The 56,021-nt window shown below is 70.8% G+C and carries 54 protein-coding genes (2 of these 54 cut by a window edge); 25 read left to right on the top strand and 29 right to left on the bottom strand.

The window, feature by feature from the left end; translation table 11 throughout:
* Both ABD191_RS06260 and ABD191_RS06255 read right to left on the bottom strand, forming a co-directional pair.
* Nucleotides 1–807: the 5' portion of a Bax inhibitor-1/YccA family protein gene (locus tag ABD191_RS06260; RefSeq protein WP_344077816.1), read on the bottom strand. The gene continues 12 nt to the left of window position 1, outside the view; only the first 807 of its 819 coding nucleotides appear in the window; its start codon is at nt 805–807; its stop codon lies off the left edge, out of view.
* Between the two features lie 41 nt (nt 808–848).
* Nucleotides 849–1,919 carry a sporulation protein gene (locus ABD191_RS06255; RefSeq protein WP_344077814.1) on the bottom strand — a complete coding sequence of 357 codons (1,071 nt, stop codon included), beginning with the start codon at nt 1,917–1,919 and terminating at the stop codon, nt 849–851.
* 85 nt (nt 1,920–2,004) lie between these two features.
* Here ABD191_RS06255 and ABD191_RS06250 point away from each other — a divergent pair, with 85 nt between their 5' ends.
* From ABD191_RS06250 to ABD191_RS06225, 6 genes are all read left to right on the top strand, one after another.
* Entirely contained in the window at nt 2,005–2,403 is a 399-nt protein-coding gene (locus tag ABD191_RS06250) for a MerR family transcriptional regulator (protein WP_344077812.1), read from the top strand.
* A 39-nt stretch (nt 2,404–2,442) separates the two neighbouring features.
* A complete protein-coding gene (locus ABD191_RS06245) occupies nt 2,443–3,723 on the top strand; it encodes a hemolysin family protein (RefSeq protein WP_344077809.1) in 1,281 nt (426 codons plus the stop codon).
* Nucleotides 3,724–3,751: 28 nt separating this feature from the next.
* Nucleotides 3,752–5,227, top strand: coding sequence for an FAD-dependent oxidoreductase (locus ABD191_RS06240; RefSeq protein ID WP_344077807.1), 1,476 nt, complete (start codon nt 3,752–3,754; stop codon nt 5,225–5,227).
* A 130-nt stretch (nt 5,228–5,357) separates the two neighbouring features.
* Nucleotides 5,358–5,747 (top strand): VOC family protein, encoded by a 390-nt coding sequence (locus tag ABD191_RS06235; RefSeq protein ID WP_344077805.1) that lies wholly within the window; start codon nt 5,358–5,360, stop codon nt 5,745–5,747.
* A gap of 4 nt (nt 5,748–5,751) precedes the next feature.
* Entirely contained in the window at nt 5,752–6,630 is an 879-nt protein-coding gene (locus ABD191_RS06230; RefSeq protein ID WP_344077803.1) for a sigma-70 family RNA polymerase sigma factor, read from the top strand.
* A gap of 106 nt (nt 6,631–6,736) precedes the next feature.
* Nucleotides 6,737–7,468 carry a DUF7873 family protein gene (locus ABD191_RS06225; protein WP_344077865.1) on the top strand — a complete coding sequence of 244 codons (732 nt, stop codon included), beginning with the start codon at nt 6,737–6,739 and terminating at the stop codon, nt 7,466–7,468.
* A gap of 432 nt (nt 7,469–7,900) precedes the next feature.
* On the opposite strand, the gene ABD191_RS06220 is transcribed toward ABD191_RS06225, so the two are convergent.
* From ABD191_RS06220 to ABD191_RS06210, 3 genes are read right to left on the bottom strand one after another with little or no spacing between them, the layout of a single operon-like run.
* A complete protein-coding gene (locus ABD191_RS06220) occupies nt 7,901–9,460 on the bottom strand; it encodes an FtsX-like permease family protein (RefSeq protein ID WP_344077801.1) in 1,560 nt (519 codons plus the stop codon).
* Nucleotides 9,457–10,146 carry an ABC transporter ATP-binding protein gene (locus tag ABD191_RS06215; RefSeq protein ID WP_344077799.1) on the bottom strand — a complete coding sequence of 230 codons (690 nt, stop codon included), beginning with the start codon at nt 10,144–10,146 and terminating at the stop codon, nt 9,457–9,459. The genes ABD191_RS06220 and ABD191_RS06215 overlap by 4 nt, the downstream gene beginning before the upstream one ends.
* Entirely contained in the window at nt 10,143–10,676 is a 534-nt protein-coding gene (locus tag ABD191_RS06210; protein WP_344077797.1) for a PadR family transcriptional regulator, read from the bottom strand. The genes ABD191_RS06215 and ABD191_RS06210 overlap by 4 nt, the downstream gene beginning before the upstream one ends.
* An 87-nt stretch (nt 10,677–10,763) precedes the next feature.
* Here ABD191_RS06210 and ABD191_RS06205 point away from each other — a divergent pair, with 87 nt between their 5' ends.
* Entirely contained in the window at nt 10,764–11,345 is a 582-nt protein-coding gene (locus tag ABD191_RS06205; protein WP_344077795.1) for a hypothetical protein, read from the top strand.
* 1 nt (nt 11,346) lies between these two features.
* On the opposite strand, the gene ABD191_RS06200 is transcribed toward ABD191_RS06205, so the two are convergent.
* Entirely contained in the window at nt 11,347–12,330 is a 984-nt protein-coding gene (locus ABD191_RS06200) for an acetylxylan esterase (RefSeq protein WP_344077792.1), read from the bottom strand.
* 402 nt (nt 12,331–12,732) lie between these two features.
* Between ABD191_RS06200 and ABD191_RS06195 the strand changes: the two genes are divergently transcribed.
* Nucleotides 12,733–13,785 (top strand): LacI family DNA-binding transcriptional regulator, encoded by a 1,053-nt coding sequence (locus tag ABD191_RS06195; RefSeq protein ID WP_344077790.1) that lies wholly within the window; start codon nt 12,733–12,735, stop codon nt 13,783–13,785.
* 5 nt (nt 13,786–13,790) lie between these two features.
* Here ABD191_RS06195 and ABD191_RS06190 read toward each other — a convergent pair whose 3' ends face one another.
* From ABD191_RS06190 to ABD191_RS06170, 5 genes are all read right to left on the bottom strand, one after another.
* Nucleotides 13,791–16,232 carry a glycoside hydrolase family 2 protein gene (locus ABD191_RS06190; RefSeq protein WP_344077788.1) on the bottom strand — a complete coding sequence of 814 codons (2,442 nt, stop codon included), beginning with the start codon at nt 16,230–16,232 and terminating at the stop codon, nt 13,791–13,793.
* Nucleotides 16,233–16,235: 3 nt separating this feature from the next.
* On the bottom strand, nt 16,236–18,251 hold the full coding sequence (locus tag ABD191_RS06185; RefSeq protein ID WP_344077786.1) for a cellulase family glycosylhydrolase: 2,016 nt from the start codon (nt 18,249–18,251) through the stop codon (nt 16,236–16,238).
* Between the two features lie 220 nt (nt 18,252–18,471).
* A complete protein-coding gene (locus ABD191_RS06180) occupies nt 18,472–19,431 on the bottom strand; it encodes a carbohydrate ABC transporter permease (protein WP_344077784.1) in 960 nt (319 codons plus the stop codon).
* On the bottom strand, nt 19,428–20,405 hold the full coding sequence (locus ABD191_RS06175; RefSeq protein ID WP_344077782.1) for a carbohydrate ABC transporter permease: 978 nt from the start codon (nt 20,403–20,405) through the stop codon (nt 19,428–19,430). Before ABD191_RS06175 ends, ABD191_RS06180 begins: the two co-directional genes overlap by 4 nt.
* Before the next feature lie 58 nt (nt 20,406–20,463).
* A complete protein-coding gene (locus ABD191_RS06170; protein ID WP_344077780.1) occupies nt 20,464–21,729 on the bottom strand; it encodes an extracellular solute-binding protein in 1,266 nt (421 codons plus the stop codon).
* 351 nt (nt 21,730–22,080) lie between these two features.
* Between ABD191_RS06170 and ABD191_RS06165 the strand changes: the two genes are divergently transcribed.
* The gene (locus tag ABD191_RS06165; RefSeq protein ID WP_344077777.1) at nt 22,081–23,127 is read left to right on the top strand and encodes a LacI family DNA-binding transcriptional regulator; all 1,047 of its coding nucleotides are present in this window, start codon (nt 22,081–22,083) and stop codon (nt 23,125–23,127) included.
* The gene (locus ABD191_RS06160) at nt 23,124–24,152 is read left to right on the top strand and encodes an ROK family protein (RefSeq protein ID WP_344077775.1); all 1,029 of its coding nucleotides are present in this window, start codon (nt 23,124–23,126) and stop codon (nt 24,150–24,152) included. The genes ABD191_RS06165 and ABD191_RS06160 overlap by 4 nt, the downstream gene beginning before the upstream one ends.
* A gap of 8 nt (nt 24,153–24,160) precedes the next feature.
* On the opposite strand, the gene ABD191_RS06155 is transcribed toward ABD191_RS06160, so the two are convergent.
* Nucleotides 24,161–25,177, bottom strand: coding sequence for a LacI family DNA-binding transcriptional regulator (locus ABD191_RS06155; RefSeq protein WP_344077773.1), 1,017 nt, complete (start codon nt 25,175–25,177; stop codon nt 24,161–24,163).
* A 97-nt stretch (nt 25,178–25,274) separates the two neighbouring features.
* Here ABD191_RS06155 and ABD191_RS06150 point away from each other — a divergent pair, with 97 nt between their 5' ends.
* Nucleotides 25,275–25,418: a hypothetical protein gene (locus ABD191_RS06150; protein WP_344077771.1), complete on the top strand. Its 144-nt coding sequence runs from the start codon at nt 25,275–25,277 to the stop codon at nt 25,416–25,418.
* 28 nt (nt 25,419–25,446) lie between these two features.
* On the top strand, nt 25,447–25,962 hold the full coding sequence (locus ABD191_RS06145; RefSeq protein ID WP_344077769.1) for a DUF6328 family protein: 516 nt from the start codon (nt 25,447–25,449) through the stop codon (nt 25,960–25,962).
* On the opposite strand, the gene ABD191_RS06140 is transcribed toward ABD191_RS06145, so the two are convergent.
* Nucleotides 25,910–26,713 (bottom strand): 4'-phosphopantetheinyl transferase family protein, encoded by an 804-nt coding sequence (locus ABD191_RS06140; RefSeq protein WP_344077767.1) that lies wholly within the window; start codon nt 26,711–26,713, stop codon nt 25,910–25,912. The genes ABD191_RS06145 and ABD191_RS06140 overlap by 53 nt on opposite strands.
* Nucleotides 26,714–26,990: 277 nt before the next feature.
* Between ABD191_RS06140 and ABD191_RS06135 the strand changes: the two genes are divergently transcribed.
* The 8 genes from ABD191_RS06135 to ABD191_RS06100 are packed head-to-tail and all read left to right on the top strand — an operon-like array spanning nt 26,991 to nt 34,145.
* Nucleotides 26,991–27,836: a methyltransferase domain-containing protein gene (locus ABD191_RS06135; RefSeq protein ID WP_344077765.1), complete on the top strand. Its 846-nt coding sequence runs from the start codon at nt 26,991–26,993 to the stop codon at nt 27,834–27,836.
* Nucleotides 27,837–27,839: 3 nt separating this feature from the next.
* Nucleotides 27,840–28,139: a hypothetical protein gene (locus ABD191_RS06130; protein ID WP_344077763.1), complete on the top strand. Its 300-nt coding sequence runs from the start codon at nt 27,840–27,842 to the stop codon at nt 28,137–28,139.
* On the top strand, nt 28,136–29,311 hold the full coding sequence (locus ABD191_RS06125; protein WP_344077761.1) for a glycosyltransferase: 1,176 nt from the start codon (nt 28,136–28,138) through the stop codon (nt 29,309–29,311). Before ABD191_RS06130 ends, ABD191_RS06125 begins: the two co-directional genes overlap by 4 nt.
* Nucleotides 29,308–30,696 carry a condensation domain-containing protein gene (locus tag ABD191_RS06120; protein ID WP_344077759.1) on the top strand — a complete coding sequence of 463 codons (1,389 nt, stop codon included), beginning with the start codon at nt 29,308–29,310 and terminating at the stop codon, nt 30,694–30,696. The genes ABD191_RS06125 and ABD191_RS06120 overlap by 4 nt, the downstream gene beginning before the upstream one ends.
* 6 nt (nt 30,697–30,702) lie before the next feature.
* The gene (locus tag ABD191_RS06115) at nt 30,703–32,055 is read left to right on the top strand and encodes a condensation domain-containing protein (protein ID WP_344077757.1); all 1,353 of its coding nucleotides are present in this window, start codon (nt 30,703–30,705) and stop codon (nt 32,053–32,055) included.
* Nucleotides 32,052–32,981, top strand: a complete 930-nt coding sequence (locus ABD191_RS06110; RefSeq protein ID WP_344077755.1) for a 3-oxoacyl-[acyl-carrier-protein] synthase III C-terminal domain-containing protein — start codon at nt 32,052–32,054, stop codon at nt 32,979–32,981. Before ABD191_RS06115 ends, ABD191_RS06110 begins: the two co-directional genes overlap by 4 nt.
* Before the next feature lie 16 nt (nt 32,982–32,997).
* A complete protein-coding gene (locus ABD191_RS06105; protein WP_344077753.1) occupies nt 32,998–33,282 on the top strand; it encodes a phosphopantetheine-binding protein in 285 nt (94 codons plus the stop codon).
* Nucleotides 33,279–34,145, top strand: coding sequence for a 2-hydroxy-acid oxidase (locus ABD191_RS06100; protein WP_344077751.1), 867 nt, complete (start codon nt 33,279–33,281; stop codon nt 34,143–34,145). Before ABD191_RS06105 ends, ABD191_RS06100 begins: the two co-directional genes overlap by 4 nt.
* A gap of 292 nt (nt 34,146–34,437) precedes the next feature.
* On the opposite strand, the gene ABD191_RS06095 is transcribed toward ABD191_RS06100, so the two are convergent.
* From ABD191_RS06095 to ABD191_RS06055, 9 genes are all read right to left on the bottom strand, one after another.
* The gene (locus ABD191_RS06095; protein ID WP_344077749.1) at nt 34,438–35,424 is read right to left on the bottom strand and encodes a LacI family DNA-binding transcriptional regulator; all 987 of its coding nucleotides are present in this window, start codon (nt 35,422–35,424) and stop codon (nt 34,438–34,440) included.
* Between the two features lie 133 nt (nt 35,425–35,557).
* Nucleotides 35,558–36,472 carry a dihydrodipicolinate synthase family protein gene (locus ABD191_RS06090; RefSeq protein WP_344077747.1) on the bottom strand — a complete coding sequence of 305 codons (915 nt, stop codon included), beginning with the start codon at nt 36,470–36,472 and terminating at the stop codon, nt 35,558–35,560.
* A gap of 31 nt (nt 36,473–36,503) precedes the next feature.
* Nucleotides 36,504–37,340: a carbohydrate ABC transporter permease gene (locus tag ABD191_RS06085; protein WP_344077745.1), complete on the bottom strand. Its 837-nt coding sequence runs from the start codon at nt 37,338–37,340 to the stop codon at nt 36,504–36,506.
* Nucleotides 37,337–38,263: a carbohydrate ABC transporter permease gene (locus tag ABD191_RS06080; protein ID WP_344077743.1), complete on the bottom strand. Its 927-nt coding sequence runs from the start codon at nt 38,261–38,263 to the stop codon at nt 37,337–37,339. Before ABD191_RS06080 ends, ABD191_RS06085 begins: the two co-directional genes overlap by 4 nt.
* 58 nt (nt 38,264–38,321) lie before the next feature.
* Entirely contained in the window at nt 38,322–39,605 is a 1,284-nt protein-coding gene (locus ABD191_RS06075) for an ABC transporter substrate-binding protein (RefSeq protein ID WP_344077741.1), read from the bottom strand.
* 61 nt (nt 39,606–39,666) lie between these two features.
* Complete coding sequence (locus ABD191_RS06070) at nt 39,667–40,578, bottom strand: substrate-binding domain-containing protein (RefSeq protein ID WP_344077739.1); 912 nt, start codon at nt 40,576–40,578, stop codon at nt 39,667–39,669.
* A 53-nt stretch (nt 40,579–40,631) separates the two neighbouring features.
* The gene (locus tag ABD191_RS06065) at nt 40,632–41,753 is read right to left on the bottom strand and encodes a mandelate racemase/muconate lactonizing enzyme family protein (protein ID WP_344077737.1); all 1,122 of its coding nucleotides are present in this window, start codon (nt 41,751–41,753) and stop codon (nt 40,632–40,634) included.
* Nucleotides 41,750–42,874: a mandelate racemase/muconate lactonizing enzyme family protein gene (locus tag ABD191_RS06060; protein WP_344077735.1), complete on the bottom strand. Its 1,125-nt coding sequence runs from the start codon at nt 42,872–42,874 to the stop codon at nt 41,750–41,752. Before ABD191_RS06060 ends, ABD191_RS06065 begins: the two co-directional genes overlap by 4 nt.
* Nucleotides 42,875–43,185: 311 nt before the next feature.
* On the bottom strand, nt 43,186–43,392 hold the full coding sequence (locus tag ABD191_RS06055) for a hypothetical protein (protein WP_344077733.1): 207 nt from the start codon (nt 43,390–43,392) through the stop codon (nt 43,186–43,188).
* A gap of 42 nt (nt 43,393–43,434) precedes the next feature.
* On the opposite strand from ABD191_RS06055, the gene ABD191_RS06050 reads away from it, so the two are divergent.
* The 3 genes from ABD191_RS06050 to ABD191_RS06040 are packed head-to-tail and all read left to right on the top strand — an operon-like array spanning nt 43,435 to nt 45,366.
* A complete protein-coding gene (locus ABD191_RS06050; protein WP_344077731.1) occupies nt 43,435–43,812 on the top strand; it encodes an SgcJ/EcaC family oxidoreductase in 378 nt (125 codons plus the stop codon).
* 41 nt (nt 43,813–43,853) lie between these two features.
* Complete coding sequence (locus ABD191_RS06045) at nt 43,854–44,618, top strand: SIR2 family NAD-dependent protein deacylase (protein WP_344077729.1); 765 nt, start codon at nt 43,854–43,856, stop codon at nt 44,616–44,618.
* A gap of 37 nt (nt 44,619–44,655) precedes the next feature.
* Nucleotides 44,656–45,366 carry a peptidase inhibitor family I36 protein gene (locus ABD191_RS06040; protein ID WP_344077727.1) on the top strand — a complete coding sequence of 237 codons (711 nt, stop codon included), beginning with the start codon at nt 44,656–44,658 and terminating at the stop codon, nt 45,364–45,366.
* Between the two features lie 83 nt (nt 45,367–45,449).
* Here ABD191_RS06040 and ABD191_RS06035 read toward each other — a convergent pair whose 3' ends face one another.
* From ABD191_RS06035 to ABD191_RS06025, 3 genes are read right to left on the bottom strand one after another with little or no spacing between them, the layout of a single operon-like run.
* Complete coding sequence (locus ABD191_RS06035; protein ID WP_344077725.1) at nt 45,450–47,078, bottom strand: class I adenylate-forming enzyme family protein; 1,629 nt, start codon at nt 47,076–47,078, stop codon at nt 45,450–45,452.
* Nucleotides 47,079–47,088: 10 nt separating this feature from the next.
* Complete coding sequence (locus ABD191_RS06030; RefSeq protein ID WP_344077723.1) at nt 47,089–47,853, bottom strand: ABC transporter permease; 765 nt, start codon at nt 47,851–47,853, stop codon at nt 47,089–47,091.
* A gap of 18 nt (nt 47,854–47,871) precedes the next feature.
* Nucleotides 47,872–48,849 (bottom strand): ATP-binding cassette domain-containing protein, encoded by a 978-nt coding sequence (locus ABD191_RS06025; protein WP_344077721.1) that lies wholly within the window; start codon nt 48,847–48,849, stop codon nt 47,872–47,874.
* 204 nt (nt 48,850–49,053) lie between these two features.
* On the opposite strand from ABD191_RS06025, the gene ABD191_RS06020 reads away from it, so the two are divergent.
* Entirely contained in the window at nt 49,054–50,343 is a 1,290-nt protein-coding gene (locus ABD191_RS06020; RefSeq protein ID WP_344077719.1) for an ATP-binding protein, read from the top strand.
* A gap of 271 nt (nt 50,344–50,614) precedes the next feature.
* On the opposite strand, the gene ABD191_RS06015 is transcribed toward ABD191_RS06020, so the two are convergent.
* The 4 genes from ABD191_RS06015 to ABD191_RS06000 are packed head-to-tail and all read right to left on the bottom strand — an operon-like array spanning nt 50,615 to nt 54,834.
* Complete coding sequence (locus tag ABD191_RS06015) at nt 50,615–51,640, bottom strand: LacI family DNA-binding transcriptional regulator (RefSeq protein ID WP_344077717.1); 1,026 nt, start codon at nt 51,638–51,640, stop codon at nt 50,615–50,617.
* A gap of 13 nt (nt 51,641–51,653) precedes the next feature.
* Nucleotides 51,654–52,553, bottom strand: coding sequence for a carbohydrate ABC transporter permease (locus ABD191_RS06010; RefSeq protein ID WP_344077715.1), 900 nt, complete (start codon nt 52,551–52,553; stop codon nt 51,654–51,656).
* Nucleotides 52,550–53,491, bottom strand: coding sequence for a carbohydrate ABC transporter permease (locus ABD191_RS06005; RefSeq protein WP_344077713.1), 942 nt, complete (start codon nt 53,489–53,491; stop codon nt 52,550–52,552). Before ABD191_RS06005 ends, ABD191_RS06010 begins: the two co-directional genes overlap by 4 nt.
* 35 nt (nt 53,492–53,526) lie before the next feature.
* Complete coding sequence (locus ABD191_RS06000; protein ID WP_344077711.1) at nt 53,527–54,834, bottom strand: extracellular solute-binding protein; 1,308 nt, start codon at nt 54,832–54,834, stop codon at nt 53,527–53,529.
* Nucleotides 54,835–55,108: 274 nt separating this feature from the next.
* Between ABD191_RS06000 and ABD191_RS05995 the strand changes: the two genes are divergently transcribed.
* On the top strand, nt 55,109–56,021 hold the start of the coding sequence (locus ABD191_RS05995; protein ID WP_344077709.1) for a beta-galactosidase. 1,118 nt of this gene lie beyond the right edge of the window; 913 of the gene's 2,031 nt are visible here — the first part of the coding sequence; its start codon is at nt 55,109–55,111; its stop codon lies off the right edge, out of view.

The raw sequence follows: 56,021 nt of genomic DNA, 5'->3' as shown, positions 1-56,021 counted from the left end.
GAAGTACGAGATGAGGCGCAGCATCTCCAGGTAGAGCCAGACCAGCTCCACGAGGATGCCGAACGCCCCCAGCCAGCCGTACTTGCGGGGCAGGCCGGCGGCGATGCCCTCCTCGATCTGGGCGAAGCTGACGACGAACATGAGCGCCGCGACAACGATGCAGATCAGGGAGAAGCCGATGGCGATGATGCCGCCGTCGCGCAGCGGGCCGGCCGAGCCGGTGAAGATCGAGATGCCGAAGTTGAGCAGCATGACGACCGCGAGGCCGGTGGCCGCGCCGACGACGACCTTCATGAACTTCGGCGTGGCCCGGATGACGCGCGACTTGTAGAGGAACGCCATGATGAAGAAGACGCTCAGGGTCGCGATGACCGCCTGCAGGACGATGCCGGACCATCGGGTCTCGAACGCCTTCGAGACCGCGCCGAGGAACACGCCCTCGACGACCGCGTAGGTCAGCAGCACGACCGGGTTGGTGACCTGGGCGAACGAGATGACCAGGCCGAGGACGAGGCCGATCAGCATGGCGGCGATCCACGTGGCGAACATCGCCGTGGGCGGCACGATGACCCAGGTGACCGCGGCGGCCACGACGGCGGTGCCGACCAGGGCGATGGTCTTCACGACCACGTCGTCGATGGACATGCGCTCACCATCGGTGAGCGGCGGCATCTGGTCATACCCGACGGGCTGCCCGTAGCCGGGGGCACCGTAGGTCTGACCGCCGTAGGAGTACGGCTGCTGGGGGGCAGCCGGCTGGTGGCCGACCGGGGTGAGCCGGGCCAGCACCGGGTTGGAAGATCTCATGCGGCTTGATGTCCTTTCAGAGGTCAGCAGAGTACCGGAACTCAGAACTCGCCGAAGTCCCCACCGAAGTCCCCGCCGAAGTCCCCGAAACCGGCGTCCGCCAGGCCTGGGTCCTCCAACCCGGCCCCGGCGGCCGCCTCGGCCACGTCCGGCTCGAACGCGTCGCCGATCATGTCGCCGATCATCATTCCGCCGAGGAAGCCGAGGGCCGCGCCGCCGACGCCCATCGCCACCGCGCCCGCCATCGACGGCCGGCCGTGGTAGCCGGAGTACTTGTAGCCGCCCCGGTGGCCGTACTGGGCGTGGGCGGGGCCGTGCGACTGCAGGAACGCGCCGGAACCGACGCCCGCGGCGGGCGCCTGGTTGAGCTTGGCCAGCGCGTTGACCAGCCAGCGGTCGACCTCGCCGCTCCAGCCGCCCTCCGTGTTGGACAGGCGCCGGATGTCCTCGGCGGACAGGGTGTACCGGTCCGGCGTGCCGGGCCGGCCGGCGAGGTCGGCCAGGACGGTCGCGCCCGCGTCGCCGCCCAGCACGGTGAACGTGACCTGCGGGACGTGCGGGCCGGGCGGTTGGCCCTCGGGCAGCGGGGCCCAGAAGGTGATGGCCTGGGCGGCCGGGACCGGCAGGCCGGTCAGGTGGCCGGGGCGCAGCTCGCTGCGCACGAACCGGCTGCCGATGAGGCCGAGGGTGTCCATGATGCGCTGATGGACGTCGGCCGCCTCCACGAGCAGCGGGTCGAAGTCGCCCTTGGCGCTGCCCGACGCCACGGACACCTCGGTCCGCACGCCGAGCTGGATGCCGGGCAACTGCTGTCCGAACAGTACGGTGAACGGCGTGTGCTCCGGCAGCGGGACGCTGAACGGGATCTGCTGCTGCGTGCCGTCGCCCACGTGGATGCCGCCGGCGACCGGGAACCGGGCCAGCTCGACCTCGCCCGCCCGGCTGGAGGCGACCAGGTAGAGGGTGATCGCGGTAATGTCCGTGGCGGACCTGGCGCGCAGGTTCACCTGTCCGGACAGGTGCCCGCCCGCCGGGGCCGGGTGCGGGGGCAGCACCGTGTCCACCTCGACACCGCCGAGGCCGAGGCTGGCCAGGATCTTCTTGAAGACCATCAGGTTCCTTCCTAGATGTCCGGTAGGCTCTGCCCGCGACGCGACACTAGCACGTGCAACTGTACGGTTGGCGGAAGGAGAGGACGTGCCCGACTTGATGCGCATTGGCGAACTGGCCGCGGCGGCCGGCGTCTCCAACCGCACTGTCGACTTCTACACCAACCTGGGGCTCATCCACCCGGCCGGACGCACCAGCGGCGGCTTCCGGCTCTACGACCCGGCCACGGTCGAGCTCATCGGTACGATCCGGCAGCTGGAGGCCTCGGGCCTGGGCCTGGAGGACGTCGCGCGACAGTTCGCGGGCGCCTCGGCCACCGACCTGTCGGACATCATCGCCCGGCTCGGCCACGACGTGGAGGCGCTGCGCGCGCTCGCCGAGACCGCGGGGTCGGCCGCCAACGGGGTCGCCGCCACCCTCGCCATCCGCGCCCACCATCTGATCACCCTGGCATCCGAGTTGCTCACGGTCATGCCCCACGGGTAGACCTGGCCGGAGGCAACCGACCAAAGGATGTGACCCGGCGTGGGCGGCTACGGCACCCAGATCCTGATCGTCCTCGTTCTGATGCTGCTCAACGGGGCCCTGTCCGGCAGCGAGATGGCGCTGATCTCGCTGCGCGAGTCGCAGATCAAGCGCCTGGAGCGCTCGTCGAAGGGCGGCAAGGTCCTCGCCCGGCTCTCCCGCGACCCCAACCGGTTCCTCGCCACCATCCAGATCGGCATCACCCTCGCCGGGTTCCTCGCCTCCGCCTTCGCGGCCACGTCGCTGGCCAAGCCGCTGGTCGAGCCCCTGGGCTTCCTCGGCGGCGCGGCCGAGGCCGCCGCCATCGTGGCGGTCACCCTCGTCCTGACCTTCCTCACGCTGGTACTCGGGGAGTTGGCACCCAAGCGCATCGCCATGCAACGGGCCGAGGGGTGGGCCCTCGCCGCCGCCCGCCCGCTGGACTTTCTGGCCACGGCGTCCCGCCCGATCGTGTGGCTGCTGGCGAAGTCCACCGACTTCGTGGTGCGCCTGGTCGGCGCCGACCCGCGCGCCAACCGCGCGGAGATCACCACCGAGGAGATCCGCGAGCTCGTCGTCGCGCAGCGCGGCTTCACCACCCAGCAACGGCAGATCATCGCGGGCGCGTTCGAGATCACCGAACGCGACGTGCGGGACATCCTCATCCCCCGCGGCGAGGTGACCGTCCTCAACGGGGCGCTGCCGGTCGACGAGGCGCTGCGCGTTCTCACCGACTCCGGCCACACCAGGGCCCCCGTGGTGGGCCAGCGCGGCCTCGACGACCTGCTCGGCATCGTGCACCTGCGCGACCTGCTGCCCAGCGCGGAGGGCGGCCCGACCGCGGCCGACCGGGTCCGCCCGCCGATGATGCTGCCCGAGACTCTGGCGGTCGCCGACGCCATGCGCCAGATGCGCCACAAACGCGAGCAGTTCGCTCTCGTCGTCAACGAGCACGGCACGATCGACGGCATCATCACCCTGGAGGACCTCATCGAGGAGGTCGTCGGCGAGATCTACGACGAGACCGACCGCGACGTTCAGGCCGTCATCCGCGAGGACGAGCAGACCTTCCTGGTGGCCGGTTCGTTCCCCATCCACGACCTGCCGGACATCGGCATCGACACGGACACGATCGCGGACGCGGACTACACCACGATCGCCGGCCTGTTGCTCGACCGGCTCGGCCACATCCCCACCGCGCCGGGCGAGGTCGTGACCCTCCCCCGGTTCACCGCGGAGATCACCCAGGTCACGGACCGCGCGATCACCCAGGTGCGGCTGCGCCTCACGCCGACCGTTTGACCCGGTCGCGGGCGGGTAAGCCCACGCCGTGACGTCGTACTGGATGCGAACCACCGCGCGCGGGGATCATCCCGCGCTGCGCGAGGACACGACCGCTGACGTGGTCGTCGTCGGCGGCGGCATCGCCGGCCTGTGCACGGCATGGGAACTGGCGCGGGCCGGCCGCCGCGTCGTCCTGCTGGAGGCCGGCCGGATCGCGGAGGCCAGCACCGGCAACACGACCGCCAAGGTGACCGCGCTGCACGGCGCCAAGTACGCCGACCTCGGCGACCGGGCCGGCCTGTACGCGCAGTCGCAGACCGATGCCCTCGCACGCATGTCGGCCGCCGCCGGGACGCTCGGCGTCGACTGCGAATGGGAGACCCGCGACGCCTACACGTACGCCGTCGGGGACGACGCCGCGCAGTCGCTGCAGCGCGAGGCCCGCGCCGCCGCCGAGGCCGGCCTGCCGGCCGAGTTCGTCACCACCACGCCGCTGCCGTACCCGGTCGCCGGCGCGGTCCGCGTCAGCGGGCAGGCGCAGTTCCACCCGCGCAAGTTCCTCCTGGCGCTCACCGCCGACCTGATCCGGCTCGGCGCCCGGGTGTTCGAGGACAGCCGGGTGGTGGAGTTCGCCGAGGGCCACGTGACGGTGAGCTCCGGGGCCGGGGTGGCCGCGCCGGACATCGTCATCACGACGGGCTTCCCCGTCTGGGACCGGCCCGAGCTGTTCGCCCGGCTGACCCCCAAACGCGAGCTGGTCGTCGCCGCCGCCATCCCCGCGTCGGCGGACCCGGGCGGCATGTTCCTCGGCGTCGACGACGACCGGTCCGTGCGCACGGCGCCGTACGAGGGCGGGCAGCGGCTGCTGATCGTCACCGGCGAGACGTACAAGCCGGGCGAGGCCGGCGTCGACGAGCGCTACGCCCGGCTCACGGACTGGATGACGACCCACTTCCCGGCGGCCTCCGCCGACTTCCGCTGGTCCGCGCAGGACTACACGGCCACCGACGGCGTACCGTTCGTCGGCCCGTACCCCGGCCACGACCACGTGTGGGTGGCCACCGGATTCGGCGCCTGGGGCATGACCAACGCCATGATGGCCGGCGCTCTGCTGACCGCCCGCATCACCGGCGACGGGCAACCGCCGTGGGCCGGCCTCTACGACCCGCGCCGACTGCACCCGCTGAAGGAGGCGCCGAGCCTGGCCCGCAACGCGTTCACGGTGACCAGGAACCTGGTGGGTGAGCGGATCGGCTCGCCCGACACCACCGTGGACAAGCTGGCACCCGGGCAGGGCGCGGTCGTCTCGGTCGACGGCACCCGCACGGCCGCCTTCCGCGACGACGACGGCGAACTGCACCTGGTGTCGGCCACCTGCACGCACCAGGGCTGCGTCGTCGGCTTCAACGACGCGGAGCGTACGTGGGACTGCCCGTGTCACGGTTCGCGGTTCGGCGTCGACGGCGAGGTCCTGCAGGGTCCGGCGATATCGGCCCTGAAGCCGGTCACGCCGAAGGCGTGACACTCGGAGTACCACGTCTCGCGGAATCGGACGCGCCAGCGTTTCCTCAGCAGACTCTCCGGCGCCTGTTACCTCTTCCCGCCGACTTCCGTCATAGGGGCAACAGCCAAGCGTCGAAGTGGAGAGCGGGATGCTGAGGAACATCATGTATGTGACGGTCTACGTGACCGATCAGGACCGCGCGTTGAAGTTCTACACGCAGGGGCTCGGCCTGGAAAAGCATATCGACCATACCGGGCCGAATGGACGCTTCCTCACCGTGGGCGTTGCCGACAGCCCTGTCAAGATCCTTCTTTGGTCGCATCCACCGGCCGCAGGACAACCGGTCGAGCCGGGCATCACGCCCGGTCCGCTCTTCCTGGAGTCGGACGACCTGCGCAAGGACTTCGAGGTCCTGCGCCAACGAGGCGTGACCTTCCACGAGCAAGAACCGGTGGACTACGAGTTCGGTGTTCGCATCGAGGCGGTGGACCCGGACGGCAACCGGATCTCGCTGCGCCAGCCGCGCCAAGGAAACTGACGAGGTGACTGACACCAGCCGGACGAACCTGGTGGCCGAGGCGTTTGAGGCTCAGCGCGACCGGCTGCGCGCGGTCGCCTATCGCATGCTCGGGTCGCACGCCGATGCCGAGGATGTGGTCCAGGAGGCTTGGCTGCGGCTCGCCCGCCAGGACGCGGAGACCATCGAGAACCTGGCGGGCTGGCTGACCACGGTGGTCGGCCGGATCAGCCTGGATGTTCTGCGCGCGCGCCAGGCCCGCCCGGAGGCGTCCTACGACAGCGGTCTGCCCGAGTTCGTGGTGACGGTCGACAACGGCCCCGCGCCAGAAGACGACGTGGAGCTCGCCGACTCGGTCGGGCTCGCGCTGCTCGTCGTCCTCGAGTCGCTCAAGCCGAGCGAGCGGCTAGCGTTCGTGCTGCACGACCTGTTCGCGGTGCCGTTCGATGAGATCGGACAGGTCCTCGGCAAGTCCGCCGACGCGGCCAAGATGCTCGCCAGCCGCGCCCGCAAGAAGGTACGCGGGGCCGCGCGGCCGACGGTCGCCCGGCGCGAGCAGCAGGAGGTGGTCCAGGCATACCTGGCGGCGGCTCGCCACGGCGACTTCGAAGGGCTGTTGCGCGTCCTCGACCCCGAGGTGAGGCTGACCGTCGACGGCGCCGATGGCGTGGTCGTGATCCTCGGCGCCACCAGGATCGCCGCCGGCGCGCAGCGGTTCGCTGCCACAGCCGCGTGGGCACAAGCAGCGCTCGTCAACGGCCAGCCCGGCATCGCGTCCTGGCGCGCTGACGGTACCCCGCTCTCGGTCGCCGCGTTCACCGTCGTGAATGGTCAGATCGCCGGCATCGCGGTCGTGAGCGACCCGGCCAAGCTCGCCTCGATGGACCTGCCGAATCCCGGGTGAGTCACCGCCGGCCGCAACCCGCCTCAGCTGGCGCGCACGACCGGGCGAATCATGGTTGCCTCCCCTTGACCCACATCGCTACGGTGCACCGGTCGGAAGGGACATGATGCCGAAGCTGAACCAGATCATCGCCGTGGAGAAGGGCGTCAAGAGCCGGTCGCTGCAGGAGCTGACCGAGGCGCACCACGCCGTGCAGAAGCCCGCGCTGCTGTCGGGCATCGCGCGCACGTACCAGCCGAAGGACGAGGAGGGCGAGCAGCTGCCGCCCGAGTCGACGAAGGTGCAGGTGCGCGCGGAGGAGGTGATCCGGCAGGTCACGGCGACCCTGACCCGGCTGTTCGACGTGACCGCGACGAAGGACGCGACGAACCGGGTCGCGGTGGCCGATGTGGTCGTCGACGGCCGCACGCTGCTGTCCGACGTGCCCGTGCCATACCTGCTGTTCCTGGAGAAGCAGCTCACCGACCTGCACACCTTCGTCAAGAAGCTGCCGGTGCTCGACGCCGCCGAGTCGTGGGTGTTCAACGACTCCGCCGACTGCTGGTCGACCGAGCCGGTGCGTACCATCCGCACGAAGAGGGTGCCGCGCAACCACGTGAAGGCCGAGGCGACGGAGAAGCACCCGGCCCAGGTCGAGGTGTACTACGAGGACATGGCAATCGGTTACTGGACGACCGTGAAGTTCTCCGGCGCCCTGCCCGCCAAGCGGATCTCCGAGCTGCTGGAGCGGGTGGAGAAGCTGCAGCAGGCGGTGAAGTTCGCCCGCGAGGAGGCCAACGGCGTGGAGGCGGTCGACCGCAAGGCGGGCGAGGCGGTGCTCAGCTACATCTTCGGCTAACCAAGGACTCCCCCGTCGGGAGCGACGGGGGTGCGCGAAAGCGCAGAAGCTGAAACTGAAACGTTCAGCCTGACGACGTGGTGACAGTGCGGGTTCGACTCCCGCCCCCCGCACACAGCGCGCGGGGGTAGCCCAAGCCGGCAGAGGCAGCCACCTCAACATCAGACTCTCGCTCCAGGTTCAGCATTCGCCGCCGAGTGCCATCTCGACCGCAGGTGGAACCCCGCTTCTGGGATGTGGGTTCGACTCCCACCCGCCGCTCCAACACGCGGCGGTGGCTCAATGGCAAAGCACAGAGCGATCAACCTGATCTACCTGCTTAAACGCCGTTGGCACGCGCAAATGGGCGGCAAAGTTGGGGCCCGGGACTGGACACGTCCCGGGCTCCTCCCATGTGGACCCGACGGGTCGACGACACCCGCGCTCTCGCCCTCACCGCGACGTGGTCGCACAGCCGTTACGCCGTACGCATCTCGGCCAGGTCGGTCGCCGACCGCAGGAGCAGCAGGCCAACGGCCGTGGTGAGCGCGACGGCCCCGAGCGCGCCCGCGCCGAGCACGGCCAGGTGGTCGAACGGCACCGGTACCGCCCGGACGAACTCCGGCACCCACGTCCGCTCGAGCCGCGCGCCCGGCTCGGCGCAGACTGCCGCGTCCCCGGCAACACACAGATTCTCGGAGAACCCGCCGGTGCGCACCTCGCCGCCGAAGACACGGACCAGCGCGGCGCCGAGGAAGAGCGCGACAACGACGGCCGGCACCGCGGGCGCGAGCGTCTGTAGCAATGCGGCCCGGGCCAGGACCGCCCGGGGCACCCCGGTCGCGACCAGCGCGGCGTACGCGCGCCGTCGGGACACCATGCCTCGACGACCGCGACCAGCATGGCGGCAGCGGACAGCGTGATGGCGACCGCGACGACACCGTTGACCAGGTTGTACGCCGTGGTGTGAAACTCCGCCGTCTGATTCGGATAGGACTCGGTACCCTGCTGCGCGGCGTACCAGCGGGCCTTGGCCGCCTCGGCGTCCAGGGTCGTCGTGATGAGGGCGCGCATGCCGGCTGCGCCCGCGCCGAACAGCACCCCGACCAGCAGGACCGCGAAGACCCGGCTGCCCGCCCACGGGTCGGCCATGAGCCGTCGGCCGGCAAGCAGCGTGGCCGGGCCGCGCGCGAACCGCAGCAGGGTCCGCCCAGTGGCCGCCGCGATCCACCCGGTACCGAAGACCAGCCCACCGGCCGCCACCGCGACGCCCAGCAGCAGCTGCGCGGGAAACACCCAGTCGGGCAGGTCCGGTGCCCACCGGGTGAGTGCCTGCCCGGTGCCGACCAGTGCGATGCCGACGCCCATCAACAGCCCCACCCACATGCGCGGCGCGCGCCGCCGGACCCGGCGCGCGATCCCGTACGGCGTGAACGCCGCGCCGCGCAGCAGCACAACCGCGACGGCGGTGGCCAGCACCGGCAGCCCCACGACGATGGCGACGATGGCCCAGGCGGGTGGCAGCACGTCGGTCGGCAGCGGCAGCCGGCCCTCAGCGTCCGGGCGGTGCAGCACCCGGCGCCCTATCAGGTACACGGCGAGCCCGAGGACCGAGCCCACGACGCTGGCGACGCCGGTCTCCGCCGCGGCGACGAGCGTCGCCTGGCCGGGTGTGGCGCCGGCGAGGCGGATGGCGGCCAGTCGACGGTCGCGGGCCGGCGCGCCGAGTCGGGCACACTGTCCGGCGAGCGCGAGGACGGGGATCGTCAGCAGCGCCAGCGCCATGACGACGCCGGGTCGCAGGCCGGGCTCGACGAGCACTTGCAGTTGGTACTGCCGTGCCCAGTCGTCACTGCCGTTCCGGCTGTCAGCGAAGTGCGGGATCGCGGCCACGGCGGCCGCGACCAGGAACATGAGGGTGGCCAACGACGCGCTCGCGGCGGTCAGGACGACGCGTAGCGTGTCCGTGCGGCTGCCGGCCAGGGCGAGGCGGGCCAGCGTCGCCGGCCTCATCGCGCGGCCCGCGTGCTCAGCCCGAGGCCCGACGGGTCGACCTGACCGTCGCGCAGGCACACCTCGCGGTCGGCGTACCCGGCGACGCGCGCGTCGTGGGTGACCAGGACGACGGTGGTGCGCTGCTCGCGGGCCAACCGCACGAGGTGGCCGAGGACCTGCTCACCGGCGAGGGTGTCCAGCGCTCCGGTGGGCTCGTCGGCGAAGAGCACCCGGGGCTCGGTGACGAGCGCCCTGGCCACCGCGACGCGCTGCTGCTGGCCGCCGGAGACCTCCCCGGGCCGCTGGTCGGCCAGGTCGCGCACGCCCAGCCGGTCCAGCCAGGACAGCGCCGCGGTGCGCGCCTCTCGCCGCCCCGTGCCGGCGAGAAGCAGCGGCAGCGCGACGTTCTCGGCGGCCGTCAGTTCCATGACGAGCTGTCCGAACTGGAACAGCACGCCGAACTCCGTGCGCCGCAGCCGGGCCCGCCCGCTCTCGGACAGGTCGGACACCCGCACGTCGCGGTAGATCACCTCGCCCGCGTCGGGCCGCATGATGCCGGCGAGGCAGTGCAGCAGCGTGGACTTGCCGCAGCCGCTGGGCCCGGTGACGGCGAGGATCTCACCCTCGTCGACCGCGACGGTGACGCCGCGCAGCGCGGGTGTGGCGCCGTAGGAGCGCACGAGCGCTCGACCTTCAATGATCATGTTGACGTACCCCCGAGGATGGCGACGCGCTCCAGGGTGGTGGCGAGCCACCGCAGGTCGGCGTCGAGGTGGGCGATGGCGTAGTCGGCGCCGATGACGTCGGCGAAGTCGGCGTCCGCGTCGTTCTTGGCCGCGGTCAGTTCCCGCAGGCGCCGGGTGTGGGCCTGCCGCTGCGCGGCGAGGTACGCGTGGGCCCGCGCCGGGTCGTCGACCAGCAGCGCGACCGTGACCTTGGCCAGCAGCGCGCTGGCCACGAACGGCGCGGGCGGGTCGATCTGGTCGAGCCAGCCGGCCAGCTCGGCACGGCCGGAGGCGGTGATCTCGTAGACCGTGCGTTCCGGGCCGCCGGCCTGGTCGTGGCCGGCCTCGGTCGCGTAACCGTCCCGCACAAGCCGGCCCAGCGTCGTGTAGACCTGCGCGAACGCCACGGGACGGGCTCGCGGCAGGTGCTGGTCGTACGAGCGCTTGAGCTCGTACCCGTGTTTGGGCCCGGTCGACAGGAGGCCGAGCAGAACGTGCGGCGTGGACACCGGTCAACTATGTACTCAGTTAATAGTCGAAGTCAAGGACGCCGATATCGCGTTGTGCGCGGGGCGCGGGTGGACCACCATCGGGACATGCGTGTCACCTTCACCCGAATCGCCGACCACCAGCGTGGATTCGCCCTGGTGGAGCGCGATGACGGGGTGGTCTACCAGCTCGACGGCGGTCCGGTGACCGCCCATCTGCCCCACGACCTGGTGCACCTGACCGTCGAGCGTGAGCTGGACATCGCGGACGGCATCTGGGGTGCCATCGCGGCCGGAGTGGTGTTCCGCAGCATGCGTCACCACAGCGGCCGGCGCCCGCCGCACGCCGGCGACCGCTCGGCGGCGCTCATCCGCGAGCACCGCGACCGCCTGCAGCGCGCCGAACTCATCGGCGGGTTCGTCGAGCGCGTCGCCGAGACGCCCGGCGCCACGCCCGCGAGCATCGGCCGCTTCGCCCGGCTCTACCTGGCCAACCTGCCGGGTGATCCGCTCGACCTGACCCGCGTCCCGGCGGCCGCGACCGCGCTGCGCGAGACGGCCGACCGGTGGCGGGCCATGGCGATCGGCGATCAGCTCACGGTGCAGTGGCCGGCCCGGCTGCGCATGCCCCCGGCCGCGGCCGGCGCGACGCGCGCGCGGGTCGCCCCGCGCCGGCGCGTCTCGCGCTGAGTCAGCTGCCCAGCGTACGGGCGAGAAAGGCGAGCTGCTCGCGGGCCTGATGCGTCTGACCGCCCTCGTGACCGTTGTACGGCCACACGGAGATGTCCTTGTCCCCGGCGTAGTGGTGGTAGGCGGCGAACACGGTCGACGGCGGGCAGACCGAGTCCATGAGCGCCACACTGAACAGCGCGGTGGCCCGGGCGCGGGCCGCGTGGTTGACGCCATCCACATAGGACAGCGTGGCGAACGTCTCCTCGACCCGGTCGCGCTGGATGCGCAGATAACTGACCAGTTCCTGGTACGGGAACGCGTCGCTGACGTCCAGCGCGCGCCGCCAGTGGCACAGGAACGGCACGTCGATCAGGGCCGCGGCCACGTCGGGCACGAGGCCCGCGGCGGCCAGGGCGAGCCCGCCGCCCTGGCTGGCACCCGCGACCGCGACCCGGTCGGGGTCGACGAGCGGGTGGGCGCGCGCCGCGTCGACGGCGCGGGCCGCGTCCGTCATGAGCCGGCGGTAGTAGTACGACCGGGGGTCGCGCACGCCGCGCGTCATGACGCCCGGGTACGCGGGGTCGATGGGCCCGTGCGGGTCGTCCGGGGTGTCGCCGAACTGGAACCCGCTGCCCTGTCCCCTGGTGTCCATGACGAGGGTCGCGTAGCCGGCGCTGGGCAGCAGCAGCCAGTCGTGCGGCAGCGCCCGCCCGCCGCCGTACCCGATGTAGGTGACCACGGCCGGCAGGCGGCGTCCGGCCGCGGTGGCCCCGGCCGGTACGAGGAACCAGCCCTTGATCGGGTCACCGGCGAAGCCGGGGAATGTCACGTCGTACACCTCGACGGTGACCAGGCCCGCGTCGTGCGGGGTGAACACGGCGGCGCCCTCGTGGGCGCGGGCCTGCTCGAGGGTGGTCGCCCAGAACTCGTCGAAGTCGGCCGGCTCCTCCCGCTGGGGCGCGTACGCCCGCAGGTGCGCCAGGGACATGTCCGACAGCGGCATAACAAGATCCTTCCTGCGCGATGTGGGCAACCTATCGGGCACGCGAGCTGGTCGACACCCTGCATCCAGTGGCACACGTCACAGTAATATCTGTACTTGTTTCGATACTGTGCGTGACCAGTAGCGGAACAGGACCGATGCGCGGCGATCGGAATGGGAACCTTTGTGTCCTGCGAAGGCTCGTATTCGCCGCCGCCACCGGCTGCCGACCCGCCGGCGGGTCGGAATAACACCGTTTTTGCTGGTCTACGGGGGTTTACGAGGGTGAGCCGGGAAGGTCATATCCAGACGTCTCAGCAGGGACACCTCGACGTAACGGGAGACCTCGACCATTACCCTGAGCATCGGGGAGCACATGGGCACGGCCACCGGGGGCCGCGCCGAGTGGGAGGGGGGACGGCGATGACGAACGGGCGCTCCCGGTCGTCGGGCCGTCCTACGCTCGACCAGGTCGCCGCGCGCGCCGGCGTGGCCCGTGCCACCGCCTCCCGGGTCCTCAACGGATCCGCCCAGGTCAGCGACGCGTCGCGGGAACTCGTCGAGCAGGCCGCCGCCGACCTCGGCTACATTCCGAACGTCGCGGCCCGGTCCCTGGTCACCCACCGCACGGACTCGATCGCGCTCGTCGCCTTCGAGCCCGAACGGCGGGTGTTCGGCGACCCGTGGTTCGCCCGGGTCATCCGGGGCGTGTCCGGCGTGCTCGGCCAGACGGACCTGCACCTGTGGATCGCGTTCGCCCAGTCCGCCGCCGAGCGGGCCCGCATCGGCTACTACCTCACGGGCGACCACGTCGACGGCGTACTGCTGCTGTCGCTGCACCACAGCGACCCGCTGCCGCGCACCCTGTCGCAGCGGGGCCTGCCGACGGTCGTCGCCGGCCGCTCCCTCACCGCCGACGCCTCCGCCGCCGGGCACGTCGGGCCCGACCTGACCAACTATGTCGACATCGACGACGCCGGTGGTGCCCGCCTCGCCGTGCGCCACCTGCTCGCGACCGGGCGGCGGCGTATCGCGATGATCGCGGGACCGCAGCACCTCGGCTTCTGCGTGGCGCGGCTGCGCGGCTACCGGGAGGCGCTCGCGCAGGCCCGCATCCCGTTCGACCCCGACCTGGTGGCCTACGGCGACCTCAGCGACGACAGCGGCGCCGCCGCCGTGCGGCACCTGCTCGAGCTGCGCCCCGACCTCGACGGGGTCGTGGTCGGCTCCGACGCCATGGCCGCGGGCGCCCTGCGCGGGCTGCGCGGCTGGCGCTCCGTGCCCGAGCAGGTCTCCGTCGTCGGCTTCGACAACTCGCTGCTCGCCCAGCACACCGTGCCGGCGCTCACCACGGTCGACGTGCCGGCCGAGGAGATGGGCCGGCAGATGGCATCCGTACTCATCGACGCCATCGCCGGCGCGCCACCGATCGGGATCGTCCTCGACACCCACCTCGTGCGTCGGCATTCCGCGTAGCGGGCTCAGCCCCGGCCGGCGTCGTTGACGCAGCGCAGCACCGGTGGGGTCGTGAGCGCCGCCGCGTCGGCCACGCTCACCCCGCTCACCCGCAGCCGCGCGCTCTCGCCCGGCAGCAGCGTGATCAGGGCGTCGTCCACGGTCGCCGCCGGGTGGACGCGGTCGGCCTGCAACACGAGGTCGCGCACCAGGCTCCGCGCGGTCACGGTGACCCTCACCCCGCCCTCGGCCGGGCTGACCTGGGTGACCAGGTCGGGGGCCGGATAGTCGATGTCGCGGTCCACCGCGAAGAACCACAGGGCCCGCCGCCACTGCCCGCACGTGACCACGAGCAGCTCGCGCGCCGGGTCGTCGGCGTGCGCGAGCCGCTCGGGCACCGGCACGAGCCGCACGGAGCGCGGCGCAACGCGCACGCTCGCCACGTGCGTGGCCAGCGGCTCGCCCGACAGCGACCGGCGCACCAGGGTCACGTCGGCCGGCCACGGGGACGCCGCGTCGTTGACGACCGCCACGACGAGGCCGCCGTCGCGGGGCTGGACCGTGAGCAGCCGGTCCGCGTACGCGCGGCGCAGCGCGTACCAGAGGGGTTTGCGGCGCCCGTCCCCATCGACCGCGGCCCACGAGGTCACCGGCCAGCAGTCGTTGAGCTGCCAGATCACCGTGCCCGAACAGACCGGCCAGTGCGACCGGAAGTGCTCGAGGCCGAGCGTCAGCGCGCGGGCCTGGTTGACCTGGGTGAGGTAGTGCCACTCGTCGAAGTCGGCCGGCCGGCCGAAGTGGTGGGCCAGTCCCCGGTCGAGCTTGCCGTTGCCGCCGTCGGCCTTCTGGTGGTGCAGCATGCCCGGCGAGTCGGGCGCGAGCGGCTCGTCGGAGATGGCCCGGCGCAGCGTCGCGAAGGCCGGGGGCGCCTGGAAGCCGAACTCCGCCGCGAAGCGGGGCACGTAGTCGCGGTAGCCGGTGTAGTCGCGGCGGTTCCAGACGTCCCAGATGTGCTTCGTGCCGTACCGGTCGTCGAGGGGGTCACGGTCCAGGTTGCCGCTGTAGGGCGACCCCGGCCAGTACGGGCGCGTCGGGTCGACCTCGGCCACGATCCGGGGCAGCAGGTCCAGGTAGTAGCCGGCGCCCCAGGTGCGCTCCGCCAGGGCGGCCCGCCAGCCCTCCCACGAGTACCAGCCCTCGATGTTCTCGTTGTTGCCGTTCCACAGCACCAGGCTCGGGTACGGCATGAGCCGTGCGACCTGCTCGCGGGCCTCCGCCTCGACCTCGGTCGCGAGCACATCCTCCTCCGGGTACGCGGCACAGGCGAACAGGAAGTCCTGCCACACGAGCACCCCGGCGGCGTCGCACAGCTCGTAGAAGTCCTCGCTCTCGTAGCGCCCGCCGCCCCACACCCGCAGCAGGTTGATGTTCGCCTCCGTCGCCTGGGCGATGCGCGCGGCGTAGCGGTCGCGGTCCACCCGGGTCGGGAAGCAGTCGTCCGGGATCCAGTTGGCGCCCTTGACCGAGATCGGCTCGCCGTTGACGGCGATGACGAAGCGCTCGCCGATCCCGTCGGGTCGGGTGTCCAGCTCGACCGTGCGGAAGCCGACGCGCCGTCGCCAGTCATCCAGGGCCGTACCGTCGGCCGTGGCGAGGCCCACGGTCAGCTCGTGCAGGGCCGGCTGCCCGTACCCGCGCGGGTACCAGCGGGCCGGCTGCGGCACGACCAGCTCGACCACGGCCGTGTCGCCGTCGGCCACCTTGCCGGTCACGCTCACGTCGCCCAGTCGGGCGGTGACCAGCAGCGGCACGTCCGCGCCGGCACGGGCGACGTCCACGTGCACGGCGACCCGGCCGGTGCCGTCCGGGTCGACGGTCACGTGCGGGCGCACCCGCGCCAGCCGGGCCGTGCTCCACCCGTGCAGCCCGATGGGCCGCCAGATGCCGGCGGTGACCAGGGTGGGGCCCCAGTCCCAGCCGAAGTTGCAGGCCATCTTGCGGATGAAGTTGAAGGGCTGCGGGTACGCGTTGGGCAGGTCACCCACCGCGTCCCGCACCCCCTCGGCGTACGCGTACGCCGACGTGAACGTGATCGCGACCGTGTTGTCCCCGGGACGCAGCACGGACCCGACGTCGAAGCGGTACGACCGGTGCTGGTTGCGGGTGCTGCCCACCACCGTGCCGTTGACCGCCACCTCGGCGACCGTGTCCAGACCCGCGCAGACCAGCTCGGTGCGTTCCGCGCCCGCGCCGGACCACGCGAACGTGGTCTCGTAGCGCCAGCCGGTGCGCCCGATCCAGGCCAGCCCCACCTCGTTGGCGTCGAGGTACGGGTCGTCGATGAGGCCCGCCGCCAGCAGGTCGGTGTGCACGCACCCCGGCACGGTGGCGGGTACCCCCGCCACCGGCACCGGCGCGTCCCCGACCGCGCTGACCGTCCAGCCCTCGTGCAGGTCCCGGTATGCCACTGGCTACTCCACTCGTACCGCGTCGATGTCGAAGGTGCCGTTGCCGAACCACAGGTAGATGGCCCGGACATCATTGATGTTGACGTCACAGCCGGTGAACGTGGCCAGGTCGGCGCTCACCGTGGTCGTGGTGTTCGCGTCCACCCACGCCCACGAGTTCTGCTGGCACCAGGTCCAGGAGTTGCCGAGCTGCAGGACGATCTCGGTCGAGGTGCCCACGTCGCCCGTCCGGAGGTCGTACGAGATCTTCGTCCGGCCCGACAGGTCCAGCGCCGGGGCCGGGGTGACGCCGACCCACGCCCCGCCGTCGGCCGCGTTGGCCACGACCCGCGCCCCGTGCGCGCCGTTGGTGGCGAAGTCGGACTGCCGCGTCACCGTGGCGGCGTCCGGGGTCCAGCTCGCGGGCGCGAAGCCGTCCGTGCCGTCCTCGAACGAGTAGATCACCCAGGCGGCGTCCGGGTCGGGCTTGACCTCGACCGTGATGGTGGCCGGGTTGGACACGGCGCCGTTGGTGGCCGTGGCCGTGTACGTGACCGACGCCTTGCCCGCGAAGCCCTCCGCCGGGGTGAACGCCACTTTGCCGGTGGGGTCGGCCGCGTAGGTGCCGCCGGTCACCGCCCTGGTCGCCTGCCGGCCGGCCGTGGCCGGGTCCAGGTCCACCGAGTTCGGGCGGATCTTCGCCTGGTACGCGATGTCGTTGGCGATCACGTTGAGTGTCGCCGCCCGGCCCGACTCGACGATCGTGGCGTCGTCGTCGGCGACCGGCGGGAACTGCGGCCAGATCTGGTTGGCGCCCATCGCCCTGGCCAGGTTGGTCTGCAGGAGGCAGCCCGGGCTCGGGCAGTAGACCGTGAACCCGTCGTAGTCCGGGTACAGCGAGCCTCCGTCGCGCTGGTCGGCGAGCATCCAGTACAGCGCGCCGCTGCCGCCGTTGCGCGCGAACGCGTCCATCCACTCCTTGTAGACCGGAGCGCGGGTCGCCTTGTCCTTCCAGCCGTATTCACCCATCATGACCGCCTTGCCCAGCCTACGGGCGTCGCGGACGTGATCGGTGATGTACTTCGTGCCCCAGGCGCGGGTCTGCTGCCAGCCGTCCGGGTAGAGGTGGAACGACATGACGTCGACGGCCGGCAGCTTGGTCAGGGCGATCGTGTCGACGCCGTCGTTGCAGTTGCGGATCCAGTCGGCGCTGCCCGGCTCACAGTAGAAGCCCTCGTCGCCGACGCTGACCAGGTGCCTGGCGTCGAGCGACTTGATGTAGCGGGTCATCTCGTCGGCCCAGGTGGTGATCGTGTTCGTGGTGCAGGTGGCCGAGCGGGGGTAGACGTTGTGGCCGCCGCAGCGCGGCTCGTTGGCGAGCTCCCACGTCATGACGGTGGGGTCGTCCTTGTACCTGATCCCGGTGTACGTGTTGACGCGGTTGAGAATCCCGCTGATGTAGTCCTTGTACCAGCCCTTGATGGTGGCGTTGGTGTAGAAGTCGTCGTGGTACGACGCGCCGGCCCACCGCACGTACTGGTCCATGCCGCCGAAGTCCGACCAGTTGTTCGTGAACGGCAGCACGATCTTCAGCCCGTTCAGGCGGGCCTTGTAGAGCGCGTAGTCGAGCTTGACCAGGCCGCTGTCGCCCGTGTTGAGGGCCGGGCGGCCGGCTGCGGCGTCCCAGTACTGCAGGTAGAAGCTCTTGTCGCCGCTGTGCACGGAGTCGGTTCCGCCGGGCGTGCCGATGTCGAACCAGCCCCACACGCGCAGCACCTGGAACTTCGCCGCGGCGGCCGAGTCGAGCACCTTGTCGACCATGAACTGGGACGAGTAGTTGAGGTAGTAGTTGTTCGAACCGGCGAACCGGAACGGCTTGTTGTCGAGGTACAGGTTGTGGCCCTTGCGGCTGACGAATTCCGACGGTTTCGCCGCCGGGAAGGCTGCGGTCTGCGCCGAGGCCGTCGTCGCCAGTGCGACGCCGCCGGCGGCGATGACGGCCGCCACCGCCCCGGCGACCACCGTGACTTTCCTGATCACCTGCGAGTCATCTCCTTCGGGAGCTAGGGGGTCGACAGGTCGGGCGGGCACCGCTGAGGGCCGCCACCGGGCCGGCGAACCATCGGACCGCCACATCGTCCGGCGCCAGGCCAAAACATCCAAACTTCCCGATGTACGCGGCAGGGCCCCTCGCGGCCACCTCGCGCCACGGCAGGGGCGACCGCCCCGGGCACTGAAAGTCCCACCGCGCCAACGGCCATCAGCCCTTGAGCCCGGTGATCGTGATGCCGCGGGTGAACTGCTTCTGGAAGACCAGGAAGAAGATCACTGTGGGCAGCGACGCGATGAGCGCCGCGACCATGATGACGCCGCTGTTCTGGGCGCCCGGATAGTTGGAGTTGAGCCGCGCCAGGGCGACCGGCAGCGTCGCCATGGAGTCGTCGCCCGTCACGATGATCAGTGGCCACAGGAAGTTGTTCCACTCGCCCAGCACCACGAAGATCGCCATGGCGGCGAGCGCCGGTCGCAGCAGCGGCAGGACGACGCTCCACCAGATGCGCCACTCCCCCGCACCGTCGACGCGGGCGGCCTGGAACAGCTCGTCGGGCAGCGACTGCAGGTACTGCACGAGGAAGAACACGACGAACGCCTTGGCCAGCGCCGGCACGATGTACCCCTGGTACGTCGACAGCCAGCCGAGGTTGCTGACCGTGATGTAGTTGGGAATCAGCGTGACCTGCCAGGGCAGCATCATCGACCCGATGATCAACAGGTAGATCAGCCGTCGACCGGGCAGCTGGTGCTTGGCGATGACCAGCGCGGCCAGCGACGCGATGAGCAGCGCCCCGATCGTGATCGACGTGGAGATCACGACGCTGTTGAACATGAACTTCCAGTAGCCGCCGGTCACCTGCGTGAAGCGCTGGAACAGACCGGCCGTGTGGCCGGGATTCTGCACGTCGGGGTTCCAGACGGGGTCGTAGAAGTTGTTGAGCGTCGGGTCCTGCGGGATCCACGAGGGAGGGCTGCGGGTGATCTCGGGTACGGTCTTGAAGCTGCTGATCACCATCCAGTAGAACGGCGCGAGCATCGACAGGGCGAGCACGTACAGCGGCAGGGCGGCGAGCCGCTGCCCGACGCCCTGCCTGGTGAGCGAACCGCGCTTCGTCCCGTTCGGCGCGGGCGGCTCGATGACCCCGGGCGCGGCGACTGTCGTCATGTCAGATCCCTGTTCGCCTTGGTGATCCGCAGGTGGATCATGCTGATCACGAAGATGATGATGAGCAGCACCCACGCGATCGCGGACGCCCTGCCGAGGTAGAAGTGGCCGAAGCCCTGGTCGTACAGGTAGGGGACGATCATGAGGGCCGAGTCGTGCAGGCCGCCGATCACGCCGGCACTGCGGAAGAAGATGATGAACACGGCCTCGAAGATCTGGAACGCGCCGATCAGGCCCGTGATGACAACGTAGGCGGTCACCGGGCGCAGCAGCGGCAGCGTGATCTTCCGGAACTGCTGCCAGGACGTGGCGCCGTCCATGCGGGCCGACTCGTAGTACTCCTCGGGGATGGCGTTGAGGCCGGCCACGAAGATCACCATGCCGTACCCGATGCCGCCCCAGACGCCCATGAAGATGAGGACGGGTACGGCGAGCGGCGGCGTCGACAACCACTCCACCCGCTCGACCCCGAACACGCCGACCACCTGGTTGGCGAACCCGTAGTCCTCCGGCGAGAAGATCCATTTCCAGATCAGGTTGAGCGCGATCGCCGAGGTCACGGACGGCAGGAAGAACAGCACCCTGACCGTACGGTGCCGCCAGCTCTGCCCCCGGAAGGCCAGTGCCACGCACAGCGCCAGGGCGGTGGTCAGGGTGACCGTGCCGGCCACGTACAGGAAGGTGTTCACCACGGCCTTGCGGAAGCGCTCGTCCTCCAGCAGCGATGTGTAGTTCTCCAGGCCGATCCACACGGGCGGCTTGATGCCGCGGTAGTTGGTGAAGCTCAGGTAGAGCGAGCGGCCCAGCGGGTAGATCACGAACACGACGAAGAGTGCCGCGAACGGCGCCATCATGAGCAGCGACGTGCCGTGGCGCCGCCACCGTGCCGCGCGCCGCGTCATCCCCCGGATGGCGGGCGGTGACGGCGGGCCGGGGCGGACGGCCTCGTCGGGCGGGATGACCTCGGCGGTCATCGGACCTCACTTTCAGGGTGCCCACCGGTTTCCCGGTGGGCACCCGCTGAGCGCGACCCTACTTCTTGAGGTTGTCGTTCATGATCTTGGCGGCGTCGGCCAGGGCCGACTCGGGCGCGACACCGTCGAACATCGCCTTCTGCAGCGCCTTGTCCACCAGCGACGAGGAGTCCTCCCAGCCCGGGCAGGCCGGCGGACCCTCTGCGGTGGCGTAGATGGACTGAAGCGTCTGCACGACCTCGGGCTTGGCCGGCAGGCCGGCGAGCTGGTCGGGGCGCGAGGACAGGAACAGCGAGCCGCTCGCGTTCAGGCTGTCGTAGATGGTCTTGATGGCTGCCGGGTCGTACAGGTACGTGATGAAGTCCGCCGCGGCCTGCTGGTTCTTGCTGTACGACATCACGCCGATGATGCGGCCGCCGAGGAAGGTGGTGGCGCCGGCGGCGCCGGCCGGCATCGGGGCGACGCCGAGCTTGTCCTTGAGCGCCGGCACGGTCGACGGGATGCCCGTGAGCAGCCAGTTGCCGCCCGAGACCATCGCGACCTCGCCCTTGCCCATGCCGCTCGTGACGTCGAATCCGGCGTCCTTCGGCGCGCCGTACCTGGTGTAGAGGTCGCCGTAGAACCGCAACGCCTCGACGGCCTGGGGCGAGTCGATGGTCGCCTTCGTGCAGCCCTCGTCGTAGAGGTTGCCGCCGGCCTGGCGCAGGAAGTTGAAGTACTCCAGCCAGCTGGTGTTGCCCCACTCCATGGCGAACGGGTACTTGACCCCGGCGGCCTTGAGCTTCGTGATCGCGTCGGTCAACTCGGCCCACGTCGTGGGCGGCCCGGCGATCTTCGCCTTCGCGAACAGGTCCGGGTTGTAGTAGAGCACGTAGGCGCTCAGGTCGAAGGGCGCGCCGTAGACCGCGCCGTCGGTAGCCGTGATGGACTTCCAGATGGCCTGCTGTGACACCGGCTTGGCCACGTCGACCACGCCGAGGTCCGTCAGGTCGACCATGCCGCCGAGGCTGCCGAACTGGATGCCCCAGGACAGGCCCCCGGTGATGATGTCCGCCCCCTGCTTCGCCTGCGCGGCCGCGAGGATCTTCGCGTTGCCGTCGGCCCAGGTGATGGTCTCGACCTTGATGGTCACGTCGGGGTGGGTGGCCTTGTACTGGTCGGCCGCCTTCTGGATCGCCTTGGTGTCCTCATCGGACCCGGTGTTCCACATGGTCAGCGATACCGGGCCGCCGGTCTGCTGGTTCTCGGTCGGGCTCGTGCAGGCGCCCAGCGCGAGCGTCGTAGCGATCAGTCCACAAAGGAGTGCTCTTCTGCGCACAGCCATGATCCTCCTATCGCCGGAGTGTGTCGTTCGCGTTGATGAACGGGTTTGGCGTGGTGCGTAGGGGGTTGAGCCGAGGCCAAAGTGCGATCAGATCAATGGTCAGGCCCCTCAGGTGTCGTGGACACTACGACCGGATACCAACGATGTCAATAGATGTAATGTGAAGCGGTTCAGTAGATCGCCGAGAAGCGCTGTGAGCAGGCAGCTAGCGGGTTCCCGGCCATGGCCGGTAGCGATCCGTTCTTGACATCGTTGGCACAGCGGTGCTTCATTAGGCGCCACGATTCAGCGGCGGGGGTCATTGCCCCGCGCCGCCACGCCCCGGCGTCCCGGCGCGGAAGGGAGAGCGCGGTGACCTTCGACGTGCCCGGCGCACCCGAGGCGGCCCCGCGGCCGTCCCGCGCCACCCTGCGCGACGTCGCGCACCTGGCCGGCGTGAGCATCAAGACGGCGTCGCGCGTGCTCAGCGGGCAGCCCAACGTCCGCGACGAGACCGCCCGGCGCGTCCGCGAGGCGGCCCGCACGCTGCGGTTCCGTCCCAACCGGCTGGCCCGCGACCTGCGCTCGGGCGCGGTCTCCACCGCCGTAGGCTTCGTGATCGGTGACCTGTCGAACCCCTTCTACACGCAGATCGCCGCGGGCGCCGAGCGGCTGCTGCGCGAACACGGCCTCGAGCTGTTCATCGCGACCAGCGACGAGGACCCTGAGCGGGAGCGCCGGGTCACCCTCACCATGCTGGAACGGCGCGTGCGCGCGCTGTTCGTCGTGCCGGTCGCCGACGAGCACGCGTACCTGGTGCCTGAACAGCAGCTCGGCACGCCGATGGTGTTCATCGACCGGCCCGCCGTGGACGTGGCCGCCGACAGCATCGTGCTGGACAACCGCCGCGCCGTGCGGGAGGCCACCGAACGGCTCATCGCGCTGGGCCACCGACGTATCGGACTCCTGGCCGACCGTACCGGGGTGTGGACCGCCAGCGAGCGGGTCGCCGGCTTCGCCGACGCGATGCGCGCCGTCGGCACCGCGGACTGGCAACGGTGGGTGCACCGCGCTCACGATGTGGGCACCGCCCGGTCGGTGGCCACCGAGCTGCTCGCCGGGCCGGACGCGCCGACCGCGCTGTTCGCCCTCAACAACCGCATCACGGCCGGCGTCATCGACGCGCTCGCCGGGGCGCCGGATCCGCCCGCCATCCTGGGCTTCGACGACTTCGAGTTCGCCCCGACCCTGGGCATCTCGGTCATCGCCCACGATCCGGTGGACCTGGGCCGCCGGGCCGCGGAGACGGCACTGGACCGGCTCGGCGGGCGCACCGGCATGCCGCAGCAGATCGTCCTGCCGACCAGGTTCATCCCGCGCGGCTCGGGCGAGCGCCCGCCCCGGGAGCACGGCTCGTGACCTCGCCCTGGGCGGTCGCCATCGACATCGGCGCCTCCAAGATCGCGGGGGCGCTCGTGGACGCGACCGGCACGATGCGCGAGCACCGGGTGCGCCCGACCCCGACGAACTCTGCCGTCGACGACCTGGTGTGGCCGGAGCTCGGTGGGCTCATTGACGATCTTCGCGGGGTCGCCCCTGGCCCGCTCGTCGGCGTCGGCATCGGCTCCGCCGGCCCGCTCGACCTCGTCGCCGGCACGGTCAGCCCGGTCAACATCCCCGCCTGGCGCCGCTTCCCCCTCGTCGACCAGGTCAGCCGGCACGCGCGGCTGCCCGTACGGCTGGCGGGCGACGGCATCTGCGCGGCCGTGGGCGAGCACTGGCTCGGCGCGGCCCGCGGCGTCGACGACGTCATCGTCATCGTCGTGTCCACCGGCGTGGGCGGTGGCATCATCCAACGTGGCCGCCTGCACCAGGGCCGCTCCGGTAACGCCGGCCACGTCGGGCATATGGTGGTCGACCTCGACGGTGACGACTGCCCGTGCGGCGGGCGCGGCTGCGTGGAGGCCATGTCCAGCGGACCGTCCATGGTCGCCTGGGCGCTGCGGCAGGGCTGGCGTCCCGGATCGCCGGACGTACCGCCAGCCACGGTCGGCGATGCGGCCCCTCCCGTGGTCGGCCCGCCGGGGGTCAGCCCATCCGCGGTCGACCTGGCAGCCGCCGCGCGCGCCGGCGACGTGATCGCGCGCGCGGCGTTCGGGCGCGCGGCCCGTTCGTTGGCCGCCGGCATCACCTCGGTCGCGGCAGCCGCCGACCTGACCCACGCGGTCATCGGCGGTGGCGTCGCGGCGGCCGCTGACCTGCTGCTGCCGCCGCTGCGCGTGGCCATCGCGGAGTACGCCCGCCTCGAATTCGTCAGGCAGCTCAGCGTCGGCGTCGCGGAGCTGGGCGGGGCGGCCGGCCTCTACGGCGCGGCGGCCCTCATCCACGACCCGGCCCGCTACGGCGGCGCGGCGGTGCCGGCCTCGTCCGGCGAACAGCGGTGACCCGTTGGTCAGCGCGGCGGGGGTGCCGTGCTGCCGCGCGGCACCAGGCGCGGCGTGGTGTCCTCGTAATTGCCGGCCGGATTGCCCGCGACGATGTCGAGCAGCCGCTGCGCGGCGTGTCCGCCGTACGCCGCGATGTCGCGGCTGATCGCGGACAGCTGCGGGTGGACGAGCTGGCACAGCGCCGAGTCGTCCCAGGCGACGATCGACAGGGCCTCCGGCACCCGGACGCCCATTTCGTGCGCGACCGCCACGCCGGCGACCGCCATGACGTCGTTGTCGTAGATGATCGCCGTGGGCGCGGGCCGGCGGGCCAGCAGCGTCCGGGTCGCCTGGGCGCCCTGCTCGCCCGAATAGTCCGTGTTGACCGTAGTCATCTCGGCGAGGTTGAGGTGGTCGACCGCCTCGTCCAGCGCCCGCGACCGGATCTCGGTGTGCCACAGCCGCGGCAGGCCGGCCACCCGGGCGATGCGCCGGTGTCCGAGCGCCGCCAGGTACTCCACGACGGAGCGGGTCGCGGACGCCTCGTCGCTCCACACCCCGGGCAGGCTGCCCAGACCGTGCGGGCCGCCGACGACGACAGCCGGCATGCGCAGCTCCTCCAGCAGCCCGACGCGGGGATCGTCGCGCTGCAGGTCGACGAGGATGACCCCGTCCACCTGCCGCTGGCCCCACCAGCGCCGGTAGGCCTCCATCTCGCCGGCCCGGTCCTCCGTGACCTGCAGCAGCAGGCCGACGGACGCGGCCGACAGGGTCGCCTCGATGCCCGAGATGAGCTGCATGAAGAACGACTCGATGCCCAGCGTCCGGGCGGGCCGGTCGACGATCAGGCCGAGCACCCCGGCGCGGCCGTCGGACAGGGCGCGCGCGGCGCTGCTCGGATGCCAGCCGAACTCGGCGGCGATCCGCAGGATCCGTTGCCGCGTCGAGTCCGACACCCCGGGCCGACCGTTGAGTGCGTACGACACCGCGCCCTTCGACACGCCCGCGGCGCGTGCGATGTCCGCGATGGTGGCGCGTCGCATCGGCCCTCCCCCTTCAACAGCATCCCCAGGTTTCTCGCACGCAGAGCATAGAAGAGGTCACGCCGACTAGGCTCACCCCGAGGTCACGGAGGTGGGCGTGGACGTCGCGGAACTGCACCGGCGCAGTGTCGAGGGCTTTGTCGCGCTGGTCGGCCGGGTCCCGGCCGACCGACCTGTCGGGCGTCCAGATCGGCTGATCACCGGCCGCCGCCGGCGCACCACCGCCGACCTGGTCGTTTGACGCGAGCCGGACTCGGGTATGGGCAGCCATGCCTTCGGACGCCCCCCTCGCCGCGCCCGCGGACCATCACCACGATCCGCACAACGACCGGCCGGACGAGACGCCCGCCGAGCGGGCCGACCGTCACTTCGTCGAGCTGCTGCAGGAGCTGCGGGTCGCGCAGACGGGCGTACAGATCCTGTTCGCCTTCCTGCTTACCCTGCCGTTCACCGCGCGCTGGGTGACGATCACCGAGCCGGAACGGGTCGTCTACCTGTGCACGCTGATCGCGGCCGCGTCGGCAAGCGCGTTCCTCATCGCGCCCGTCGCCGTGCACCGGCTGACGTTCCAGCAGGGTGTCAAACACGCCGTGGTACGCACGTCCGACAAGCTCGCGCTCATCGGCCTGTGTTGTCTCGTGCTGTCGGTGATCGGCGCGGTGTTCCTCATCGTCGACGTGGTCGCCGGAGGATTGCTGGCAGGAATCCTGGCCGCGTTCATCGCCGGCCTGTTCAGCACGCTGTGGTTCGTACTCCCCATGCGGCTGGTACCCGGCCGCCGCTAGGCCAGCGCGCCCCCGTCGGGGCCGGCGTCGCGTCGGCCCCGACGTCGGGCCAGTCCCGGCGGACGACCTCGAACGGCGCCGTGCCGGCGAGCGCCACCGACGCCCGGTACCCGTTCGGCACATCCAGGTCACACACGAGGTACGGGCCGGGCAGGGTGCCCTCCGTGCCCCGTACGGCGATCATGCCCCGGCCCGCGCCCCGGCCCCGACCGTCCACCGGCAGGCCCAGGCCCTCCGCGAGCCGGGCGCCGCTGGCCTTGACGCAGGCCTCCTTGCGGGTCCACAACCGGGTGAACCGCAGCAGCCGGGTGGCCGCGGTCGTGCCGCTGGCCACGAACTTCGCCTCGGTCTCCGGGAAGTACCGGGCGGCCAGCGCCGTCGCGTCGACCGGCGCGAGGCGCTGCACGTCGACGCCGACCGCGCGGCGGCGGCTGACCGCGAGGGCGGCCAGGTCCCCCGAGTGCGACAGGTTCACCCGGAGCCCGTGCCCGCCGCCGGCCAGCTCCGGCTTGCCGTGCTCGCCCCGCCGCCAGCGGATCAGCCCGGCCGGCACGCCGAGGTAGCGCGACAGGATGACCCGGATCGCGCCGTGCGCGGCCGTGAACCGTCGCCGGTTGCGCGGATCCAGCATGGACAGCACCCGCCGGCGCTCGTCCGTGTCGAGCAGGACGGCGCACTCCTCCAACGTCTCGGTGGGTGGGTCCAGCGGGATGAGCCACACGTCCACCGGATGTCGCTGCGGCGGGCTCATCGCGCGGTCGGAGAGGTCACGTCGGTCACCACCATTGTCGCGGCCGGCATGGCGTCGCCGGCACAGGGTCGGTCGACTATAAGGACGAGCGATGCGAATGCGTCAATCACCTGAAGAGCCGAGCGATCGTGACCGCGCGGCCACCGATCGAAGCATTGACAATCGGCAGTCACGCCATCTTACGATTGCGCGGCGTGACGGCGGACCTTACAGAACGCCATCACCGATCAGGTCACGGGGCCACGGTGAAGGCGGAGGTAACGGTATGACCGGCGGCATGAACGAGGCGGTCGCGGTCTACTACGACACCACGATCGACCTGTACGAGCGACTGTGGGGCGAGCACGTCCACCACGGCTACTGGGACCCGGGCGAGAGCCCGTCCGCCGATGGCGCCGACCGGCACGCGGCGGCGGACCGCCTGGTGCGCGAGCTCGTGGACTTCGCCGGCGTGCCGCGCGACGCGCGGGTGCTGGACGTGGGCTGCGGCATCGGCGGTCCGGCCATCGCCCTGGCCCGCGACTACGGCGCGACCGTCGAGGGCGTCACGCTCAGTGAGGCGCAGGCCAGCCGCGCCGCCGAGCGGGCCGCCGAGCACGGTGTCGGCGAGCGGACCTCGTTCCGTACGGTCGACTTCCTCGTCTCGGCCTACCCGGACGCCTCGTTCGACGCGGTCTGGGCGATGGAGAGCGTCATGCACATCCCCGACCGGCCCGCGTTCTTCGCCGAGGCGTTCCGGGTGCTCAAGCCCGGCGGCGTGCTCGCGATCGCGTCCTGGTGCGTGCGCGACGGCGAGCTGACCCCCGCCCAGGAGGAGCTGCACCAGCAGGTGCTGCGCCACCAGGTGATGCCGCCGCTGCAGTCCATAGAGGACCACGAGCGGATGGCCGCCGACGCGGGCTTCGCGGAGGTGCGTGGCGTCGACTGGACCGCCGCCGTGGCCAACTCGTGGGATCCGCGCTTCGCGCAGGTCGAGTTCGACGGCGGCCGGCAGTTCATCCGCGACCTGGCCCGCGACCGGGGCGTGGAGGTGCTCGGCTTCTTCTACGCCGGCCCGGTGATGCTGGAGGCGTTCGCGACAGGCGCGATGACGTACGGCGCGATCCGCGCCATCCGGCCCTAGGTTATGGACGACCCGTACGTGGCGGAGCTGGTGGCGCTGCTGGGCGAGGTGACCGGCGAGGAACCGGCCTGGCTGGCCGCGATCGGCGCGCACACCCGCCTCGACGCGGACCTGCTGCTGGAGAGCGTCGAGCTGATCGCCCTCGACGCCCTCGTGCGCGCCCGCCACGGCGACGGCGCCGACCTGACACGCTACGTGGCCGGGCTCAGCATCGACGAGCTGGTCGAGCTGACCGTGGGCGACCTCGCCCGGCACATCGCGGCCCACTCGCTCGCCGCGCCGAGCGGGGCGCCGCCGAGGTGAGCCGGTTCCTCATGCTCAGCCTGCCGCTGTCGGGTCACGTCAACCCGATCGCGGCGGTGGCCGACGAGCTGCGCGCCCGGGGCCACGAGGTGGCCTGGGCCGGCTCGGAGTCGTTCCTGCGGCCCGCGCTCGGCCCGGACGCGACGATCTACCCCATCCCGCTGCGGTTGCACCGCGGCCAGGGCGACCTCGGCATTGCCGCGATCCGCTCCCGGTGGGCGGGTTACGTCGTGCCGCACGCCAAGTACACATTGGACGCCATCGACGCCGCCGTGCGCGACTTCGCGCCCGACGCGATCGGGGTGGACCAGCACGCCGTGGCAGGCGCGCTCGTGGCCAACCGGCACAACCTGCCCTGGGCGAGCCTCGCGCCGACGTCCATGGAACTGGGCCGGCCCTACCGCACCGCGCTGCCGGCCGTCGAGGCGTGGATCCAGCAACACCTGGCCGGCCTGTGGCGCCACGCCGGACTGCCCGGGCAACCGCCGTACGACCTGCGCTTCTCCCCGTACCTGGTGATCGCCTTCACCACCGCGGCGCTGGCCCGCCCCGACCTGCCGGAGCACAGCGGACGCGCGCTCGCCCTGGTCGGGCCGGCCGTCGGCGCGCGCCGCGCCGGTCCCGACTTCCCGGTCGAGCGGCTGGATCCGGGGCGGCGGACCGTGCTCGTCACGGTCGGCACCCTCGCCATGGATCACGCGGCCGTGTTCTACCAGCGGATGGTGGCGGCGCTCGCGCCGCTGGGCGAGCGCCTGCAGGCCATCGTGGTCACCCCGGACGGGACCCTGCCCGGCGACGTGCCGGCCCACGTCATGCCGACCCCACGCGTCGCGTTGCCGCGCCTGCTGCCGCATGTCGACGCCGTGGTCAGCCACGGCGGGCTCAACACGGTCTGCGAGACGCTGCACCACGGCATCCCGCTGCTCGTCGCGCCGGTCAAGGACGACCAGGGCATCAACGCCGCCCAGGTCGAGGCGGCCGGCGCGGGCCGGCGGGTCAGCTTCTTCCGCGCGCGCCCGGACGCGCTGCGCGCCGCGCTGCTCGACGTGCTGGACCGGCCCGCCTACCGGGCGGCCGCGGCGCGCGTGGGCGCCTCCTTCGAGGCGGCGGGCGGCGCGGTGGCCGCCGCCGGGCACCTCGCCACGCTCGCCGCCGCCGGAGGTCGAGGATGAGCCAGGAGTGGCGGCTGGCCGTGACGTTCGCCGGCGAGGGCGCCGGCGAGGAGCCGCTGGCGTGGGGCCAGCAGGAGATCTGGTCGGCGATGTGCCGGCAGAAGACGTGGCTGCCGATCGGCGGCACGCTGCCCGCGCCGGCGGGCGCCACCCTGGAGGGGTACGCCGGGGAGCTGCGGTTCACCGTCGAACGCCACCAGACGATGCGGACGCTGCTGCGCCTGGCCGAGCGCGAGCGCGCCCGTCAGGTGGTGCACGACCGGGGCGAGATCGGCCTCACGGTCGTCGACCTCGAGCCGGGCGACGACGCGGCCGCCGAGGCGGAGCGGGTGCGCCACCGGTTCTGGACCACCCCGTACGACGTCGAGCGCGAATGGCCCGTACGGTTCGCCGTGGTCCGCCGCGAGGGTGTGCCCACGCACGTCGTCGCGGTCTACAACCACCTGGTCATGGACGCCTTCGGCGGCGCGGCCATGATGGCCGACCTGGCCGGGCGCGACCCGGTCACGGGCGCAGCCGCCGCCCCGCCGCCCGCCATGCAGCCGCTGGAGCAGGCCCGCTGGCAGGCCTCGCCCGCCGGCCGACGCCAGCACGAACTCGCGGCGCGCCACTGGGACCGGCAGCTGCGTACCGTGCCGCCGCGCCGTTTCCCCGCGCTCGACGACTCCTACGAGGAGGCTCCCGACGAGCAGGTGCCCCGCTACTGGGAGGGCGAGTACCTCTCGGCCGCGCTGCCCCTGGCCCTGCGCACGTTGGCCGCGCGGCTCGCGGTGGACACGTCGCCGATCCTGCTCACCGCCCTGTTCACCACGTGGGCGCGGCTCAGCGGCGACCCGGTCGGGGTGGCGCAGGTGATCGTCAGCAACCGCTTCCGGCCCGGGCTGGCGGACGTGGTGGCCCCGATCAACCAGACCGGCCTGTGCGTGACCGACCTGGCCGGCCTGACGTTCGCCAGCGCCGTCGGCGTGGTCCGACGGGCCATGATGGGCGCCTACAAGCACGCCTACTACGACCCGCTGCGCCTCGACGAGCTGATCGCCTCGTTCGGCGAGGAGCTGGACATCGCGTGCTTCTTCAACGACCGCCGGGTCGCGGGACGCGACGAGCCGGGCGAGCCGGCGGCAGCCGAGGCGCTGCGCGAACCGGGCCGGTTCGCCTGGGGCCGAAAGTTACACGAACCCTTCGAAACGCTGTTCGTTCATATCGACGACGCCCCGGGCGGCGCACTGCTGATCACGGTCTGCGCCGACACCCGGTACGTGCCGCCGCGCAGCATCCGGGCCGTCGCGCAGGGCATCGAGAAGGTCCTTGTCGAAGCGGCGATCGACCCGGAGGCGCCCGTCGAGAGCCCGGCGGCGCGTCCGGCGACCGTCGGGGCGGGCTGAGGCACGATGAACGCCACCCCCCATGCCATCCACCGCATCCCTGTCGAGTTCTGCGGGCCCGGCGCGGGCGTCGACGAGCTGTCCTGGGGCCAGCGCGAGATCTGGGGCGGCATGTCGTTCCAGCGCTCCTGGTTCCCCATCGGCGGCACCCGACCGCTGCCGGCCGGCACGACCGTGGACGCGATCGTGGCGGAGCTGCGCTATTCGATGAGCCGGTTCCAGACGATGCGCACGACCTTGCTGTTCGACCGGGGTCCCGACCGGCCGCCGCGCCAGGTGCTGCACCGCTCCGGCATCATCACGCTGGAGGTCGTCGAGGCCGGCGGCGACGACCCGGCCGACGTCGCCGAGCAGACCCGGCGACGCTACGTCGAGACGGATTACGACTTCGTGACCGAGTGGCCGGTGCGCATGGCCGTGGTCCGCAAGGACGGCGCGCTGACCCACATGGTCGCGGTGCTGTGTCACCTCGTCACGGACGGGTTCGGCTCGCAGGCCATGATCGCCCACGTCGCCGAGCGCAGCGCCGAAGACCCGGCCGAGATGCCGCCGCTGGCCCAGGCGCGCTGGCAGCGCGGCCCGGCCGGGCGCCGGCAGACCGACGCGGTGCTGCGTCACTGGGAGGCGATCCTGCGCACGGCCCCGCACCGCCGGTTCCCTCCCGTGACGCGGCCGCCCGACGGGCCGCGCTTCGCCGACGGCCTGTACCACTCGCCCGCGATGGCGCTCGTCGTCCCCGCGATCGCCGGGCGGCACGGCGCCGACACGGCGACCGTGCTGCTCGCCGCGTTCGCCGTGGCGCTGCTGCGGGTGGCGGGCGTGAACCCGGTGGTGTTCCGGCTGATCGTGCACAACCGGTTCCGTCCCGGCCTGGCCCGGGTCGTGGCGCCGATCAACCAGACGGGCCTGTTCGCGGTCGACCTCGACGGCACCGACCTGGCCGGCGCGCTGACCCGCACGGCGCGCGCGTCGCGCACGGCCACGAAGTACGCCTACTACAGCCCGGACGAGGTCGACGCCCTGGTCGCCCGGGTCGACGCCGAGCGCGGAGAGGACGTCGACCTGCAGATCTTCTTCAACGACCGGCGCCTCGGCGAGCGACCCGCCCCGACGCCGCACGAGCCCGACCCCGGCGCGCTGGCCCGCGCCCGCGGGCGCGACACATTCGCCTGGACGGCGTTCCACGACGGGCCCGGCGAGCGGCTGTTCGTCCACATCGAGGACGACCGCGACATCATGGCCCTCACACTGACCGCGGACACCCACCACCTGTCGCTCGACGACGCCGAGTCGCTGCTGCGCACCATGCAGGACGTGACGCTGCGGATGTGGGACCAACCCGCCGGGCTCACGCGATGACCGCGATCGAGGCGGTCGCCGTGCACCTGCCCGAGCGGCGGGTGCCGATCGAGTCGCTCGCCGACGAGCTGGGCCTGACGACCATGCAGCTCAAGCTGTTCCGCCGCTACCACCGCCTCGCCGAGATCCGCCAGCAGCCGCAGGGTGACCTGGCCGACCTGCTGTGCGCGGCCGTCGCCAACCTCAAGGCCCTGGCCGGCCGCGAGGACCAGGTGCGCTATGTGATCCACGCGCGGACGTTCCCGGTCGTGTCCCCCTATCCGCACAACCCGCTGCACCAGGTGCGCGACCGGTTCGGGCTCGACCGCGCCAGCAGTTTCACGGTCACCCACCAGGCGTGCGCGTCCGGCCTGCTGGCCCTGGACGTGGCCGGGCGGCTGCTCGCCGCCGACCCCGACCCGGACGCCCGCGCCCTCGTGCTGACCGGCGAGAAGACCTTCACGCACGAGGCGCGGCTGGTTCCGGAGACCTCCGTCTTCAGCGAGGGCTCGGCCGCGTGCCTGGTCAGCGCCGACGGGCCACGCGACCGGATGCTCGCGTACGCGGTGAACCTGCGCGGCGAGTTCGACGGCGACCACGAGGACACGGCGGCCCGCTTCCAGCGCGAGTACCACTCGAGCCTGGCGGACGCGATCGACGCCGCCGTCGCCGAGGCCGGGCTGAACCTCGACCAGATCGACGTGATGCTGCCGCACAACGTCAACGCGGTCGTCTGGTCGAAACTGTGCCGGCGCATCGGCTACCCCAGCGAACGGGTCCTGCTCGACAACGTGCCCGTCACGGGGCACATGTTCTGCGCGGACGCGTTCGTCAACTACACCACCGCCCAGGCCGCGGGCCTGCTCCGCCCGGGCGGGCACTACCTGATCGCCGCGGCCGGCTCGGGCCGCGGCGCCACCTTCTCCGCGATGGTCCTGACCCACTGAAGAAAGGAGCTCCGCCATGGAAACCACTACGCAGCTCGACCCGGCCATGCGCCAGCGCGTCATCGACGCGATCTGTGACCTGCTGCCGAAGGTGCTCAAGGCGCCCGCACCCGGCGCCTCGGCGAACACCGCGCTCCTCGACGAGCTGGGCATGAACTCGACCCGCGGCCTGGAGCTGATGCTGGAGCTGGAGGAGTTCCTGGAGATCGAGATCAGCGTGGAGGATCTCGACCGGGAGCACTTCACGACCGTCGCCACGCTCGCCGACTACGTCGTGGCCAACGTGCTGCCAGCGACGTGACCGGGATCTGGACCGCCGGTGGGGTCGACAGGCACTCCCCCGGCGGGCTGACGCTGCGCGCCGTCGCCCGGCGTTCCTTCGCCGGGCAGGCCGCGATCGGTGCCGACCCCGCGCACCGCGAGCGCCTGCGCGCGTACCTCAGTGATCTGGTCAGGCCCGCGGGCCTGGACCTGCGCACGGACGTCCTGGACCGCGGACATTCCTACGGGGAGATGGCTGAGGCGCTGCTCGGGCCGGTGCTCGGCGACGACCGCTCCGTGGACCTCATCGTGCTCGCCCACGCCATACCCGACGTGACCCCGGGCCGGGCCACGGCCGCGTACCTGAGCCACCTCTGCCCCGGCAACCGCATGGCGTTCGCGGTCTGCGACCAGGGCACAGCAGCCCCGTTCACGGGCCTCAAAATCATCTCCGAGTACGCGCGAACGGGCGGCTGTCCGCGCGCGCTGCTGCTGATCCTGGAGCAGGCGACGCTCCCCTACGACGCCCCACCGGCCACCCCGGTGCCGGACGGGCACACGGGGGTCGCGCTGCTGTGGGAGGCCAACGGCGGCTCGGTGCCCCTCATGGACGGGCTGCGGCAGCGTCCCCGCGTCGCGCCCGACGAGGTGGCGCAGGCACTCCGCGAGGACCTCGCGGTCTCGGCGGCACCGACCGTCATCGTCAACGCGACGCTCGCGGCGGCGTGCGGGCGTGGCGGGCTGCCCGCGTCGGCTCGCGTGGCGCCCCCCGGCATGCCCACGACCGGGGTGTGGTGGGCGCTCGGCGCGGCCCTGGCCCGCGAGCGCGGGCCCGTGATGCTGGCCGACTACGAACCGGTCCTGGGCTACCTGAGCACCTGCGTGGTCAGCGACCGGCCATGACAGCACCGCCGCCGGTGGTGACCGCGCGGAGAAGCATTCCCGCCGGCCCATCGTGGACGCGATCCAGTACGAGGTGCGCACGGGCTGTTCATGGCGGCAGTACCGGTCGACTTCCCGTGCTGGGAACTCATCTCAATCCACACGTAGATCACCGAGCTGGATCGGTACGTACTCAAGGCCGATCCGTACGAGAGCCGCTCCAAACGGGTGCTGACTCGAGGACCAGACATCGTAACGACTCAGAACGCCCACGCGCAGACGCCCGGGACTTCCCGCGGAATGGCAGCAACCGTCAGGGAGGTGGCGCCGTGCTCGCACGTACTATCAGTTCCTGCTCCGGGAGGTACGGCTGCGACGAGCCCTTGCCGTCAATGCCGAGCTGTGCGGCCAGAATGGCGAACGCGCGCGCACCGAGCGCCGGGAAGTCCTGGCTGACGGTCGTCAGCGGAGGGTCGAAGAAGGCGGACTCGGGCGCGTTGTCGTACCCCATGACGCTGACGTCGGCGGGCACCGAACGCCCTGCCTCCTTCAAGGCCCTGATCACCCCGAGCGCCATGTAGTCGTTGGCAGCGAAGACGGCGGTCACCGAACGATCGTCGGCCAGCCTCTTGCCGAGGGCGTACCCCGAGCGCGAATCCCAGTTGCCGTACAGGACGTCGGGCACGGGCGCCCCCGCTTGTGTCAGCGCCTCGCGCCAGCCGGCGACGCGCTGGTCGGTCCCGAACTGATTATGCATGCCCGCCAGGTGGTGGACGGTCGTGTGGCCCATTTCGAGCAGGTGCCGGGTGGCCCTCGCCGCGGCCGACCGGTGGTCGTACGTCGCGACGGGAAGGCGCGTGTCGGTGGGCGCCCACACGGCCACCAGCGGCACGTCCGACCGGAGCTGGTCGAGAACCCCCGTCTCCGAACTCATCGCGACGTTGACGACGATGCCCGCCACGGAGAGCGACAGCAACTGCTCGACCGCCTGCTGGAGCAGATCCGGCGTCGGCCTGGGCAACCCCGCGACCGTCGAGTAGTACCCGGCCTGACGGGCCGCGCTCTCGACGCCGTAGATGACCAGCGACGGTCCCGGACGGGGCAACTCGTCGCAGATGACCCCAATGCTCGACGCATGACCGGTCTTGAGGGCGCGCGCCCACACGTTCGGTTGAAAGCCCAGGTCGCGCATGATCCCCATGATTCGCGTCCGGGTATCGGTGCTCACGCCGGGCAGGCCCCGGACCACCTTCGACACCGTTTGTGACGAGACGCCAGCCGCCTTCGCGACGTCACGCATTCCGATGCGTCTGTGCGCCACTTGCGGCCCCCGCTGTGTCTCGCCGCCTGGGTGTACGTTCACCCCGCCATCCTAAGCCCTTGCGCAGGGGTCATCGCGGTCCCCTGTCGGTTTGAGTCGAGGCGCCGTCCAATCACGACTCGAGGTCTCGGCGCAACGCGTGCATCACGTGTTCGGGGAGGGCTGTCAGCGGCGGCAGCACCTCGCGGGACGCGATGACGCCGAAGGACTGGAGCAGGGCCTTGATCCCACCGATGAGCGAGCTGGTCGGGCCGATGCCCGCGACCTTGTGCCGGGCGAGGGCCGCGAGGAGGGACAGCATCCGGTCCTGCGCGTCGTCGCCCCGGGACGGATCGGTTTGCACCGCCTCCCACAAAGCCACCACCGCCTGCGGATCGACGTTGCAGACCGAGGCGACGACCCCGCTGCCACCGGCGGCGAGCGCACGCGCCGCGAACGGCTCGTACCCCGAGAACACGGCTTTACCGTAGCGATTCCCGAGGTCGATGGCCGTCGCGAGGGTGTCCCAATCGTGCCCCGAGTCCTTGACGCCGACGACCAGGTCCTCGGCGAAGAGCTGCTCCACGACCTGCGCTGGCATGGCCTGGTGGGTCATCGGCGGAATCGAGTACGCGAGCACGGGAAGTGCGGTCGCGCTCGCGACGGCCCGGAAGTGGCCGACGATCTCCTCGGGGGCCACGTCGACGTAGAACGGCGTCGTGACGACGACGCCGTCCGCGCCGCCGCGCTCCGCCACCCGCGCGGCCGCGACCACGCCCTGCGTACCGGGCGCGAGGGCGCCGACGAGAACAGGTACCTGTCCTGCGGCCGTGTGTACGGCGACATCGACGACGTCCGCCAGCATCGCCGGGTTCAGGAACGCACCCTCGCCCGTCGTTCCGGCGACGAACAGACCGTGGACGTTCGCCTTGAGCTGGTGTTGGCAGACGGCCTCCTGCGACGCCTTGTCGACGTCTCCGCCTGGGGCGATCGCGGTGACGACGGGCGGGATGACACCGCTGATCGCCGACGAGACTGCTGATGACATTTTCACTGCCTTTCCTTGTCGCACACCATGGCTATTTCACCGATCCGGCGGTCAGGCCACGGATCAGGTGGCGCTGCATGAACACGCAGAACACGATTACTGGAATGGCGGCAAGCAGCGCGGATGCCGCGATGAGTCCCCACTCCGGCCCGGCGTCGGTGACGAACGTGTTGATGAGGACCGGATAGGTCCGTGCCTGGTCGAACGTCAGTACCAGGGAGAAGAAGAACTCGTTCCAGGAGAAGACGGTGCAGAAGACGGCGGCCGTGGCAACGGCTGGCCGCAGCAACGGGACGGTTACCCGCAGCATCGTCTGTATGGGTGTCGCCCCGTCGACCAACGCCGCTTCCTGGATCTCCCGCGGTATGCCACGTACCGCCGGTTCGATGATCCAGATGGCGAGCGGCAGGTGGAACGCCGTGTAGACGAGGACGAGCGCCCACACGCTGTCCAGCAGCCCCGCGGAGCGCACCATGGAGAACAGCGGGATCACCACGGCGAACGGCGGCAGGAACCGCAGGAGCAGGAGCGCGACCGAGATGTGCCGGCCGAAATCGCGCGGGAACCGGTGGGCGCCCAGGCTGTACGCCGCCGGTATCGCCAATGCCAGCGTCGTCACCGTCGAGACCGCTGTCGCGATGAGCGAGTTCTGGAAGTATCTCCACTCGCCGTCGGGAGAGAAAATTCGTCGGAAGTGTTCCAGCGTGAACGACTCCGGAAGGATTGCCGGCGGGTACACCAGGATCTCGTTGTTGCGCTTGAACGCGGTCGACACCATCCACACGAACGGCAGGAGCACCATCGCGGACAGCAGCAGGATGGCGGCCGTCAGTGCGATACGGCGGACGACCTTGGCAAGAATCTTCATGACACCGCCTTCTCGACGGAGCGGAGCAGCCGGATGAAGGCGAACGCGAAGAGCACCAACGCCGCGATGATCGTCACTGCCAGGGACGAGGCGTAGCCCTGGTCCCACTCGGCGAAGGCACGCCGGTACATGAATATCGCGACGGTGGTCGTGGCATTGCCTGGTCCGCCGGATGTCAGGTTGAACGGCAACTCGAACACTTTCGTCGAGTCGACGGCCCGCAGCAGAATCCCGACGAGCATCACCGGGAGCATGAGCGGCAGCTTGATCCTCATGAACACCTGCAGTGCGCCGGCACCATCGAGGCGCGCCGCCTCGATGATCTCATCGGGGATGCCGACGAGGCCTGCGGTGATCATGAGGAACAGGAACGGCGTCCACTGCCAGGCGTCGACCGCGATCAGTACCCACAGGGCCCTGTCGGGGTCGCCCGTCCACACTGCGTCCTTCGTGCCGAGCAGCCAGTTCACCCAGCCGTACTGGGGGTTGAGCAGCGCCCGCCAGCAGATGCCGATCACCACCGGGCTCAGCATCATCGGGATGGCGAAGACCGTGCGCAGTACGGTGTTCAGCCGTGCCACCCGGTTCTCCAGCAACAGCGCGAGCGTCCACGCGAGAACCAGCTGGACGAGTACGCCGCACACCAGGAAGACCACCGTGACGCGGGCCGCCTGCCAGAAGTCCCCGTCGTCGATCATCCGGGTGTAGTTGTCCAGGCCGGTCCAGGTCGCCTCCCCGCTGGCCCTGAGCTCGTGGAAGCTCAGGAACAGCGTGCGGAGTATCGGCCACAACGTGAACACCGCCACGACCGCCGCGGCGGGCAGCAGCAGCCAGAAGTAGATCGTGGGCAGATGACGCCGCCGCTTCTTGTTCGCGCGTTTCTCTGGCGTGTCCGTGGGCCGAGCGGCCATGATCGTCGCCATGCTCACTTCCCCTCTGTCGCGGCGGGTCATCTGCTCCATCGAGCGCTGACGGCGTCGGCTAGCCGGCCTGGTTCACAAGGTCGGCGTACTTGTCGACGATGGACCGCGCCGCCTCGTCGGACGAGCTGATCTGGCCCGCCATGTACTTCGACAGCGTCTCCATGACCATGTTGTTGATCTTAGAGGCGGTCACACCGTTCGGGATGCCGTAGCCGGCATCGAGTCCGGCGCGGACTCCGGCCGCGTAGAAGGTGTCCCGCAGGCCGGGGTTCTCGTACGTCGAGGCACGCACCGCGCTCTTGCCGAACTGGGTCTGACACGTGAGGTCGAGCTCGACGTTGGCGGCCATCTTCGACCACTCGTACGCCGCGTCCGGCCGCTTGGTCTTCGAGGACACCGCCATCGCCCAGCTGCCGATCTCGCCATGGCCGCCGGGCATGACGGCCGCGCCGACCTTGTTGTACACCTTGTTCTCGGGCGTTTCGTTGATGAGCAGGGCGAGCACGGTCGACGGCATCAGCTCGGTCATCACCGCGTTGCCCGCCTGGAATGCCCGCTGCGCCTCCGTGAACGTGGCCGCCAGTGCACCCGGAGGCGAGTACTGCAGGGTGTGGCGCTTGAGCTGCTCCATCGCCTGCTTGGTCAGCTCGAGGTCCATCGTCGAGCCCGGCTGGCCGAGCGGGCCACCGCCGAGGCCCCAATAGCGGTTGTCGAATGCCTGCTGGATGTGCTGGGACGCGGCCTTGATCGACGTACCGTAGAGGCCCGGGTATTTCGGGTTGTTCGTGAAGTGCTTAGCGATCTTCTCGTATTCCTCCCATGTCTTGGGCACCTCGAAGCCCTCGGCCTCCAGGAGGTCCTTGCGGTAGAACAGCGTCTCCGCCTGGGCTGTGAACGGGATGGCGTACTGCTTGCCGTCGTTGGTGTAGAGGTCCATCACCGGTTCGAAGATCCCGTCGAGGTCCGCGTCGTTCTTCGCCCGCTCGGTGAGGTCGGCCAGCAGCCCTTGGGCGGCGAATTCGCCGGTCCACTGGTAGGCGAGCATGATGACGTCGTAGGCACCGCCGCCAGCGAGCGCCGTGATCGCCTTGTCGTGGAACGTCGGGTAGCCCTCGTGGACCATCTTGACCTCGCGGCCGGTCTTCGCCCTGAAGGCCTTGGCGATCTCCTCCGAGCACGGGTCGTAGGAGGCGCTGGCCAGCATGAGCACGCTCAGCGGCCCGTCGGCGTCCTTACCGGTCGGCTGTGCTCCCGAGTCCCCGCCGCAGGCGGCGAGGGAGGCGACCGTGGCCATTGCCACGGCGAGGGCGAGGCCTCGTTTCCTGCCTAGCTTCGTACCCATAATGACTTCTCCTCTTTCCTTCCGACAACATCAGCGCAAGAGGTGCGTATGGCGCTTCGGGTCAACTCGCCAGGCGGGTCAGCTTGTCTTCCAGGCCGTGGTCACGACGCCACCGCACATAGCGGTCGACCGTCTGGGGCGTGATCGCCTCCGCCTCGGGGCAGATGACGTTGCCTTCGAGGTGCACCGGGTCCATGCCCATCACCTCGAGTGCCTCGTCCACGCCGACCCTCACGAGGGTGGCCACCGCCGTGGCGGCGTAGTAGCCGAAGTAGTACTCCTTGATCCACACCGCCGTGTCGACGATGCCTTCCTGGAGCAGTTCGATGGTCTCGGGGAGGACGTCCCACCCGAAGACCACCGGCTTGCGCGCCAGGCTGCGGACGCACTGGCCCTGGATCGCGGTGTGGTAGGAGTACACGCCGTAGAGCGCGTCGACGTCCGGGTGTTCCGCCAGGAGCTGCTCGCAGTTCCGTCGGCTGAGCGCCACGTCTTCGCCATCGTTGGCACCGCCGACGACGCTGTGGCCGTTCTCCTTCATGACGTCGACGAAGCCGTCGAGCTTGCCGCGCGCCCCGGCCGCCTTCTCCGAGCCCGTCTGCAGCCCGATGAGGCGTGGCCCCGGTGGCAGCAGCGCCAGCATCCGCTCGCCGGCCCAGCGCCCCATCGTGTAGGGGTCCTTCATCCCGACGTACAGCTTGCGGCCGCTGCGCGGGGCGTCCAGGTCGAAGCAGATGCAGGGCACGCCGCGGTCCGCGGCCTCCGCGACAACCTCGTCGAACGCGTCCGGGTAGGTACCGACGAAACCGAGCACGTCAACGCCGTCAGCTAGGTGCCGCCGCATCATCGCGAGCTGTTCGTCGATGTTCTCCTGCACCGGGGCCGCCACCGCGACCTCCATGCCGAGCCGCGCCGCCGCTTCCCGCCAGCCGGCGTTCTCCCCGTCCCAGAAGGTGTGCTGGTTCTTCTCCACGATCCCGACCCGAATCGTCGGAAGCGCCGAGGTCGGGCGTTCGCCGCCGGGCATCACCGGGAACCCCCGGCGGGTACGGCGTCGGGGTAGCGGACCTCTTCGATGCCGAGGCCCGGCCCGTCCGGAACGATGGCACACCCGTCGACAAGCTGCACGCCGCCCCGGCCGACGATGTCGAACTCCAGGAGCGTGTGACAGGTGACACCGGTGTAGAGGGGCCGGCGCGACGCGACGGCCAGGTGCGCGACCGCGGTATTGGCGATCCGCATGTCGTTGATCTCGTCGACGATGTACGAGACGTTCGCCGCCTCAGCCATGTGAATCATCTGCCGGCACTTCTGGATGCCCCCGACGCGGCTCATCTTGAGACTGACGATGTCCGCCGCCCCGAGGTCGAAGATCTTCCGCAGGTCGTCGGCGGTGCGGATCCCGTCGTCCAGCAGCAGCGGAATCTGCGTGTGCCGCCGGATGTAGGCCTGTCCGGCGAAGTCGGCCGCGTGCGTCGGCTGCTCGATGATGATGTTCGTGGGGAACTGCGGCCGCCGCTCGAGCTCGCCGAGGATCCGCAGGGTCTGCGTCGTCGACCAGCCCTGGTTGACGTCGAGGGAAATCGTCACGTCCAGCGGAACCTGGTCAAGCAAGGCGTGCACCAGCCGCAGGTCGTACTCGGTGTTGCCGCTCATCTTCTGCTTGAAGATGCGGTAGCCCTGCGCCATCAGCTTGCTGACCTGGGCCGACGTCTCCTCGTACGTCGCCGGGCTGATGTGGGTCACCACCTTGTCGTGCACCCGGCCGCCCAGCAGCTGATATACCGGCACGCCCAGTGCCTTGCCGGCAAGGTCGTGCAGCGCCATGTCGATACCGACCTTCGCCGCGTGGTTACCGATCGGCGAAAGGCGGTCCATCTCGGCGTTCAGTGCCGTCAGCTCCACCGGGTCCCGCCCGATGAGATAGGGCTTGAAGTACTCGATGCCGGCGATCGTGTGGTTCTCGTTCTCGCCGTAGAGTCCCGGTGTGTTGGGTGCCTCCCCGATGCCGAACACGCCCTCGTCGGTGTGGATGGTGACGACGACGTTCGACTGGGCCGGGGGTTTCGGGTAGAAGCGCAGGTCGTGCTGATACTCCGGTTTGTACCCGACGACGACGGGCACGTAGGTGATGTCGGTGATCTTCATCGCGTGGCGTCGCTCTCTTGTCCTTCGGCCGGGAACTGGAGGGCCTCGATACCGAGGCCGGGCGCGTCCGGCAACGTGGCGTGGCCGTCAACGAGCTGGACTCCTCCGCTCTTGACGACGTCCCACTCGAGGCTCGTCCAGCAGGCGGTGCCGGTGTACAGGGGTTTGCGCGAGGCGAGCGCGAGATGGGCGACGGCCGTGTTGGCGACCCGCATCTCGTTGATCTCGTCGACGATGTACGAGACGTTCGCCGCCTCAGCCATGTGGATCATCTGCTGGCACTTCTGGATGCCCCCGACGCGGGAAATCTTGAGGGAGACGATGTCCGCGGCGCCCAGCTCGATGATCTTCTCGAGGTCGTCGACCGTGCGGATCGCGTCGTCGGCCATCAGCGGGATCTGGGTCCGCTCGCGGATGTAAGCCTGGCCCTTGAAGTCAGCAGCCCGCGTCGGCTGCTCGATGATGAGGTTCGTCGGGAACGTCGGCCGCCGCTCGATCTCCTCGATGATGCGCAGGGCCTGAAGGGTAGACCAGCCCTGGTTGACGTCGATGGAGATCGTGACGTCGGGTGAGACCTGGTCGAGGAGGCTATGGATCAGGGCGAGGTCGTACTCGGTGTCGCCGCTGCCCTTCTGCTTGAAGATCCGGTAGCCCTGGCCGACCAGCCGCTCGATCTGGGCGACGGTCCCCTCGTACGTCGCGGGGCTGATGTGCGTGATCAGCCGTTCGTGTACCCGGCCGCCGAGCAACTGGTACACGGGAACACCGAGCGCCTTCCCGACCACGTCGTGCAGCGCGACGTCGATCCCGGCCTTCGCGGCGACGTTGCCAATCGGCGACATCCGGTCGAGTTCCATGTTGAGCGCCGTGATCTGCAGCGGATCCCGCCCGACGAGGAACGGTCGGAAGTAGTCGAGGGCCGCCATGGTCTGAGCCGCGTTCTCGCCGTAGATGCCGGGCGAGTGTGCCGCCTCGCCCCAACCGACGAGGCCCTCGTCCGTCGCGATCTCGACGATGACGTTCGCTTGCTCGGAAGGCTTCGGGTAGAAGCGGCGGTCCTGCTTGTATTCAGGCTTATAGGCAACTTCAACAACTTTGCCCGTTATGCCGATGATCTTCACCAGCCATACCCTCCTTGTGCCAGAATTGGATTAACGTTCACCTAACTCTGAAGCCGTCGCCGCAGCGAAAGCAGAAACAGAGACCGTGATGGACATGATCTACATGTGGCAGGGAGGTTATCGTTAAACACGATGATGGGTCAAGACCTGCCACGCTCGTCGCAACACGCAGGCCGGAACGTCGGCATGCGCGACCGCGTGGGCGCGTCGTCGACGTCGATGAGAGAGCACGTATACGCCGGCGGCGATGTGCTGCGAAGCGTGATGACCGCACGGTGACGTAGCTGCCACCACCGGTCAGGTCGGAAGCGTCAGGACAGGTCGGACGGGTAGGGGTGCCGATCAGTCAACGACAATCCCGATGGCATGCCCGCCACCCTGAGCACCTCACCGCCCGCCTCGGCGAAGCCCGCCATCAGTGCGCATGTGATCAGCGATCGACGGATCTGAACCGCCGACAACCTCTTCCGGTTGCCGTTCCTCGTCATTGCTTGCTGCGACCTGTCATCGGTTGCCATCCCCTTGACCTCAACCTGAGTTGAGCTCCTACGGTCGCTGGCATGTCTGACACGGAGATGCTGACCGGGCTCGTCGCGACCATTGAGCGTACGCAGCGGGCGGAGGACGTCGTGGGATTCCTCGCGCTGTTCGACCCAGACGCCGTCTGGGTGACCGGCGGTGGTCGCCGGCTCATCGGCCGCACCGCCATCGCCGAGTTCACCCGTGCCGTACTGCCCGGCGGGATGGCCGGTGGCTCGGTGACCTACAAGGTCGAGCACATCGCGTTCATCACCGACGACGTCGCCGTCACCGGCGTCAACCAGCAGTACACCGGCCCCGACGGCCGGCCGACCGGGGCGGGCCTGCCGACCTACGTGTGGCGCCGCGCCGGCGGCACCTGGCGGATCGTCGTCGGCCAGAACACCACGGTCGCGTAGCGGCGGCCCATGCCTTGCCTGCCGGTGCGAGGATCTGTCGGATGGACAGCGTTCTGCCGCCCGGCGCCGCCGACACGTTCGCGCGCGCCCGCCGGGTTGTCGTCTTCACCGGCGCCGGGATGTCGGCCGAGAGTGGCGTACCGACCTTCCGCGACGACCTCACCGGCCTGTGGGCCCGCTTCGACGCGCACCGGCTTGCCACCCCGGAGGCGTTCGACGACGATCCGGATCTGGTCTGGGGCTGGTACGAGTGGCGGCGCGCCCGCGTACGCAAGGCGCAGCCGAACGCCGGGCACGCGGCCGTCGCCGCCATCGAGGCGGCCCGCCCGGGCACGGTGGTCGTCACCCAGAACGTCGACGACCTGCACGAGCGGGCCGGCTCGCGCGCGCCGATCCACCTGCACGGCAGCCTGTTCGCGCCGCGCTGCCTCGCCGGGCACCCGGCCGATCCGCCGCCCGACGACGCCGACGCCGACCTCGACGACGGCCGCCGGATGAGCCCACCCCGTTGTACGCGCTGCGGAGCGCTCGTACGCCCGGGAGTGGTGTGGTTCGGCGAGGCCCTGCCGGAGGCCGCCCTGGCCGCCGCGTACGAGGCGGCCACCACCTGCGACGTGCTGCTGACGGTCGGCACGTCCGGCGTCGTGTACCCGGCGGCCGAGATCCCGCGCGTCGCGGCACGCGCCGGCGCCACCGTCATCCAGATCAACCCGGAACCGACGCCGCTCGACGCGGTCTGCGCCATCAACATCCGGGCGTCCGCCGCGCAGGCGCTGCCGGCACTCGCCATCACGCTGGGTGACTGACCCCTCGCCATCGGCGATCTGTCATAGACTGCTATCTATGAGTTTGACGACCCCTCGCGCGGCGCGGGTCCTCGCACTGATCGCCGCACTGCTCGCCGTCCTCACCGCCCTCACCGTCATCAGCGCACCGCCCGCTCGCGCGGACACGGTCGCCCCGGCGTTCACCTCCCCCTTCAAACCTTTGCCGTCCGCCTCGGCGACGGCCGGCACGTGCACGGCCGCCAACTACGTCTGCCTGTACGAGGGCCTCGGCCTGACCGGCCCGCAGGTCGCCGTGCGGCCCGCCGAGCGCGGCGGCTGCATCGACCTCGGCGCTATCGGCTGGGCGGGGCGCGCCCTGTCGGCGAAGAACACGTTCGCCCGCGAGGCCGTCACCTACCCGAACAGCGACTGCACCGGCCGCCCCGACGGCATCCCGGGCAACGGCTCGAAGTCGCCGCTGCTCTACTCCCCCGGCAGCATCTGGGTCTTCGACGCCTGCAACTACTCCGGGTCGCTGTGCCTCTACGAGCGTGTCGACTTCAACGGCGCGGAGTTCACCGCCCAGGCCCTCAACCCGGCCGTCGGCACCTGCGTCGACCTGGCCGCCCACGGTTGGGGTGGGCGCGCGGCGTCCGCGGTCAACCGCAACGCCGCGACGGCCGTCCTCTACTCAGGGACGAACTGCACCGGCACGTCCTACCCGGTCGCCGGCAACTCCTGGAACCGGGCGCTGGGCTTCTCGGCCAACAGCGTCTTCGTGTACTGACCTGGTCGGGCCGGGACTCCAGCGTCATGGCGCCACAACGCTGGGGTCCCGGCCCGCTGTCCGGTGCTACGTGACGCGGTGGTTCAGGCGCCCAACTGGGCCAGGTGGCGCTGGCGCATGAGGAACTTGCGGACCTTGCCCGTGGGGCCGAGGACCAGGTCGGAGTCGGGCACCACCAGCACCGACCGCACGGTCGCGGCGACCGGCGCCGTCAGGGCCGCGCGGACCTCGTCGGTGCGGTCCACGGACGGGTCGGCGTTCGCGTCGAGCTGCACGAGCACGTCCGTGACGACCTGCCCGTCGATGCGTACCGCCACGAGCGTGCAGTCGCGGATGTCCGGGCACGAGCGCAGGATGCGCTCCTCCGACATGGCCGTGTAGAGCCACTCCCCGCCGCCGAGGTCGACCGCGTCGACGGCCCGGTCGACGTGGTAGTAGTAGCCCTCCTCGTCGCGGTACATGAGGTCGCCGGTCAGGTAGTACCCGGCGAGCCGGTTGCGGTACGTGTTGACCGAGTCGTTCCAGTATCCGGGCGCGAGCGTCGGGGACTTGAGCCCGAGGTGGCCCACGGTCCCGACCGGCAGCTCCCGGCCGGTGGCCAGGTCCAGCACGGCGACGTCGGCGAACACGTGCGGCTTGCCGACGCACCGCCCGTACCGGTTGGTGTCGTTGCGGTGGGCGATGTAGAAGGCCGAGTGGCCCATCTCGGTGGACCCGATCCCGTCGACGAACGTCGAGCCCGTCACCCGGGTGACGCCCTCCCGCGTGACGACATCGCGCGAGCCGACGGCCACCAGGCGGCGGATGTGCGCCTCGTGCGCGCAGTCACCGGTGTTGAACCACAGCGACACCGAACTCATGTCGTACTCGGAGAGGTCGTAGCGGGCCATCTCGGCCCACGTCACCGCGAAGCCGAACACCCCCGACGGCTTCCACCTGGTGACCGCGTCGAGCACGGCGGCCGCGTCGTCCTGGCGGGACAGGAACAGCAGGTCCGACCGGTTGCACAGCGCGTGGTTGACGGTCATGATGCCGGCCGCGTGCGGCGCGGGCAGCGCCGACAGGATGCGCTCCGTGCCCCGGGCACGGGGCGCCGACAGGCGGATGCGCCGGGTCGCCGCGAACAGGCTGCCGTGCGAGTGCACCACTGCCGTGGGCATCCGGGTAGTACCCGACGAGTGGGTGATCGCGATCGGGTCGTCGAGGTGGTGCCGGTAGGGCGGCGGGGCGTCGGCGGGGTCGGCGACCCCGAGCTCGGTCGCGACACCGCCGAACAGGGTCAGCGGGCCGAGGTCGCGGCCCTCGAGCAGGTCGCGGTGACTGGCGTCGACCAGCACGCCCGCGCCGCGCAGCTTGCGGATGTACTCCGCCGCCACGTCCGGGGCGATCTTGGGGTTCATCAGCGCCGGGATGGCCCCCAGCCAGGTCAGCGCCCAGAAGCTGAGGAACGTGTCGGCGGCGCTGGTGACGTACACGGCGACCGGGTCGCGCGCGACGACGCCCTGCGCGCGCAGCCACGCCGCGCGGGCGGCGACCCGCTCGTACAGGTGGCCCAGCGTCAGGCCCTCCCAGGCCGGGTGGCCGTCCACGTCGACGTCGAACGTGATGCCGGGGCCGTCGAGTTCGGCACCGTGCTCGACGAGCTTCCACAGCACGTTGCCCGCGCCGAGGTCGGCGTCGCCCACGAGGGCGGCCCGGATGTTCGTACCCATCGTGGTCTCCCTAGCGGACGGTGCGCTCGAACAACCGCGCGGACAGCAGCACGGTGGCGATCGCGAGCACGGCGACGATGAGCGAGCCCTGCCATACGACCGGGTCACCGAGGCGTCCGTCGAACAACGCCCGCATGCCGTCGGTGGCCCACGAGAAGGGGTTGGCCTTGGCGACGTTCTGCATCCACAGCGGGGCCAGGGTCAACGGCAGCAGGACGCCCGCCAGCAGCGCGACGGGCTGGCCCACCGTGTTGATGATGTTGCCGAGGGCACCCTCGTTGCGCACGTACAGGGTCAGGTCGTACGACAGGGCGGTCGCCATGAGCGCGATGACCGCGAGCAGCAGGTACGCCAGCAGGATGTTGACCAGCGGGACCCGCAGGCCGAACGCAAGCGCCAGCACGGTGATGATGACGGACTGGCCGAGCAGCGACGCCACGTCGCGCAGCGCCCGCCCGAGCAGCAGCGCCGAGCGGCTGACCGGGGTGACCCGGCAGCGCTCCATGATGCCGGCGCGTATCTCGGCGAGCAGCCCGAACCCGGTGAACAGGCCGCCGAACAGGCAGGTGATCACCAGCAGGCCGGGCACGTAGACCCGGTACGCGGCGGTCAGACCGCCCTCGCCGGTCGGGAGGAGCGCCTTCTGCAGGAAGGGGGTGAACAGGATCAGGTACGTGATCGGCTGGGCGAGCGCGAAGGCGATCCAGATCGGGGAACGCAGCATGAGCGTGATCTGGCGGTGAAAGATGAGCCAGGTGTCGCGGGCGAGCTTCATGTGTCTGTGGGGCCTTTCTCAGTCGCGCAGCGACTTGCCGGTCTTGGCGAGGAACACGTCGTCGAGGGTCGGGCGGTGCAGCTCGATGGTCGAGAGCTCCATGCCGGCGCCGGCCAGTTCCCGCATGAGGGCGGGGATGGCGGTCTCGCCGGAGTCGACGTAGAGGCGCAGCGCGCCGTCGTCGCGTATGTCGGAGGACAGCACGTACGGCTGGCTGGCGAGCAGGCTCGCGGCCTTCTCCGCGATGCCGGTGCCCGTGGCCTCGTCGCTGCCGGCCAGGCCGACGATCACGGCGTCGCCGGAGATCTCGCGCTTGAGCGCGGCCGGGGTGCCCTCGGCCACGATCTGGCCCTGGTCGATGATGGCGACCCGGTCACAGAGCGCGTCCGCCTCGTCGAGGTAGTGGGTCGTGAGGAAGACCGTGAGACCTTCGGCGCGCAGCCGGCGGATCTCGTCCCACATGTTCGCGCGGCTCTGCGGGTCGAGGCCGGTCGTGGGCTCGTCGAGGAAGACCAGCTTGGGCGCGTGGATGATGCCCAGGGCCACGTCGAGGCGGCGGCGCTGCCCGCCCGAGTACGTCTTGCAGGGCCGCTGCGCGAAGTCGCCCAGGTCGAACGACTCGATCGCGGCGGCCGCCGCCTTGCCGGCCTCGACCTTCGACGCCCCGTAGAAGCGGGCCTGCAGGATGAGTTCCTCCTCGGCCGTGGCCTCGTCCCACGTACCGCCGCCCTGCGCCACGTAGCCGATGCGGCGGCGCACCTCGCCCGGGTCGCGCAGCAGGTCCGCGCCGGCGATGGTGGCCGTGCCGCCGTCGGGGGCGAGCAGGGTCGCGAGCATGCGCAGCGTGGTCGTCTTGCCGGCACCGTTCGGCCCGAGGAAGCCGAAGATCTCGCCCTCGGCGACGGAGAGGTCCACGCCGCGCACGGCGTCGACCGTCGTCGTCTCGCGGCGTTTGCGGTCCCGGTACGACTTGCGCAGCCCGACTGTCTCGATCATGCAGTAACTCCCAGTGAAGCGCCTCGTAACCAACTGACCACTCGCGGGGTCAGACTAGGGCCGTCACCTGGGCCAGACAATGGTCAATAGTTCTATATATAACTGAGGCGATCGCTGATTGCGCTGACGCCAATGTTGTGCCGCCAGGCATTTCGTCGCACAGCGGGTGCGATGGGGCCCGATCAGGCGGTGTTAGACAGACTCATGCGGTCTACACGCAATCGCCTGCGCTTCCTCGTGGCAGCCCTGCTGGCCTGCCTGGTCCTGCTCGCCACGGTCGCGGCCATCGCCGCCGTCCGGCATCTCGCCGGCGCGATCAGCGCGCCCGACGTGTCCCCCCTCGGCGCCCTGCTCGGCGTGGGGGACGTCGCCATCCTGATCGCCGTCGCGGTCGCCGGGTACCTCGTACCGGCCGTCGGCAGGGAGGTGGCCGCCGTGCGCGAGCGGCGCGCCGACCTGACCCGCGATGTCGCCGACGGCCTCGGCGACCTGTTGATCCGCGTCGCGCGCGGCGAGGCCGTCGACCACACCGGCGGCGCGGGCCGCCTCGCGGCCGACGACGACGACACGCTGCGCGCGTTCGCCCAGGCGTACGCGGCCGCGGCCGGCGCCGCCCTCGCCCAGGCCGCTCTCGTGCGCGACGTGCGGCGCCTCGCGGTCGGCCTGGCCCGCCGGGGACAGTCCCTCGTCGCGGACCAGCTGCGCCTGCTCGACGCGACCGAGCGCGACTGCCTCGACGCCGACGACCTCGCGCGGCTGTTCGAGATCGACCACCTGGCGACCCGCCTGCGCCGGCAGATCGAGGACCTGCTGATCCTGTGCGGCGACACGCCCGAGCGGGACATCCCGGCGACCGTGCCCGTGCTCGACGTCGTCCGCGCGGCCCTGTGCGAGGTCGCCGACTATCCGCGCGTGCGCCTGCTGCCCATCGAGTCGGCGTGGCTGCACGGCGACGCGGTGCCGGACGTGACCCACCTGCTGGCCGAGCTCATGGAGAACGCGTTGCGGTTCTCCCCCGCGACGACGGCCGTACGGGTGACCGGCGCCGCCCTCGACGGGTACACGATCGAGATCGAGGACAGCGGGATCGGCATGGCCGGGGCGACACGCGTGCTCACCAACGACGACCTCGTGGCGGGCAGCGCGGCCGCGGTGTCCGCGGGGGGTCGGCTGGGGGTGGCCGTCGCGGCCCGCCTCGCCCAGCGGCAGGGCATCGAGGTACGGCTGCGCGAAAGCCCGCACGGCGGCACGATCGCGGTCGTGGTGCTGCCGGCCGCGCTGCTCGCGCCGGCCGCATCGGTGACCCGCCCCAGGCGGGTGGTGCTCGGCACCGTGCCGGGCGGTTCCCTCTCAGGCGGTTCGCTGTCGGGCGGTTCGTCGTCCGGGGGCGCGGCGGCCGGCGCCCTGCCGACGCGCGTGGGTGGCGGCACGGGAGCCCGGGCGGCGGGGGTGCCCGGGCGCACGTTCGCCACACTGGCCCACCCGTCGGGCTGAGTCCCACGCGTCCCGGCCGGTCGGGGGGCCGGCCGGGACGCGCCGCCGGCGGGTGACAACGCCCGCGAGTCGGGCCGCCGCCTCGTTGGGCACGGTGATGAGACGACGGTTCCCGAACCCGGTCATGCTGCTCGACGGGGCGCTCACCCAGGCGCTGCTGCGCCGGTCCTGGCGGTCGTTCACGGACCGTCCCCGCTGGTGGACGCCGGCCGTGCAGGCGCTGGCGACGCGCGCCGCGCTGGGCCGCGCGGCGCCGTGCGCGCCGGCGGACTCAGGCGGACTCGCGCACCACCAGCTCGGTGGGCAGGGTGACGGCCGAGGGGGCGTCGCCGGCCATGAGGCCGAGCAGCAGCCGGACCATCTCGCTGCTGATGCGGGCCCACGGCTGGCGGATCGTGGTCAGGGCCGGCTGTGACGTGAGCGCGATGCTGGAGTCGTCGAACCCGCCGACCGCGACGTCGCCCGGCACGGACCGGCCGGCGCGGCGCAGCACCGTGAGCGCGCCGGCGGCCGTGAGGTCCGAGGCGACGAAGACCGCGTCGAGGTCGGGTGCCTGCGCCAGCAGCCGCTCCATGGCCGCCTCGCCGCTGGCGCGGGTGTAGTCGCCGGTCACGACGAGCGACTCATCGCCCGCCGCGCCGAGCACCTCCCGGTATCCGGCGAGACGCTCGATGCCGCCGGCCGTGTCCAGCGGGCCGGTGATCATGCCGATCCGCCGCCGTCCCAGGCCGGTCAGGTACTCCACCATCTGGCGGGCCCCGTCGCGCTCGTCGACGCCGACGTACGCCACCCGTCGCTCGTACCCGATGGGTTTGCCGCAGGCGACCACGGGCAGGTCCTGCGCGGCGAGGGCGTCCAGGAGCGGGTTGCCGCGGTGTGTGGAGACGAGCAGCGCCCCGTCGACGTGCCCGGACGTGAGGTAACGCGCGACCCGCGCCCGCTCGTCCGGCATGCCGGCGATCGTCATGACCAGGGTGATGTCGTGCTCCGCGAGAGCCTGCGTGCAGCCGTGCATGAGCAGGCTGAAGTTGGGGTCCTCGAAGAGGCGCTCCTGCGGCTCCGTGAGCACGAACGCCACCGACTGCGACCGCTGGGTGACCAGGCTGCGGGCATGCTGGTTGACCACGTACCCCGTCTGCCGGATCGCCTTGCGGACAGCCTCAGCGGCGGGCCGGCTCACGTTGTGCCCCCCGTTGAGCACCCGGGAGACCGTTCCTCGGGACACGCCGGCCACGGCCGCCACATCATCCATGGTCGGCCGTGGCCGGCGGGTCGGGCCGCTGGGCTGTCGCGCCACGGTCACGTCCGTTCTATCCCCTGGTCGCTCCGGAGAGCAGGTCGATGCGCCAGTATCGCTGCAAGGTGAGGAACAGAGCCGCGAGCGGCAGGATGGACAGCAGCGATCCGGTGATCACCAGGGTATACAGTGCCGGCGTGGTATTGCCCTGCTTGAGCAGGGTGTAAAGCCCCACAGTGAGCGGGAACTTGTGGTCGTCGCTCAGCATGACGAACGCCAGCAGGAAGTTGTTCCAGATCGCTACGAACTGGAACAGGAACACCGTGACGAGGCCCGGACGCATGATCGGCAGGGCGATCATGGTGAAGATCCGCAGGTCGCTGGCACCGTCCGTGCGGGCCGCCTCGATCAGCGAGTCCGGGATGGCGGCGGCCGCGTAGATGCGGGCCAGGTACATGCCGTACGGGCTGACGATGCTCGGCAGCAGCACCGACCAGTACGAGTCGGTCAACCCCACCTTCGCCATGAGCAGGTACTGCGGGATGGCCAGGGTGACCGCCGGCACGAGCACGCCCGCCAGCAGGATGTTGAAGATGAGATCGCGCCCCGCGAACCGGTACTTCGCGAGGGTGTAGCCGGTCAGCCCGGACAGGATGGCCGACAGGAAGGCACCGACGCCCGCGTAGAGGGCGGTGTTGCCCGTCCATTCCCAGAACATGCCGCCGCGGTAGATGGTCAGCTCGTGGATGTTCTCGAACAGGGCGGTGCCGGGCAGGAAGGTGAGCGTGTCGAACAGGTCGTTGCGGCTCTTCGTCGCCGCGATGATCACCCAGGCGACCGGGGTGAGGCAGTAGACGGCGCCGAGCAGGAGCACCGCGGTGCCCATGACGCTGGTGCTGCGCTGGCGGGCGGCCCGCGGCACCGCCGGCTTGGGGGTGGTGGCCGGCCTGCCGGTCGCCAGGGCCGTACTCATTGCTCCTCCGATCCGAAGGCACGGTTCTGCACCACGCGAAGGAACCCGAAGGAGAGGATCAGCGTGAGGCCCGCGATCACGATCGACGTGGCGGCGGCCGAGTAGAGGTCGTTGCGCACGAACGCGTCCCGGTAGATCTTCATCAGGGGGGTCCAGGTCGAGGACAGCGTGTTGGTCATCGGCGCGAGCGTCGTGGGCTCGGTGAAGACCTGCAGCGTCGCGATAAGCGAGAAGACGGTGGTCATGATGAGCGCGGGCGTCACCATCGGGATCTTGATCCGCCAGGCGATCTGCCACTCCGAGCACCCGTCGATGCGGGCCGACTCGAACAGCTCGCGCGGGATGGCCCGCAGCGACGTGTAGATGACGATCATGTTGAATCCGACGCCGCCCCACACGCCGATGTTCGCCAACGACCCGACGACCGAGCCGGACCCGAGCAGGTCGGGACCGTCGACGCCGAGCTTGTTCAGCACATAGTGCAGCGGGCTGACCGCCGGCAGGTAGAGGAAGCCCCACAGCAGCGAGGCCACCACGCCCGGCACGGCGTACGGCAGGAAGATGGCGATGCGCCCGAAGCGGGCGAAGCGCGTACCCGGCGCGTCCAGCAGCAGCGCGAACAGCAGCGCCGACAGCAGCATCGCGGGGAGCAGGATCGCGCCGTAGCCGAGCACCCGCAGGGCGCCGGACCACAGCTCCGGATCGCTGAAGGCCGCCCGGTAGTTGTCGAACCCGGCGAAGACCTCCTTGCGGGATCCCTTGCCCAGGCCCAGGCCCGAGACCTGGACCTTGCGGAAGCTCAGGTACGCCGTGTACCCGATCGGGACGAGCAGGACGAGCGTGAAGAGGACCACCGCCGGGGCGAGGAAGACGTACGGCACCGCGGTGGGTGCCGTACGCTTCCGCGACCGGCCGGCAGGTGTGGCGTCCACGGTCATGGTGTGGGCTCCTGTGCCGACTCGGATGGTGGTGACTAGCCGTTGACCTTGAAGCCGGCCTTCTTGAGGTCCTCCAGCGTCGTCGTCTGCATCGTGTCCAGGGCGCCACCGAACGGGGTCTTGTCTGAGATGGCCTTGGCGAACGCGTCCTTGTAGGCGCTGTAGGCGACGTTGACGTTGGGACCGAAGGTGAAGCCGGCCGCCGTGTCCGCGATCCCCTTGGCCGTGACGTAGAAGTCAGGCTGGTTGGGGAAGAAGTCGGGCGCGGTGGACAGCGCCGGACCGGACTGCGCCGCCTTCGAGGCCGGGTAGATGCCACCCTCGCGGACGAGGGTCGCGACCGCGTCGGGGTCGGTGTTGAGCCACACGGCGAACTGCGCCGCCGCCGCCTGGTTCTTCGAGCCCGCGGTCACCGCGGTGGTGGAGCCACCCCAGCTACCGGTCTTGTTCTCACCGGCGGCCCACTGCGGCAGCGCCGCCATGGCCCACTTGCCCTTGGTGTCGGCCGCGTTGCCGGCCAGCACGCCGGGGCCCCAGATGGCGCTGGGCCACGCGAGCAGGGTGCCGTCGTTGAGCGCCTTGTTCCACTCCGGGGTGTACATCGGCTTGCTGTCGACGACGCCCTCGGCGACCAGGCCGCTCCAGAAGTCGGTGACCTTCTTGGTGGCCGGGTCGTTGATCGAGACACTCCAGGTGTCACCGTTGATCCCCCACCAGGAGGCACCGGCCTGCTGGGCGAGGCCGACGAACCAACCGGGGTCACCCGAGGAGAACGTGGTGAGGAAGGACTTGGGGGCCTTCTTCTTCGCCGCGCGCGCCGTGGCGGCGAACTCGTCCCACGTCTTCGGTACGGTCAGGCCGTACTTCTTGAAGAGGTCCTCGCGGTAGTAGAGCATCATCGGGCCGACGTCCTGCGGGATGGCGTAGACGCCGTCGGTGCCGAGGGTGACGGTCTGCCACACCCCGTCGGCGAAGTCGCTCTTGGCGTTGCCGACCTTGTCCTTGATGTCGGCGAGCACGTCGTTGCTCACGAGCGTCGGTAGGGCCTGGTACTCCACCTGGGCCAGGTCCGGCGGGCTGCCGGCCTTGGCCGCGGTGAGCAGCTTGGTGACCAGCTCGTCACCCTGCGCCTGCTTGCTCGCGGTGACGTGGATGTTCGGGTGGGTGGCGTTCCACTTGTCCACCACCTTGTCGATGTTCGGCACCCAGGACCAGAAGGTCAGTTCCACCTTCTCGTCCGTAGCGGTGCCGCCACCGTTGTCGCCGCCGCTGTTGCACGCGGCCGCGAACAGGCTGACGCAGAGCAGGAGCACCGCGGTGGTGCTCCGTCGTGCGAGTCGCATAAACGCCCTCCGGCTTGTACGCATGGTCAAATTGCGGTGGTGTTACATGGCTGTGAGCGCTCACAGTCTTGGGGTGATTTGTGTATGTGTCAATAGGCGCATGTCTCCAATAATTTCCTTCTAGACAAGCGCTTGACCTGTACGGAGTATGTTGGGAGCGCTCACAGCCTGGAGACTGCACATGCACCCACTCGCGGCCGCATCGGCCAGCTCAGCGGCCCCGGATCGCGGTCGCGCGACCACTTCATTGCGCTTCGGCCACAGTCCGGCCACATTGGACACGACGCTCGACGCGGTGCCCGGTGCCGCGCCGGCCCAGTGGCCGCGGCGCCCGGCGGGAATCGCGTACGGCGGCGACTACAACCCGGAGCAGTGGCCGGAGGAGGTCTGGGCCGAGGACGTCGCGCTCATGCGCGAGGCCGGGGTCAACCTCGTCAGCGTGGGCATCTTCGCCTGGGCCATGGTGGAGCCCGAGGAGGGCCGCTACACCTTCGACTGGCTCGACCGCCTGCTGGACCTGCTGCACGCCGCGGAGATCGCGGTCGACCTCGGCACCCCCACCGCCGCGCCGCCCTCGTGGTTCCTGCACCGCCACCCGCACGTGCGCCCGGTGACCCGCGACGGGCAGGTGCTGGGCAGCGGCGGGCGCCAGTCGTTCTGCCCCAGCTCACCGGAGTACGCCGCCGCCGCCGAGCGCGTCACCACGCAGCTCGCCCGCCGGTACGCGACACACCCCGCCGTCGTGCTCTGGCACGTCAACAACGAGTACGGCGCGCCGGTCGGCGAGTGCTACTGCGCGGTGTCGGCCGCCGCTTTCCGCGACTGGCTGCGCGCGCGTTACCGGGACCTGGACGCGCTCAACGAGGCGTGGGGCACCACGTTCTGGAGCCAGCGCTACGGCGACTGGAGCGAGATCGACGCGCCCCGCACGGCGGCCACGGTCGTCAACCCGGCGCAGCGGCTGGACTTCGCGCGCTTCACCTCGGACGCGCTGCTGGACAACTACCGTCGCGAGCGCGACATCCTGCACCGGCTCGCCCCCGGCATCCCGGTGACCACGAACTTCCAGCTCGCCAACTGCAAGGCCCTGGACTACTGGCGCTGGGCGACCGAGGTCGACGTGGTCTCCAACGATCACTACCTGCAGGCGGAACGGGCCGACAACCACGTCGAGCTGGCGATGTGCG

The sequence above is a fragment of the Luedemannella helvata genome, from assembly GCF_039528415.1.
In the GTDB taxonomy this organism is placed as follows: Bacteria; Actinomycetota; Actinomycetes; order Mycobacteriales; family Micromonosporaceae; genus Luedemannella; species Luedemannella helvata.
This window is presented reverse-complemented; position numbering and strand designations above follow the sequence as displayed.

Coding starts and splice junctions, on each gene's coding strand:
- ABD191_RS06105 (WP_344077753.1), top strand. CDS start 32,998: ATGGAAACCACTACGCAGCTCGACCCGGCCATGCGCCAGCGCGTCATC.
- ABD191_RS06235 (WP_344077805.1), top strand. CDS start 5,358: ATGCTGAGGAACATCATGTATGTGACGGTCTACGTGACCGATCAGGAC.
- ABD191_RS06010 (WP_344077715.1), bottom strand. CDS start 52,553: ATGAGTACGGCCCTGGCGACCGGCAGGCCGGCCACCACCCCCAAGCCG.
- ABD191_RS06020 (WP_344077719.1), top strand. CDS start 49,054: ATGCGGTCTACACGCAATCGCCTGCGCTTCCTCGTGGCAGCCCTGCTG.
- ABD191_RS06000 (WP_344077711.1), bottom strand. CDS start 54,834: ATGCGACTCGCACGACGGAGCACCACCGCGGTGCTCCTGCTCTGCGTC.
- ABD191_RS06035 (WP_344077725.1), bottom strand. CDS start 47,078: ATGGGTACGAACATCCGGGCCGCCCTCGTGGGCGACGCCGACCTCGGC.
- ABD191_RS06040 (WP_344077727.1), top strand. CDS start 44,656: ATGAGTTTGACGACCCCTCGCGCGGCGCGGGTCCTCGCACTGATCGCC.
- ABD191_RS06090 (WP_344077747.1), bottom strand. CDS start 36,472: ATGTCATCAGCAGTCTCGTCGGCGATCAGCGGTGTCATCCCGCCCGTC.
- ABD191_RS06030 (WP_344077723.1), bottom strand. CDS start 47,853: ATGAAGCTCGCCCGCGACACCTGGCTCATCTTTCACCGCCAGATCACG.
- ABD191_RS06225 (WP_344077865.1), top strand. CDS start 6,737: ATGCCGAAGCTGAACCAGATCATCGCCGTGGAGAAGGGCGTCAAGAGC.
- ABD191_RS06130 (WP_344077763.1), top strand. CDS start 27,840: ATGGACGACCCGTACGTGGCGGAGCTGGTGGCGCTGCTGGGCGAGGTG.
- ABD191_RS06135 (WP_344077765.1), top strand. CDS start 26,991: ATGAACGAGGCGGTCGCGGTCTACTACGACACCACGATCGACCTGTAC.
- ABD191_RS06110 (WP_344077755.1), top strand. CDS start 32,052: ATGACCGCGATCGAGGCGGTCGCCGTGCACCTGCCCGAGCGGCGGGTG.
- ABD191_RS06180 (WP_344077784.1), bottom strand. CDS start 19,431: ATGACGACAGTCGCCGCGCCCGGGGTCATCGAGCCGCCCGCGCCGAAC.
- ABD191_RS06255 (WP_344077814.1), bottom strand. CDS start 1,919: ATGGTCTTCAAGAAGATCCTGGCCAGCCTCGGCCTCGGCGGTGTCGAG.
- ABD191_RS06115 (WP_344077757.1), top strand. CDS start 30,703: ATGAACGCCACCCCCCATGCCATCCACCGCATCCCTGTCGAGTTCTGC.
- ABD191_RS06085 (WP_344077745.1), bottom strand. CDS start 37,340: ATGAAGATTCTTGCCAAGGTCGTCCGCCGTATCGCACTGACGGCCGCC.
- ABD191_RS06120 (WP_344077759.1), top strand. CDS start 29,308: ATGAGCCAGGAGTGGCGGCTGGCCGTGACGTTCGCCGGCGAGGGCGCC.
- ABD191_RS06195 (WP_344077790.1), top strand. CDS start 12,733: ATGACGAACGGGCGCTCCCGGTCGTCGGGCCGTCCTACGCTCGACCAG.
- ABD191_RS06145 (WP_344077769.1), top strand. CDS start 25,447: ATGCCTTCGGACGCCCCCCTCGCCGCGCCCGCGGACCATCACCACGAT.
- ABD191_RS06075 (WP_344077741.1), bottom strand. CDS start 39,605: ATGGGTACGAAGCTAGGCAGGAAACGAGGCCTCGCCCTCGCCGTGGCA.
- ABD191_RS06045 (WP_344077729.1), top strand. CDS start 43,854: ATGGACAGCGTTCTGCCGCCCGGCGCCGCCGACACGTTCGCGCGCGCC.
- ABD191_RS06155 (WP_344077773.1), bottom strand. CDS start 25,177: ATGCGACGCGCCACCATCGCGGACATCGCACGCGCCGCGGGCGTGTCG.
- ABD191_RS06220 (WP_344077801.1), bottom strand. CDS start 9,460: ATGAGGCCGGCGACGCTGGCCCGCCTCGCCCTGGCCGGCAGCCGCACG.
- ABD191_RS06140 (WP_344077767.1), bottom strand. CDS start 26,713: ATGAGCCCGCCGCAGCGACATCCGGTGGACGTGTGGCTCATCCCGCTG.
- ABD191_RS06080 (WP_344077743.1), bottom strand. CDS start 38,263: ATGGCGACGATCATGGCCGCTCGGCCCACGGACACGCCAGAGAAACGC.
- ABD191_RS06200 (WP_344077792.1), bottom strand. CDS start 12,330: ATGCCGCTGTCGGACATGTCCCTGGCGCACCTGCGGGCGTACGCGCCC.
- ABD191_RS06170 (WP_344077780.1), bottom strand. CDS start 21,729: ATGGCTGTGCGCAGAAGAGCACTCCTTTGTGGACTGATCGCTACGACG.
- ABD191_RS06055 (WP_344077733.1), bottom strand. CDS start 43,392: ATGGCAACCGATGACAGGTCGCAGCAAGCAATGACGAGGAACGGCAAC.
- ABD191_RS06005 (WP_344077713.1), bottom strand. CDS start 53,491: ATGACCGTGGACGCCACACCTGCCGGCCGGTCGCGGAAGCGTACGGCA.
- ABD191_RS06175 (WP_344077782.1), bottom strand. CDS start 20,405: ATGACCGCCGAGGTCATCCCGCCCGACGAGGCCGTCCGCCCCGGCCCG.
- ABD191_RS06205 (WP_344077795.1), top strand. CDS start 10,764: ATGCGTGTCACCTTCACCCGAATCGCCGACCACCAGCGTGGATTCGCC.
- ABD191_RS06095 (WP_344077749.1), bottom strand. CDS start 35,424: ATGCGTGACGTCGCGAAGGCGGCTGGCGTCTCGTCACAAACGGTGTCG.
- ABD191_RS06065 (WP_344077737.1), bottom strand. CDS start 41,753: ATGAAGATCACCGACATCACCTACGTGCCCGTCGTCGTCGGGTACAAA.
- ABD191_RS06025 (WP_344077721.1), bottom strand. CDS start 48,849: ATGATCGAGACAGTCGGGCTGCGCAAGTCGTACCGGGACCGCAAACGC.
- ABD191_RS06050 (WP_344077731.1), top strand. CDS start 43,435: ATGTCTGACACGGAGATGCTGACCGGGCTCGTCGCGACCATTGAGCGT.
- ABD191_RS06215 (WP_344077799.1), bottom strand. CDS start 10,146: ATGATCATTGAAGGTCGAGCGCTCGTGCGCTCCTACGGCGCCACACCC.